Below are 56,126 nucleotides of genomic sequence, written 5' to 3' on the forward strand. Positions count from 1 at the left end.
AACATTGCGAAACGCACTCCTTCTCTTTGGATGCGTATCAACTCGCAATGGCTGATCCCGTCGGCAATGTGGGGCGGCGACAGCGTTTACGGAAAGTCCGCTCCTCGCCCGTCCGATGGTCGTGGGGTGAAGGTCCGTTTCACCGTGCGGGGTAACTCGAGAGGGATGTCGAGTTTGGGCTGGCCCCGGTCGAATGCCCTCGCAGCGAAGGCGCGGCCCCCCGAGGGCAAGTCTGGGCTCGAAGCAGTTAGTTGAGCTCTTCGCTACAGGATGCGGGACCAGTGTCCGACACCCTGCTTCCGTCGGGCATCTTCTGTCAGGTGGCGAACACTAGGGACTTTCCGGATTGCCAACGACCGAGACGCTGTCCTGGTAGACCTCGCCGTTGTCGCTGGTCACTTCCAGCTCCACCGTCAGGACGGCACCCTTCTCGACTGACATCCGCGATACGCTAAGAGGCTCGCTTTTCGCGCTAGCGGGGATGCGGCCCGCCTGTCGGCTGACGCTGCGCCCGCCGGTCCCCTGTTTCGTGGCGGTGACGTCATACCTGCCCGACGCGCCCGGAGCGAGCGTGGCAAAGCTCTCAAAGAGAACGAACCCGTCTTCCTGGGTGGCGGTGATCCACGCGTCCGCTGCGGTTTCGGCGCGCAGGCTCGGCGGGGTCATCGCCAGAACGCAAACAAGGGAAAGTATCGCTTTCATGGGTCTGCCTTTCTTAGTGGGGAACCCTTTTCTTCGGGGGGAATTCAAGCCGGATGCCCGGCTCTTCCTCGGAAGGGCCCGACGGTTGGTTTTTCGGAAGACCCTCGGGGGGCTCCTGGGCCTGGGGGGAAGCCCCAGGCCCGTCGTCATCTGTCACGATGAACACACCATCTTCGCGAACGACGACGGTGTCTCCGGGCGGCGGCGCGCTTGGGACTGGCTCAAACCCGCCCGGCTCGGCACTGGCGGCATCTTGGCTGTCTTGGCGCGCTCTTGGGTCCGTCGCGAGGGACGGGCACTCCTCCTGCCCGAAGCAATCGGGTTGAGGAATGGGCACACCAAAGGGACGGTCTGCGATGATGCCAAGGTCTTCGGGGCTGTCGGCGGCCCCGGGTGCGATCTGTTCGATCCGCGAGAGGTCGCCATCCGACTGCGCAAGCAGCGCCGATGCGGCGGCCAAGAGCCCGATCAACCCGATGCTGGCTTTGAAGAGCGTTCGGGGCACCTACTCTACTCCGCACGCTGGGTGATTTCGACCGTGGCGGCGCCGTTTTGGGTGATAGAGATCGGCGGCGCATTGACCCCGTACTGTCGCAGCGTCGCAGAGTTTAAATCGCCGTTTTGTTCGAGGTTCATGGCATTGTTGTCGCCGTCCTGAAGTAGGTCAGCAAAGTTCGACACGCCGCCCTGAAACAGCGTCAGCTGGTTGTTCTGGCCGATCTGGGTTTGCAGGGCGATATTGCCGACCCCCTCTTGCGTGAGGACGATCTCATTGCCTGCCAGATCCCCGGTCTCGCTGTTGGTCGACTGGCTGATCGCGAAACTGTTAATGTCGCCCGAGATGGTGAGTTCGGCGGCGTTGCCGATACCGAATTGCTCGACATTTCCGGCGTTGCCGGAGCCACCGAGACGAACGAAGATGCGCTGTTCCTCGCCGGCCTGATTGAGAACTAAGGCGCTCTGGCTGCTCAGATCCGTCACCATCGCCGAATTGCCACTGCCGATCTGATCCACCGAGACCGTGCCGCCATCCGCTGCGGACTGATCCACCACGCTTCGGTTGCCGGTTTCGATCTGCCGTATCTGAGCGACGTTTTCATTGGCCCCGGCAGGAAGCAGGCACAGAGTGTTGAGTGCTGCGGCAAGAAGGAGTGTTCTGGGCATAACGCTTACTCCGCTGGACGTTCGGGGCCGGACCGATGGTGCCGCCTTTGTTAGAGCGTCCCGTCGTACGGTTGCCGCGCTTAGTGGTGCGCTGGGTTGCGAAACTGGCACTGCCCGCACCTTGGCGGGCAATGCCGTGTCTTGAGCAGTTATTGGATCACGTTGGAGCTATGGCCGACACCGCGCTGCGAAATCGTCGAGGTGTTGCCATGGGTGACCGTCTGGCTGACCGTCGCGATATTCCCAATTGGGCCAGCAATCGTCGGGCCGGTTTGCAAGATCGTGCTGCTCTGGGACTCGCCCAGCTGGGTCAGATCTGCGGTGTTCAACAGACCGTCCTGCTCGATGTTGCTGCTGTGATAGAGCCCTGTCTGCGACACCGAGGCATAGTGCCCGCCAAGCGGCATCTGCGAAACGGTGCTGCTGATGCCTGTCCCGTCCTGCATCACTATGGCGGTCGAGCTGTCGGGCACGATCGGGAGATCACCATTGGACGAGGTTTGGGACACGAGGCTGGTGTTGCCGGTCCCGCTCTGATCGACCATGGCGGTGTTGCCGAAGCCAGGGGTGCCGCCGGATTGGCCGATGGTCGACTCATTCGAGGTGCCGTTCTGCAGCGAGCTGGCAAGACCGGACTCGCCGCCCTGCTCGATCGCCGAAAGGTTCGACGTGCCCGATTGCCCGATACTTGCCAGGTTGTCGTTGTCGTTGGAGGCGGCATTCGGGACCGAAGGTGTGAAGATCCCCCCTGCAGCGACCGCGCCGGTGCCCTGCAACACGCTGGCCTCGTTCCCCTCGCCGCCCTGCTCGACGGTGACCACGTTGTTGTCACCTCCGTTCGACCCGACGATTTGCATGGTCGAAGCAATGTTCGCACTGCCTGTCTGAAGAATGGAGGCCGAGCTGTTGGTGATGTCTTCTGGAGAAGTCTGCGAACAGCCGAAGATCGTACAGTTCTCGGCGGAGCCCGGCCCCTGCTGCGCCCGTGCGAGGTTTTCATCGCCGTTCTGGTCGATGCTCGCAGCATTGCCGCCTTGGGTCGAATCCTGAACAATTTCTGCGGTGTTGACGCTGCCACCGGCCGCATTGTTCTGGGTGACCGACGCAGTTTGGACGCCGGATCCCTCAAGCTGCTGGATGCTCGAGATGTTCGCATCCGCAAATCCGCCATCGGATTGCATTACGTCTGCAATATCGTTGTCGCCGCTCTGAAAAATGTTGGAGGACCCGCCTACCCCGCCGGTCTGATTGACCGAGGCGGCATTGGCAGCGCCGATCTGTTCGATTGTACTGTTGTTTGCCAAAGCTGTGCCGGCCAACGACATGACAAGCGCCGTCGCTGAAAGAAGCTCTTTCATTCGCTGAATTCCCGATCTGAAAATACTGTCCATCCGTGCCCGCGCGGTTCGCGGGCACGGGCGGAATGTCACGTCACTGCATCACGTTCGCGGTATTTCCGGCGCCCGACTGGGCGATGTTCGAGTAGTTCCCGGAAGTGAACGTCTGAGAGACGGTCGCCGAGTTGCCGGGGTTCGAGGCATCGACCACCGGGTCGCCACCATCTTGGGTGATGAACGACTCGTTGTTGTCGGTTGCCTGGGTCACCTCGGCGAACTGATCGGCGCTGCCCGCGCCGCTCACCAGCGAGGTCTGCAGGATATTGCTCAGGTTGTTGTTGCCAGACTGAGAGATCGTGGCGGCGATCGAGCTGTTGGCGCGACCGTCCTGGATGATATCGCTGGTGTTGGCATCGCCCGACTGGTTGACCGAAGCTTGGCCAAAGTTCGCACCTTGGGTGATGGTGCTCAGGTTGCCCATACCCGACTGGGTTGCATTGGCCACGTTGTCCAATCCGGACTGGGTGACGTCCGAGGTGTTGCCGCTGCCGGACTGGTCAACCGTCGCGTCGTTCAGGTTGCCGCGCTGGAGGACGGTCGAGGTGTGATCCACCCCGTCTTGGGTGACCATCGCGGTCTGGCCGCTGCGGTCCTCCGGCTCCACATCACGCCCCTGTTCCACGCTGGAGAAGTTGTTCGCGCCGTTCTGGCTGACGTCGGCAAGCGTCGGGTTCACGCCATCCGAGAACTGCGAGATCTCAGAGATATTGCCGGGTGTCTCGCCGGGATCCCCGGTCTGGTTGACGTTTGCAGTGGCGTCGCTGCCCTCTTGCTGGATGGTCGAGCTGTTGGCCGCAACGCTGAAGTCAGGGGTGCCGACATTCGGGTCATCAGCCTGCGTGACAGTTGCTGTCAGGCTACTGCCGATTTGGTTGATCGTCGAGGCCCCTTCATTGCCGCCGCTCTGATCCACGGTGATCATATTCGACCCACCGATCTGCGAGATCATGCTGTCGTTGGCGAGTGCTGGGGCCGCAACAATCAGCGACAACATGGACGTCATTGCGAGTAAATTCTTCCGCATGCGGTAATCCTCCGCTATACGCACCTGAGGCATCCCAAGGTGCTGGTTTGGTAGCTGCGAATGCAGCCGCTAAACGGAGCGCGGCGACTATGGTGTCCAGCCTGTGACCGCCGTGCTCCCCTTATTCGCTCTCCTTGAGCGAATTCTTTAAATATTTCTGACCTATTTTTCTGTCACCCTAGCCGCTAACCTCTGTGGCGGCGGCCTCTATCGCCGCATTTGGGGCGGCGCGGGAATTATCATTTAGCAATCTCGAAATAGTATCAATAGTTAGAGATTCTCCAGATTCGCGGTGCAAAGACAACAATGCTGCCTCGGCGTTCGGATCATCGAAATCCCAGTAATTGTCCTCGGCCATCTCCATGATCAGGCTGTAGACGGCTTTTTCTATAGCGCGCGTCAATGCAATCGTTTCGGGTTCATTTGTTGTGGTGCCAGCTTCCAACTCTAGGATCCGATCGGTGTCGATATAGCGGAACACCGATGCACTCACCCCGGTTGATAGGATCGACTTTTCGGCGCGGGCCGACGCAAGAATTTCGCCGGTCTTGACGCTCACGGTCCTCAGATTGACGGTGATCGAGTCCTTTCGGTACTCGGTCTGTGCGCCGATCCCCAACATCGCCGCCCCGGCTCCCCCGGTGGTTGTGTTACTGTCGAAGCCGACCACACCGCCTTCGATGATCACTCCGGCGAAAAGAAGCGGCGGAAGCGCTCCCGGGTTCACCTCGGTCTCCCCCAGATATGTCTGCCGCATCTCTTGAATGACCCGGCGCTCTTGCAGCAGGTTGCCCAGCTTGTTGCGTTCTACCACGCGAAACCACGACCCATCACCGGTGTCCTGCAGCACATCGATCAGAATCTGTCCGCCGCCTTGCGACACGGCCCTCGACAGGGTTTGGAACTCTTCGGGCTTGTACTGACCCGAAACGTCTTCGAAGCCGTAGATCGCTACATCGATCCGGTTCTGCGGTTCCGGAAGGAGGTACAAAGCAGCCCGGGTCGCCGTCGGAGACGGCGTGCGTGGCTCCTCGCCAACCGGGTAGGATGATGTGCATCCGGCGGCGCTCATCAGTCCCAGGGCCACGACAGCTCGCCGAAGCCTTTGTGTAGAACCAAACAACGAAAGCATACCTAAAGACCTTGTACCTTACTCACTTTGAACAACTGGCAGGACGATCTCGGTGCTGGAGCCGTCAAGAAGATTGGTGATTTCCACTTTGATCGAGTCCAGGGACCGGTCGTAAAAGATCTCTTGGTCTCCGATGGTGATCGTATCGCTATCGCCGGGTTCTGCGCCGGTGATGACTTCCGTCAGTCCGCTGGAAAGCGACGACAGGAGCCGGCTTTGCAATTGGCGAACGAACAGACTGGATTGAGAATTTGCCTGAGATGAGGATGAGCTTGCGTCTTCGGTGTGCTGGTTCTGAATATCCGCCAAAGACAGAAGATGGTTAGAATTGAGGGGGCTCCCCCCGAAGCTTGGGTTTGTATGATTGAAAACTAAGTCTTGAGCAAACAAAGCGCTGCTCGATGAGCACAAAAATATGCTCAAGCAAAACAGACCTCTCATTATCGGCCACTCCCCTCCGCAGCGCTTGGCTTTAACAAAGTAACAGTTACAAAATTTATATCTTATTCAGCTCGACTCACTGTCTAAGATATAGGCATAATTGTGTCAACGGCCTGTGAAGTATTACCGTATTGACTGGCCATGGCCGCGGTAGCCGCGATCAACCACCGCGAGCTCGGGGCAGCAATCGGTGAGCGACGACGGATGGATCGGCGGCTGGTGCTGGAGGAAGGTTTCATCGGTGAAATGCTGGAAGTATGGGTTCTCCACCCACCGCGCGATCATCGCTTCGTCGAGGCGATGGCTATCGGAAGATAGAAGAGAGCAACAAGGTCGCGGTACAGCTCGGGTGTGCCCGTGATTTGGCCGCCAACAGTTTCAGAGGGATCGCCGTACCATGTCTAAGGTGACCCTCATAAAGAACGCTCTGGCCCACTGGAACAACGGTTCGCATATTGTTCCCTTGGGTCAGGTTACCTGGGGTGGTATTCCGCGTGGGATTGGAGAATAGATCGGACAAGGTAGATAGCCTGCGCTGTGTGCTCGCCGCCACCGGCGACGGGCCTCGAACAGTATTCGCTCAGGAGCCCGGCAATCGAGACGGCCCTCTCATCCACGTTGACGATGCTCCTAACGGGAAGTCGGGTTTGGTGTGCCCGGACTGCCAGAAAGAGGTGGTCGCGCGGCATGGTTCAGTCCGTCGTCACAGCTTTGCGCACTGGAAGCGAGGAGAGTGCGCATTTGCCGGGGAAACGGCGGTTCACCGGCTGGCTAAGGACATCATCGCCAAGCAGGGCAACCTTCGGCTTCCGGCCATCGAGATCATCGACGTGGGCGGCAAACAGCTCCTAAAGCAGGCCACAACTGTGAGCTTCGACCAGGTTTTTGTCGAGCGGTACGCAGGGTCACAGCGTCCGGACCTAATCGGGATAACTTTTGACAAGTACGGCGGAGAGCACCGGCTCCTGATCGAGATCCACGTCACGAACCCTGTCTATGGCAAAAGGAAGCGAAAGCTCGCGCTTCAGAAGAACGCGGTCCTCGAGATCGATTTGTCTAAGCTCGACCGGGATATAGATGAGGAAGGCCTGGCCAGGGCTGTGCTTCAAGAGGCGCCGCGCAAGTGGGTGCTGCACCCGCGCAGGGATCGACTTCAGCAAGAGGCCGATGCACGGCTGAAGAAAGAAGAAGACGATCGCAAGCGCCGGCAGTCCCATGCGATCCTTCAGCGGCACGAGCGCGATATCGCGCGGAGGGAGGCGTTGCGGGTCCAGCCAACGCTGCTTGAAGGCAAAGAAGCTGATCAAGCCCTGCGCGACCTGGAGATGTGGCGCCTCCTTCAGTTTCAGGATGTTATCTTGGCCGTGAAATCTGAGGACCGGATATTCAAAGTGCCCGGCGACCTGTGGCGCACCCGTGTGATGTCTGTCTTTGCCCCTTGGCTCGGACGGGATGAGGTCACCGATCGAGACTTCCTGAAAATTGTTCCTGACGCGGCGCGAGACCTGCAAGAACTTGGGTGGGTCAAGGACGCATACAAGCGCCCCGAGAGAGACTTCACTGGGCACGGGTTTAGGGAGCGAGACTTCGTCGAGGATGCCTGCTTTGCCCTTTTGGAGGGTGTGGCAGCTGTCTGTGCGGAGAAGCCGGGCGGAGCTCCTGCCTGGGACTTAAAAACCGCGATCGAAAAGCGCTGGGAAGTCCACAAAGACGTTCGTAAGGCGGTGCTCTCTCTTTCCTGCGCTCTCAGGCCTCATGGCGCGAACCTCATTCATGATGCGACCATTCTGCAGGGAGAGGTTGAGGTCGATCGGTATCTGATGGATGCCGCCGCCAAGAGCGTCCGGCCGCCTGCAGGTTTCTTTGAAGAGCTCGTCTGGGAAGCGACCTATGGACACCCTCGATACGGGCGCCGTGCCGACGTTGATCTGCTGGGGAAGCTCGGGCTCGGCCTTGTCACCGAGCATGGGGAAGTCGTCGATGCGGCAGACCTTTTGCGGCGCCTGGCTGATGTTAAGAAGCGCCCTTTGCAGGCTGTCATAGACGCGAAAACTAAAGCCGCGGCGCACGGCTGTCGGGCCCATTTTGAAAAGCTGCAGAGCACTTGGCCAGGGCTCGAAGAAATCCTGAAAAATTCAGTAGTGGGATCGGTGTTACTTGCTGGGGAGAAGGCTCCGGAGCTTCAGATAGAAATCGACATGGACTTGTCACGACCTCAGGTCACGGCTGAGGAGAAGTTGGAGAGCGCTCTGCGCCCAGCGCGAGTGTTTGCGAAGGATTTGGCGCGCGCAGCTTCATTTTCAGAGTTTGCGAGTGATCAGGCGACCAAGGAATGGATCTTCTATACCGCCTCGAGGATCGCCGCGAAATCGAGTGACAGAAGTGCTGGCTTGCCGGGGTTGGCACGTGATGATGACTGGAGTGGGATCCGGACCCTGATGCAGACTCTCCACGAGAAGTCGCAGAAGCCTGGGTATGGCGAAGATTTTCAGCGGCGCGCGCTGGGCAGCGTCCCGACCGGGGAAGATCGCTCCCTGCTAGAGATGATCTTGGCCGGGCATCGGGTCTCTTACCTGAAGGCGTTGGCCGACGTCCGCCAGCGGCCAGTTTCTCCGACATGGGTTCAGATATAGTCCCCCGGTTTGGTTCGCGAGCGGATGTCACGGTAATCTGCCAGCTACCCTTGCTCTCCCTCGCCGGAAACGCTTTTCTGCACCTAAGGCATCAGGGGACTTTTATGGACGTTATCAACATCTTCATCGCCGGCGACGAGATCAGCGGCGCGCTGCCGCTCCCTAGAGACCTGGTTATGGAGATTGATCGCAGCGAAGCGATGGAAGGGCGAGAGAAGAATGAATTGGACCTCGCCATGCTTTCGTGCTCGCCCTACGCCAAAGACCTTCAGGACATCGAAATTGTAGAAGGCTGGACGGGGAACAAGCTGCTCAAGATGGCTCTGGCACGCCTCCTTGTGGCACATGACGACGCCTACATCGCTCTCCAGGCTGGGCACGACTTCTTTGTCGTTGTTGCCGAAGCCACGCGCGATGGAAATGGTGAGCCAGATGATCTGCAGTGGGACTTCCTCATGTCCTACGACCTTGGCGATGTCGATCGAGACGTCGGAATGAAGTACGTCTACGGTAGTTTCGTGGAGAAGCGCGATTACCTGGCAACGGCGATTGCTGCCGGTCTCTACCGAGACGACGGCCATGTTGCGGAGAGACTGGCATCCGTCATAAGCGTCATCGACGAGCGCGAAAGCGGACTTGATGAGGCGCCCGAGCTGGATGACGACCGCGTATCAATCGTTTTCGAGACCGAGCAGGGCCGGCGCATGATACAGCTGCCGCGGCACTTCATCCTCGAAATGAAGTCGGAGGACTTGAGCGAAGATCGCCAGCATGCGGAGAGGAACTTCGCCGCCTTGGCATGTACCCAAAACTGGGCTGACCTTGAGGATACCATTGTGTTGGATGGGCAGCCCGGAAGGGTGGTGCTTGCATGGTCTCTCATGAGCTTTCTGTCGATGCAGAAAAGCGCTCTTGAGGCGGTGCGCAATGGAGACGACTTCTTCGCGATCGTCGCTGAAGCAACCTTCAACGAAGAGGATGGAGAGCCCACACTTGAATGGGATGTCCTCGGCTCTCGCAAGGTTGGAGAGATCAGTGAGGAAGCGGATGTGACCCGCAACTTCAGTCGTCTGATTGGGTGGGCCTATGACGATCTGAAAGCTGCATTGGAAGTCGGACGCTACCGAAAGGATGGCGTGGTCGGCGCTTTGATTTCAGAGTGAGCCCGAGCGGCTGTCGGCAACGCTAAGTTCAAGCTCTGTGATACCTAAACGCGAGGGCGCCAAAGTCGATTTGGCGCCCTCTTACGAACGTCGTGGTTACACCAGCTCCCTCGGGTGCAGCACGACCCGCGCGTTCATCGGCACCTGATCGTACAGTTGAACGATCTGGTCGTTGATGAGGCCGGCACAACCGTTTGAAACGGCGCGCCCTATGCTGCCCGGGTCATCGGTCCCGTGCACTCTCAGATAGGTGTCGCCGCGCTCGGGCGTGAAGAGGTATAGCGCGCGTGCGCCGAGTGGATTGCCAGGGCCACCCGGCATGCCATCTGCGTATTTCTGATACTTTTCAGGTTCCCGCTCGATCATGCCGGGCGTTGGAGTCCACGATGGCCACTCTTTCTTGGCGCCAACGTAGTACTCACCGGGTTCGTACAAGCTATCGCGGCCCACACGGATCGGGTATACCCATGCTTGACCGCCTGGAAGCGTCCAGAAGAGCCGGAACGCGTCCGGATAGACGTGCACTTCACTTGGCGGAAGGGGGTTGGCCAAGCGAATGAGTTGTGGTGCTGTCACGCTGGGGGCCGGCTGGGGGGCGGTCTGCGCGCTAAGAATAGAGGGTACTGCGAGGCCTGTTGCGGAAGCGAGGCCGAGCTTCAATGCGCGTCGGCGCGTCGTGAAGGCATTCATGCGTGTTCCTTTCCTTCACCGACCCGATGTTGATCGGCCAGAGAAGACTACTTCGGTTATCTTAACTGGCGCTTAGGCAATGTGCGCCGCACTCATCTATTGGCAAGCAGCACGTATTTGAGCCGCCTTTCATGCAGATAGAATGTGTGCGGGGCACGCTGGGTTCCAAAATTCGAGTGCAACTCTTGGCGCGGCGCTGTGATCGCGACGGGTTTGTGGATGTGCCTGAGGCGTATGAGTGACGTGCTCTGGAGCGTCCGTCTGCTTGCTTGCTAGTGTCCGCCGTTCAGGTCCATGGCGTAGATCTCCGCCCAAAGAGCTTCGCGCTCGCGCTCTTCCTTTGACTTGGGGCCAAAGCGCTGGGCGGCCGTATCGAAGCCTGGATCACGTTCGCTCATGCCCATAGCTAATGCTGAGAGCGCATAGGCACGGCCTGCCTCCTGCCGGTCGCTTCCGGAGTAAATGCGTTCTGCAAAGGATCGGATGAGGTCCATCTGAGCAGTGGTTGGCGGCAAGATTACCCCTTGACCAATGGAGGCAGTATCTGTGCTGGCACCCACGACATCCCAGTAGTCGGCGACCACTGCACGGGCCCCGTGTGCGAAAAGCTCGGTCTTGGCCGCATCGCTCAGTTCGAGCTTGGTTTCAGTGTGACGATCTTCGATGAGCTCCAGGCCCCCGCCTTCGAGGATCTTGGCCAAGCAGGCATCACAGAGGGAGCATTTGGGAGGAACTGCAGGACCTCTTATGGTCCAGATGTAGGAACGCCCCTGCCCTTCATTGCCGGTCACCAGAACACCATCGTTGTCCCAGTAGCCGCTCTCCTTCCGGCAGACACCGCATCCGTAGTCTTCAACAGCGCCGCTTGAGTAAGCCTTTCCCGGGCGCGCCATGTTGTCTTCCGACATCTCACCGCGTTCGTTGTCCGCGCGCCGCGGCCCGTCATTTCGCATGGTCACCCCTTAGCCCTTGGCCTCGGCCCAAGACATCAATCGTTTGTGCTAACGATATCAACGCCTCAGGCCGTTGCAACATCATGTGCAAACAACAGTGTTCTATCATGAAAACTAGGGCGCGTTGACACTGGGCTGAGGGATGCAGTCGCAGTATTCGGCCAAGTCGGAGAGGTAGCTCCACTCATTGATGTTCGCATGCCGCAGCAGGGCCTGAACCCGGTGGGATATCTTGTCCAATTCCACCGCTTGTTCGGTGATTGCGTGCCTCTTCCGAAAGCCATCGTCACCTCTGGGGCCGGAGGAGATAGCGTAGTCGATCTTGAAAAGACGGTCTTCGTCTTCTGCCATATGGAACTCTGAAAATCCGCCCTGAAGCATTCTGAACAAGCTATCACAGGCTACGAGGTCCTTCTGATAAAGCCACCAATCAGTGCTGTCCTCCAGCAGCCCAACTGGCGAAAAGTTTTCGAGCACTGCCGCAGCCAACTCCCCCTCAACAGACCGGGGCACGACTTCAGTGGGCGCTCGAAGCGGTAGGCCGGTGACGACGTTTTCCGCGGCGTTCTCGGTGACGGTCACCTGGACGAACATATGTGTGTGCCCGCTTAGCTGCGGTTCCCTGAATTTCAGCAACTGTGCGTAGTGGTCTGTTTGGGGCATCGACGTCTCCTTGGTTCTGTGGACATACGAGACGTGGTGCAATCGAGACGCTCTACCGTCGTGAGGACTTCTCAAACCTCGCAAGGGCCCGGTCGAGAATGTCGTCGCGGACAACTCTTACCTTCTCTCCCGAGGGCATTGTCAGGGTTCTGACAGCGTCAACTTTCCCCACGACCGTCGAGCGCCCAGATTTTGGCTCTCTGTGAAAGACATGCAAGAGTTTCGCCAACATTCGAATTCCCCTCCTTGGAGACCAGCTTTACATGCGAGGTACGAGCGACACCACTCCAGTGAGGTTGACATTGTCGTTCGCGGTGCGCCTCCGGACAAGATTCCTGAGCTTTTCCGTTGCGGGGGAATTGTGCAAAATCGAACAGAGGTGCGCCCGTGACACTTTGTTCGCACATGACTATGTGAGCGATACGGTTGTGTAAGGGGTGCAAACAATGCGGAACCTTGTAATTCTTTGGATGGCGCTTTTCGCCGCCACACCTGTATCGGCGCAGAGCCACAAGGCGCTTAGCTGCGAAAATTCGGCCAAGATCGTCATGGAGGCAGTTCAGGCGCGTAAGGACGGAGTCTCTGAAAAACGTACCGAGCGAGAGCTGCGCCGGGCTTTGGATCGGGACACTGGCACCATGGTCGCCCAGTGGATCTATGGTCTCCCTGAGGACCAGCTCACCCTCGATGTTGGTCGGACCTGGGAGGGACAGTGTCTCTCGCAATGACGCTGGATCGCAACCTCGAGGGTAGGCTTTCTAAGTCGCCGAAGAGCCAGGGTTGCGTCCGACTGAAATTTCTATGCGCCTACCTCTGGCATCCTGACAGCCTCCAAGCACCGACGAATACCGAGAGCCAAAGACATTCGCCTCTCTGGGATTGCCCAAAATGTATACTTGAAATGATACGCGTAGGCGGGCATACATGTCTTATGTATCATCAAAGGTATACATAAATGGAGACGCTCACGGTTCAGGCGCATGTCGATGGACATTGGCACGATGCTGCGACAATCGACTTTGCTGACCCCGAAATTGGGATCCGTGGGCCGTCTAAAATAGTTTATGACGACGACTATATTTTCGACCTCGTCCTTGCGAACTCGGAGGACTGGGTAATCGATCGTCGCGCCCTGTCCGTTAACTGCCCGGCATCACTTGAAGATGTCTACCTGGATCGCTGGCCGCCCTGGCTCTTGGACCTTATGCCGCAAGGGGTCGCCCGGGAGAGGATCGCAAAGGACCTGAGCCTTCCCCGCAATGCGCCCGAACTGGATATGCAGCTTCTCTTGCGCGCTGGCGGGACACCGATCGGTAACCTCAGGATTAAAGAGGCATGGGAACTTGAGACCGAGCGGCTTAAGGGGATCTGGTGCCCTCCGATCTCGGATCAGGACATCGCAAACAAAAGTGACATCTTTCTCGACGTCGTTGATCGGTACGCGCATCTGGCATCTGGCTCAAGCGGTGTCCAAGGTGAATGGCCGAAAGCGCTCATGACGCGATCGAAGACGGACGGGCAATGGTACCCAGACCCTTTTGTCGCCACTGAAAACGTCCTATGTCGGGAAAATCTGGCTGCTTAGGTCAGCAGGTCGAGTGGCATCCGGTGGCCGGATACCCTGATAAGGTTGCCCAGACGGGCTCTGCCGTCAAGAAATGATCTCTTCCATAGCAAACACAGGGTACGCGCGATGGCGGCCCTCACCGTCCTTAATACGAGATCCCAAATCCCAAGCAGAAGGCCCGAACATTATCTACGAGGTCAGATTGACTGCCTCCACGGCTCAGTCAGAGAGAGGTCCTTCCGCCTGGGCTCACCCCCTCGAAGAAGGGGCGATAGGGTTCACCGTGTTTGACCACGGCGTGTACGGTGCGTGCCATCTTGGCCGCGATGGCGGTGTAAGCCTTGCGACGCAGATGGGCGTTGTGTCGATCCCTCGAGATGTAGCGCTCGAACTTGTCCCGGAAGCTGTTGGTCGGCTTGAGAGCCGCCGTCTGGCCCGCCATCCAAAGCGCAGAACGCAGGCGGGCATTACCGTACTTCGAGATTTTGCTCTGACCGCGGAACGTGCCGGACTGCACAGTCGCGAGGTCCATCCCGCAGAACTTCAGAAACTGGCGGTGGTGCCGGAACCGACGCAAGTCGCCTGCCTCGGCCAGGATCGTCATCGCGTTGATCGGACCGATGCCTGGGATGGTCGTCAGAAGCTGGTAGTCGGGGTGATCAGATAACAATTCGACAGCCCGAGCCTCGATCTCATTGCGTTGGCGGATCAGGCTGCGGCCCTCTGCAAGAACGAGACGGAACATGCGGACTGCGTCGGAATCCGGGTGGACTGGAAGGCCAACCGAACTAACGGCCGTCGCATAAACATCTGAAAGCAATTGCTCTTTGGACACCTTCCGACCAACGACCTCCCAAGCGTCAGCGATGAAGGCCTCCCGGCCCATGGCCGAGATCATGTGTGGCGATGGATACGTCTCAAGGAAGGCAAGGAACCAGTCGGTGCGCGAACTGCGGTGAAAGCGCTCGGCCTCGGGAAAGTACAGCGGAAGATAATGCGTCAGGATGCGGTGCCAGAGCTCGGTCTTTGAGCGTGAGACGATCTCGTGGGTCTTCGACAGCTCCTGAATGTCCGCCGTCCCGACCACCAAGGGATCGTGAAAGAACTGCACAGCGCCGATCTCCAGCATGTGCAAGATGACCTGTGCGTCCTTCGGATCGTTCTTGTCCCAACTATTGTGCAGCGCTTCACGCGTGCGAGCCAGGCCAACGGAGGAAACGAGCTTCAGTTCAAATCCGGCCTGTCCGAGATGATGCGCCAAGGGTCTGTGATAGTTGCCGGTCGCCTCGAACCCGATCCGAACAGGCATGTCGTAACCAACTAGCGCCGCGGACAAGCGATGGAAGTCTTCCAACGTATTCATGATCGTCATGCGCCGACGACGCTTCTTGCCGGGGACCCCGATCAGGACCTCGTGGCGGTGCTTGGAAATGTCGATGGCGACTAAAACGGTTGAAGCGATAGTATGGGTGGCGGTCATAGCCGGTCTCCTCAGCGGTGTGGTTCAGCAAAACCATTGTTGAGACCTGAGACCCGGTTATGGCCACCCGCTGCGCGATGTGGAGGCTGCGCGCGTGGCCATAACCTGTCGGCAGCGCTTCTTCCCGACGTGCTACGGTGTCGAGCACATCATAGTTAAGCTTCTAAAGTCCAATCGTGATGCCGATCGATTAATCCTCGAGAATGAAGCGCCCTACCTGGAGGTCGCACGCATGTTCGGCCTCAACGTCAAAGCCCCCCTTAGGTACCGGAATGGAGTCTTGAGTATTCCCAGGTTCGACCGCGAGCCAAGAGGAGAGAGCTTACATCTGCACGGGCAGGAAAGCTTGGTCTCGGCCAAGGGTGTCTCTGAATTTGCCCACGTGACGAGCCATGAAGAATACTTAGCAATCATCCAGAAGGTCAGCGATGACCCCGTCCGAGACACCTTGGAGTACGTTCTACGGGATATCTTGAACTTGGCCATGGGCAACCCTGACAACCACGGTCGGAATTCAGCACTCAGCAAACTCTCTGATGGAGGCATTCGCCTATCCCCCCTGTTCGACTTCCCCCCAATGCGGCTCTCGGAAGCTGGCGTCGCACGCTCAACCCGCTGGGCGTGCCTGGGTGGGAAAGACCTGGATGGAGACTGGTCGCTGGTGTGCGAAGCGGCCGCTTGTGATGGCCTTACCGCAGATGATTTGAAGGGTGCGCTGATCGAAAAGATCGACTTCTTTCGTAACTTACCACAGGTGCTGCGAGAGCTAGGCATCGATCGCGAGGTGATAGACCATGCCATTGATCCACAACGTGCGTTGACGCCATTGGCACAACTGGAGGCGGCAACATGCCCAAAAAGCGGCCCCTAAGCAAAGACGAGAAGCGATCCAAGCGAGCCGAAGTGTCGCGGAAAGCATTCCGTGGAGAGCTCCGTTTTCCTGAAGCGATCCGAGAAATCAGGGAGTCGCTCGGCCTTACCCAATCTGAGTTTGCCGAGAAATTTGGGCTTACTCGGGTTCAGGTAAACGCATTGGAAAATGGAAGGTCCAACCCGACACTGGAGACGCTTCAAAAGATCGGTAAGCTGTTCGGCTTCCAGGTTGGCTTCGTCCCGCGAGAAGGCGCGAACCGTCCTCGAGAAGACGTTCTCGCAGACCGCCTGCCGGGGCCCAATTCTCTCTAGGGTCAGGGCCATCCGTCTCGCCTAGATTGTCGCTAGTGCTGCGAGCTTTGCCTACGCGATCCGTTTGAAATGGAGAGCGTCACTCGCTCCGTGACCAGCGCTGGGTCACATTAGTATATGCTTATAGTGATACTTTATGTTCTGTGCCGTGATCATGTGTATCACTATGGGCATACATATAGGTCAGACGGCCTCGCAGCGCCGAGGAGAATCCAAAGGTCCTTAGTATGTTCTCGATATTGGAACTCACTCCCCTGGCGTGCCTACGCTTTCGAAGGCGTCCGCGCTCAGGTGAACTGGGTTTTCTGCGAACATGCGCTCCTTGGCCTTGGCACCGATCGATACAGAGTCGATGAAGACATCAGACGAGCCGGGGTTCCGGCCGACCGAGATCACGCTGTCGACGCATTCAATGAGCGAACTGCGCTTCTCCTCGGGCGCTGCCACGATCACCTGCAGACCGAGCGATCGGAAGAGGTCCATGAGCCGCTGAGTGTTTGGGATGTCGAGCTTGTTGAACGCCTCGTCGAAGACCATCAGGCCCATGCCTTCGTAGTCGCCGGGCGTTGCCTTCGGGTAGTATGCCGAGACGAGCGACGCAGCGATCGCCACGTAGTATGGCGCCTGTCGCTGGCCGCCCGAAAGCTTGCCAAGCACGGACGAAAACGGTGTGCTGACTGTCCGGCCGGCGTCTTCGGGATCCGGGTGTTCGATGAAGAGCTCGAAGTTGAAGTAGTTCCGGTAGTCCTCGTAGCGCTTCACGTCGTCGTTCTCACCCTCAAGAAGAGCGTCGAGCGCCTGAAGGCTTTCGTCGTCAGCGACATCGAGCACGGATTGATCCGCGGGGACCTCGGCGGTCACCAGCCGGTAGATTGGCAGAAACTGCGCCGAGACCGTGCTGCGGAATTGGTATGTCTGCCCAACGAACGAGTACTTCGAGAGCCGCCCGTTGAGGCTGTCGAGTTGCTCCTCCATAAGAGCGAACTGTTCCCCGATCCGGCCAATGAGCCCTTCCGTGAGGCTGGTCTCCATTTCCTCTCGCGCCCGCTCGAGGCGCTCGCGGTATTGCAGGAGTTCGTGGTTTCTCAAGCGGTCAAGGTGCGAATGGGCCCAGACGCAACGGTCCGCATCCGTGCTGTTCTCTCCAAGCGGCGCATCCTCTACCATCCACTCCTGGGCGTAGGACATCAGGCCGTTGTTGCCGCGGGTGATGAGCGCACTGGCAGAGCCGTCCTTAGTAATCTCTTGGCGGACGTCCGAGATGCGTTCCCGCAGAACCGCGATCCTGGACGTCGCCTCTGAAATCGGAAGGCCTGTGATCGCATCGACCTCTTCGTCGGTGACCGGCACTTCGTAGTCGCCTTGTCCGATCAGCCTAGCGACCGCCTTTGGAATGGTTGCCTCGGCCTGCTCCTTGACCTCAGACATGCTCTGTCGGAGTGAGAGCAGGTCATTCTGGCGGTCGTCGAGCTTGGCAGACATGATGCCACACTGGATGTCCAGCGTCCGGCGCCTCTTCTCAATTTTCAGAGTTTTCGCCTCAAGCTCTTCAAGCTGGCCCTCAATTTCAGAGAGTCTGGCATCGATGTTACCTGTGTCGGGGGCGGACATTGCCTGCCGGCGCTGGGCGAGCGACCGCAAGGCCGTGAGGACCTCTTTCAGATCAGCCATCGCCTTGGAGAGCGCTTCAGGATCAACGACCGAAAGCGCACGTATGCGCTGCTGGGCGCCCTCAAGGTCTCGGATGGATTTCCGCAGGTTCTCGTAGCGCTCGCGCATTTCTGTAAGTTCAAGCGCCAGCTCACCGCGGGCGGCGCTTTGCGCGGTCTTACCCAGGATCGGTCGACGGTCGCGGAAAACGCGGAGCGTGGCTCCTGACCCGGTCTTCCCGTTGCGCATGATCCCACTCGAGAGCGAGCGAAGTTCGGCCTCCGTCTCTGCTCGGCTGTAGCGACCGACATTGAATTCCAGGAACTGACGGATCACCGGATCGTCCGAGGTCACCACCTCAGCAATGGAGTTCTCCGCCAAGCGTGCCCGGACATTGCGCAAGCGCCGCTGGTCGATAAGACGAACCCCATCATAGGTGTTGCGATTTCGGTAGAGTAGCTCGAACGCGGCATCGACCTGAGCTTCATCGACGATGATCGCTTCTCGGTTAGCGCCGAGTATCGCCTCGAGAGCATAGGCCCAAGACGTGTCGCTCACTGTCACGAGATCAGGTAGGCATCGTGCGCCAATGCCGGCTCTCTCGAGATCAGATAGGAAACTCCTTACCCCTCGGCTTAGGACGGCTTCAGGTCGTGCTGATGCATCTTCGTCCCCAAATTCGCGAAGCTTCGCCCTCATATCGATAGCTGCTTCCCGGGTCTCCTCCAGGCGGGTCGTAATCACATGAAGATCGCGGGACTTCCCGCTGATACCACTGAGATTTTCAGAGATTTCGGCTGCAACAGAGACCCACTCTTCCGCACTCCGGCCAGAGGTCATTTTGGTCAATTTGGAGGCTTCTTCAGCGATCGCGGATACAGCCGGAACCATGCTGGTGATCGCCTTCAGGTGTCGAATATCGGCGTAAGGAATGAGGCCAGCCTCAATGCGATGCCGAAGGCTGCCTTTGCGTTCTTCGAGAAGCCGGCGTTCTGAATCCAGTCGCCCGAGTTCGGCAGAGCCATCAACTTCAGTGAGCTTTTGCCGCAGTCCACCGCGCTCGGCTTCGAGGTCGTTAACCTCTGCCGAAAGCTCCTCTGAGCGTGCTGTCGCTGTCTTCAGTTCTGCCTGGCTGGAGGTCAATTCATCTCGCAGCTTGCGCGTTTCAAGCTCGGCTTCAGCGACATCGAGGGCGAAGGAGGTTACGTTAAGATCGCCCTCCATCATGCTGATGCTGAACCCCTTTTGGAAACGAGATGTAACGGTCGACAGATCGCTTGTCATGCCTTCGATGCGGGCCACCTCAGCGGACATCTCCCGCCAGACCGAGATCGAGGAACGAACCCCTGCCACGTCGAGGGGCAGCGGCTCCAGAACAAAGCGACGGACGAAATCAGTCGGGTCCGACATCTCTTTGGCCTGCAGCGCGTTCGCGAAGCTGCGCAGGAACCTCTTGGCATCCGGAGGAGCGGAGGGGCGCATCATTTGCAGATAAGCGTTCACGAACTTGGTGCTGTTTTGGTGGAATGTGATCGCCTTGTCGCCATGCTCTTTGCGAAGACGATCAACCATCGCGTCATGGGAGACCACCGACCCGCCATCCACGAAGTTCTCGATGCGGAAGTCGCAGCCCTCGACAATGAAGCGCTTCGTTTGCTCAGAGAGGTCCTGTTCGGCACGCAGGAGAAGACCAAGTGCAATGTGCTTTCCGAGGCCTTTGTCGTGGAACGTGAGCACGAGGGTCGTCTCGCAGCGTTCTCTGCGGGGCTTACCCTCATTTACGTCGCTTACGCACCCTAGGGCGTAGTCTCGGACACTTCGGCCGCGCTGAACCCCTGCTGCAGCATTGAGCTCCAAGACATTGCGATTGTTACCTGAAATCACAGTCTGGATGGCATCGAGTACGGAGCTTTTTCCCGCGCCGGTTTGGCCGATGAGAGCTGCATGCTCCCGGATCGGGATGTCTAGGACGTCGACGAGATACCAGTTGTGCAGCGAAATCCGCTTCAGTTCGTACATCTCAGCTCGCCTCCAGGAATGGGGTCTGTTGATCGCTCTCAAGCCAGCTCTGAAGGCGCTCGATGTAGGCGTCGGAAACAAGTACCCGGATGCCTGGCAAGATCGTCAGTCGGGTCACGCGGGTCTCGCGATCCTTGTCTCCGACCCGTACGATGCCCTTGCGGTTCAGCTCACGCAGAAGGTTGTCGACCAGGTGGTTTTCGCCGGGTGGCGTCGCTTGGGCGATGCGTTGGTAGACTTCGGCGATCTCCACGGTGTCTGTTTCGACACGTCCGGTCCCGTCCATCTTTCCCTCGGTGAAGCCGTTTTCGAAGATGTAGCGGAGCGCGATCCGAATGAGGGTCTCATCCTTCTTCAAGCGCATGAGGCGCCATGCATATGGAGGCTTCTCGAGGTCTTGCGGCTTCAGCGCGATCATCTGTGTGCGGGCATCCATTTCCAGATCATAGCCCGCCACGGCAAAGTAGCGCTCAAAGAAGATCCTGTGGTCCTTGATGGCTTGGACCGCGGATGACGGAACCGAATGGGTGTCGTCGTAGATGACCTGGTGGAACATGAGCGCCTGAATGGCGATCCGGATCGCATCACTCAGCGCGTCCGGATCGTCGGCCTTGTCGAGGATTTGCGCGAACTCACGAAGTTCCATCAGTGCACCCTTTGTTGCTGTCCGCGCGGACGGATCAGGAAGTTTCTGCAGGTGATCCAGTCGTTTTCGACGGTGCCGGGACACTCTGAAATCTCCCAGTCCTTCGACAGGCGTCCGCCGAGGTAGTTTAGCGATCTCAGCCGTTCGAAAACGAAGAAGTCGTCCAGCGAAGAAATGGGCAGTTCTCGCCCTTCGACCGCACCCCGGCCTTCTACGTTGGCCCGAAGGTAGGCGTCGACTTGGTCAGGCTGCACCTGGCTTCGGGCCCGGTATGCGATGATCGCGGCTTCATGCGCTCGCTGCGCCTCGGACTTCTGCGGACGTTGGATCGTCGTCGGCTTGATCTCGGGGCGCTTGCTATTCGCTGTGAAGAGATGTGTTGACCCGGACGGAAGCCATGAGCCAGTCGCATCGTCGCTAGGGAAACATTCATCGAGTGCATGCGCTGCAGCGGACCTGAGCACTCGCTCCAAGACCTCGGTGTTGCTCTCGCGCATGGTGTCCAGGAAGCGGATCGTGTTCCGGATCTTCGTCTCCACTCGACGATTGGTGTCCTCAATCACATCAAGATAGTCATCAATGCCGCTGAAAACTCTCAAAATTGTTCTGAGATCGTCGATTACCATTCGGCGTGCGGCGGTCGCGTGATCTGACTTACCTTCCCGCTGATAGGCGGTCGCGATCTCATCGATCCTGAAATCGTCTTCGAGAATGCGGCGGGCGATGCCGAGGATACGGACTCTGAATCTGAATGGGTTCGCTCGCGTGTGGAGCTGCTTGTAGTCCGAGATGAGGTGGGCCTGGACGTAATCGGTGAAGAAGCTCTCGAAGAGGTCCGCGAAGGACGCTCTGGTGGCGATCAGCTCCTCTGCCTTGCGCATGTTGGCGCTCAGGCCCCGGAGGTGGTTCAGGAAACCTCGGGATGCCTTCGCGGCGCCTCGGAGGGCCTCGGACCGGTTCTGCGGATCCCTCTCGACGCTCTCGATGAGCGCGAGCACGTTGATGACTTCGCCGCCGTATGAGCGCAGGCGCCCGAACTTCACGTCTAGCAAGAAGTCGAGCAGCAGCCGGGCGGTGGGATCGATGTCTGTGAAACGCTGGAAGCCGTTGCGTTGCTCGAGAAGCCACCCGGTCTCGATGAGCCGGGCGTAGGCCATGTTGGCCCGCACGCCGATGTCGGTCTTGGCGTCAGGGTCGAGCCCTTCGTGCCGTCGGCAGAACTCCTTGATGGCGTCGACCACCTGCCCGCGGGCCGAAAGACCGGCGTCCTCGAACAGCTCGTCGGAGAGGTGCTCAAGGAGCTTCGCGTAGAATTGCCTCGCCGACCCGGAGAACAGCTTGAAAGCGTCCGGGTGGAGATCTCCAAATATCTGTTCGACTGCACTGCTCATTGAGTATGAGAGTATGCCTGACACCACATCTTGTAAACTAGCCGCAGACGGGACTCACAGGCTCTGCGCTCTACTTGAGGCACTCACTCACGCCTGATTCCATATTCCGGGGTTTCTTCTAGCGATTTCTGCTGTACGCTCTAGGAACGAGGAGACAGAGCGATGTCCGACAATCACAACACCAGCATGCCCCGTATTACACAAACCTTCCCGATGCCGAGCAACTGGAAGAAAGGCACCGGTGACGACGGAGGGGGCAACAAATAAGCCCCGTACCTCCCAACTCTCGCAGACGAGAGGAACTTGCTGGCCTCTTCCTCAGGTCGGCATCCAAGAGCTGGTGCCGCCCCCTTCTCCCAATACTCCGCAATGGAGTCGCCTCCATCATGATGCCCAGGCATGTTGCCTAGGGCATCATGATGAGTCCCATAGAGCATGAGCCTCCCGGGACCATAGTCCTCCTGTTACCGCGGTAACAAGTTGTGGCACGCGTCGGCGTGTGCAGGTTTCAGCCGATCAACGGAGTTCAGGAATGGCTGAAGCAGACGCGACAATCAAATATGAGCAAATCTTTGGAAACGAGTTCGGCTCGCGATATGCCTTCCAAGCCCATCATGCCGACATCGAGGAGCGTCTTAAGTACTTCCATGGCGGCTACATATCAAAGCATCTGCACTTCGTGGCTGTGACAGGCGCTGAAAAGGTTGTAGGGATCGCCGCCGTGCAGCAGAACCCCTACCAAGACCTGCAGCTCTGGCTTCCCTACGTGACCGTGGACGCAGAGTTCCGAAATCAGGGTATCGGCCGCAAGCTTTTCGAGCAGGCCGTCAAGTATGCGGCTGGCGAGGGTAAGGAGCTCGAGCTTAGCACTGTCATGGACGACGGACTGCTCTACCTCGCGAACTCCATTCGAGATGCTCAGCGCTCTCATCCAGGCGTCCTGGCGCGCATTCCGCACAAGCTTCGCATCGATCTCGAAGATGAACTTCCGGATGAGGGCCTAGCGCCCCGAGGCATGTGATCGGGCTAATGGGGTGACATTATGAACGCCGTTCTAGTGGTGTAAATCTAGTAGGCTATACCGCAATGGGCGTATGCCCGCTGGCTCCCCATATGAAGCTTAAATTGGCCCTGCTCAAAGTTCTAAGTGATATTCAACGAGCACAGACGAATTCATGAATTTGAATTTTTATGTGATGTACGGAAATCGAATCGCGTCACTTAGGTCGCGCAATATCGGCGATTGCGTGCTTCCGCGAAACGACGCCAATCAATCAGTAGTTGCGGCGCCTCATCTTCACACTTATGTGAGTTGATGAATGCAGGTTCTGTGGCGAAGAGCCTCAAGCATATATGCCACCTAAGGCTCTGATTTTCCCTATAGTTAAATAAATAAGTGCGTTACCTGTTGATAGCGGTTGACTTAGAAAACAATGCGATAATACGTTTGACTGAATTCATTATTCAAATCTAAGTTGGAGCGGTTCTTGGGGGCGTAGGCGTCGAGATCTTCTATATTTTGTACCTCACCTGGTAACGCAGGTGCGCTAATTTTATTATTTTATTATTTGATTTCAGATAATTGCGCTCCGAGTGCTGCACAAACAGCGCCGGGGTATTTAAAATGGCTGTCACGAACAATTTTTCGTCGAGCTCTCTTGATCTGAACGGCAAGGTTTCTCTTTCGCAACCTACCGCACTGGTGTGGGGGCCGGATGGTCGCCTGTATGTAACCGAGAACGGTGGTACAATTAACGTTTTGAGGGTCGCCTTTGGCGACGTTGACCCCACCGATGACGACAATACGATGACGTTCTTCGTAGAGTCTGCGGTGAGCATGAATCTCGATGTTCAAAATCACAATGATGACGGCTCCCTAAATAGTAGCACCCAGCGCCAAATCACTGGTGTCGAGGTCACAGCGCAATATGACCAGGACGGCAATCAGCTCTACGTCGACAGCGACGGGAACATAACCACCGAGGCCTTCGGGAATACAGAGGCCGTCACGATGTATGTGAGCTCCAGCGATAAGCGTATTGGAGCCGGAGGGTCAGGCAATGATGTCGGGCTCGATACGAACTCAGGCGTTATCACAATGCTGACCCAGGACGGCCAGAACTCCTGGGATCAGGTGGACATCGTGCGCGGCCTGCCTCGCTCGGAAGAAAACCATGCCAGCAACGGCATGGAGATGATTCAGGAGTTCGATGAAAGCGGTACTCTCATCTCCGAGCGTCTCCTGCTTGCGCAGGGCGGCAACGCCAACACCGGCGCTCCGTCGAACAACTTTGCCGGCCAGCAGGAGCAGCCGCTGTCGGCCGCGATCCTGGACATTGATGTCACGATCCTCAAGAGCATGGCTGTGCTCACCGATACGGATGATCGCCAGTACATCTACGATCTCCCGACCCTCGACGACCCGACCCGCGAAGGTACCGAAGACCTCAACGACCCCAATGGCGGTAATGACGGGCTGAACAGTGCGATCCTCGAGCAGGACGGGATCGTTTCGATCTACTCGCCGGGCTACCGCAATTCCTACGATGTCGAGGTGACCGAAGACGGTCGCGTCTGGACCTATGACAACGGCGCCAACAACTCTTGGGGTGGCCGGCCACATGGCGAAGCCGGAGATAACGGAGGCACAATCGACTATGATCAGGACCCCAATTATATCTCAACCAACCTAAACAACGGTGATGGTCTGGGGGCTGATGAGATCTCGGTTCCCTCCGGCTTCAACCCTTCCAACAACGATGGCTTCCACGAAGTCACTCGCTCCGATGATCTCGACGGTCGCGATCTTTCTATCGGCGGTAACGGCCCCGTCGCTACCTATGTTGGTCCTGATGGGCTGACCTACGTTTATGGCGGACATCCGAACCCGACACGTGCAGACGGTGCGAAGGCGGGCCTGCTTTTCTCTCCTGAGGGCGGAACCACGAACGCGTTTCTGCTGGTGTCGGACCAGTCGTCCTATGCCGAAGGCACCGACGACTACGATCAGGTCGTGGCTTGGCTTTCGCAGGTGGAAAGCGAGAGCGGCGAGGTGTCGGCAGGGGAGTTGACCAAGAAAGTTCTCGAGGTCACCCCTGGCGTTCTCTATGACATTTACACCTTTGCGGATGGTTCCGGTGCGGCAGTTGTAGCTGGCGACCCGGCGCCGCAGGATGGCACGCTCGTCGGCCAGTCTGGTCTGCCGGCGGACATCGCCGAGATCGTGTCTTGGACCAATCCCATCGAGGGTGACTATCTCGAAGCCGGCCGGACCGATGGTGCGCTCGACTCCGGAAAAGGATCGATCAACGGCCTTGCGGAATACACTTCGACCATCATGGACGAAGGCGACATCAAGATGTCCGGCGCAATCATCGCCAGCGTCTATGCGAATGGTGACCTGATCATCATGGGGCGCAATGAGGACGGTACCATGTCCTCGACCGGCGGGACCAACGCAACCGCTTCAGACCGCGCTGTCTATGATGCATCGGGTGTCCCACTTGGCCTGGCCACGGTGGGTGACGATTATGCAGAGCGCGGACTGTCCCAGGCTTTCCAGGGGTCGATATGGACGGCGGCCTACGGCGGTTCGGTCGAGATCAAGATCCTTCAGCCGAACAACGGTGCCGTGCCACTTGCAGGCAGCGAGGTGGTTGATCCCGATGACGCCGATCTTGACGGCATCGACAAATACAATGACCCCTTCGAATTCAGTGCAGACAACGGTTTCCTGCTGAATCCGGGACAGAAAATTGTCCTCGATTTCGATCCTCAGTCGACCGAACACGAAGGTAGCATCGGAGGGAATACCGGACTTCTGGGCGCGGCACTCGACGGCCCCAGCTCCGAAGCCGGCCCCCTTTCGCATGTAGCCGAGACGGACAACATGCAAGAGGCTGGAGCGACCGCCAACCAGGACGCCCGCACTGGAAAATACCTCCAAGACGCCGGAGACCTACTCGGTTCAGCAGATCAGGCAGATGGTCTCTATGATATGGCCGGCAACATCATTCCCGGCGGCAATGCGCCCATTCTGCAGATCAAGGAAGTGGTTCCTGGCACGATGGTTGGCACGGGCAATACCGCCCGTGACGCACTGCACACCGGCATTCGGCCCAATCCCGACGTAGGCCGGATCGTCGCGACGCTGACGGCAGCCAATTGGGTTTTGTCACAGCCCGTCGAGGACGGTCAGCTTGTCGGCATGGTCTTCGGTGATGGTACGCAATCGAATTTCCTCCGCCTTGTTTTCGGCGACGTGAATGGTGAGCCGGGCATCGAAGTCGGGTTTGAAATTGACGATACCAACTACCAGACACTTACGCAGCTTTCGCTAGAAAGCCTCGAGGCTCCAGCAAACTCCTTGGTGGATCTGCGCCTGGAAATCGACATCGACGATGGTTACGCAGTCAGTGCATTCTATCGCCTCGGCGATGATACGACCCTCGGGACAACCGCTTTTACTGAGCTTGATCTTGGCGGCTTCACCCTCCCAGAGGGCGTCCTGCAAGATGTCCTGAATGGCACACATACGATTTCCGACGGTGATAGCTCGGCGCTGTCCGGTGCAAGCATTGGTGTGGTCGCTGAAACCAGCGAAGGCGCAGCGTTGCAGGCTGTGGATATCCACAACATTGAGATCGAGGCCTTCGGAAACGAGATCGAAGCAAGCACTGCTTCTGAAGTCGCCCAGAGCGGCACCGCTGGCCACGACCAGATTTCCTATACCGGAACTGACACCGCCTTGGCTCTGGCGGCCGATGTCGAGGATTTCGACGGCTCAGGGTCCGATGCAGATTTTGCAATCACCGCAAATGATCTCGCCAACAAGGTCGTTGTCGGTTCCGGCGCGAATGTGATCGCAACCGGCGAGGGCGAGGACAGCATCGTTGGGACGCTTGACAATCTGGATGGCGACGAGGTCCTTGATTTTACCTCCGACGACAAGCTGATCATCTCGGATGCGTCGACAAACAACCTCGATGTCAGCTATGCCGAAGGCTCGGCCATCGTCACGATCAACGGCACGACACAGATCACCTTCTCCGGGCCTGATTTTGAAGAATTTCAGGTATCCGACGGTGCAGATCTTTTCAATTTTGAAGACTCTGCTGAGGGCCTCGTGGTGAGCACAGTCCCGCCGCTGGCTCCGGTGCTCGCGATCAATGCTGGTGGTGACGAAGGCTCAGTGACCACGGGGACTGTGCGCGAAATCGAGCTGGAGTTTGTGGGCGACGGAGGCGGTACGTCCGATGGTACCTTCTGGACCACACCAGGAGCCACGAAGGCATATACCAATGCATATGCGCAGAACCATGATTACCCAAACACTGACCTTGATGACATCCTTGCCACAGAGCGGTCCAACGCCGGTGCGTTCGGATATCAAGTAGATGTACCCAACGGAACCTACTTGATCGACTTCCTCTTTGCGGAAATCTACCAAGGAGGGTCTCCTTTCCCGGGAAGTGGGGGGATTGGAAGCCGGGTCTTCGATCTGGAGGTTGAAGGCGAAGAATTCTTCTCCAACATCGATATCCTCGCCGAAACCGGATCGAACGGCACCCTTCTCACCAAGTCCCTTCTCATCGAGATCACGGACGGGCAAATCAACATCAACTTCCCTTCGGCCGATGCTGATCAGGCAAAGCTGTCCGGCATGGTGATTTGGGAGGTCGGCGGTGACTATGAGGCACCCGCAGACACCACGATCCCCGAGATCGTCTCGATTGAGGTCGACAACCCGCAGAGCGTCCAGGATGGCGATCGCATCGCCACCGTGACGCTGGAGGACAACGCTGGCTTCGAGGCGTCCAGCTTCGAGGGGCTCGATGGCTCCGAACTGGTTTTCTCCGGCATCGTTCCGGAAACCGTTTCGGCGCCGGTCGTGACCTTGAGCAACGACGACACTGTCGCGACGCTCACCTACACGCTGACCGCGGCCGACAACGCCTGGCCGGCAGGCGAAGGCGCGATCTCCATTGCTGCAGGGACTTTCCAAGACGCAGCAGGCAATGTGACAAATGCCTCTTCGGGTGCCTTCATTCTCGAGCCGGGGCTCGACACTCTGGTCAAGGGCGCGCTTGCATTGGCGATCAATGTCGGACCGACCAGCAACGGCACCGCCAACCTTGAGGGCGACAACGACGTCACCTATGGCGGGGCCATCACCGGTGACACGATCCTCGGGATAGATCTCGAAGCGGATAATCCCGATTACTATTCCCCGTCCTCCAAGACTTCGAGCAACATTGATGGCCTTCTGGGTAGCACGGGGTCTAACACCGCTCTAGATGGCTCCGCACTTCACACCTATCGCGACTCGGCGAATGGTTCCTTCACCGCGAGCTACCCCATCGAGAACGGCGTCTACGTCGTCGAGCTGTGGTTTGCCGAACTCTACTATGAGCAGGCTGGCAACCGTCAGGGCGACTACTCCATCAACGGGCAGCCCTGGGTGGAGAACTTCGATGCCTTCACCGAGGCTGGCACTGCCGACACTCCGGTCATGATCTCCAAAACGGTGACCGTGACCGACGGGCAGATCACCATCGATATGGATGCCGATAGCGGCCAGCCCGGCTGGAATGCGATCGTCGCCTATGAGGCGGTCGCCGCGGACACCCCGCCCACCATCTCGGTTTCGGACACCACCGGGGCAGAAGGCGGTGAGGCAGTTGTCACCTTCACCCGCGCTGGCGACACTAGCGAGGAGGTCGTGGTGGAATTCACCGTGGCGCCAGGAAGCGCGGACGCCGAAGACATCGGTACCCCCGTCCCCGTCTCTCCGATCACGATCCCTGCCGGGCAAAGCTTTGTTCAGGTCTCCATTCCTATCGTCGACGATGATCTCGAGGAGGGGGCAGAAAGCTTCGCCGTGAACATCACCTCGGTCAGCAACGCAAGCGAAGATGCTGTCATTGCGGCAGGCACGGCCACTGTGAGCATCGAGGCAAGCGACACGAGCCTACAAATCCCGCAAGGGGGCACGCTCTATGCGCTCGATTTTGAAACCGCCGGAGATCCGCTCTCCGAAGGTGGCTTCGATACGCTCTTGGGCGGGAGCGGCGCACTCGATGCCTCGGTCGTCACTGAGGTTATCGACGGAAAGCTCATAGTGAACACCTCCGATGGAGACCTCTCACAAGGGCCTGACACGGCCAGCAAGAACGACTTTGCCAAGACGGTGGAACTGTCCTCGGCGGAGCTTGACGAGATCTACCTAACAACCCGGTTCGACAACCCCTTCCCTGCCGTGCTGGAGGCGCAGGGGATCACCAACGGGGTCATTCCCAACTACGCCCAACAAGGTATCATCATCGCGGTGGATGATCCCACCCTTAGCCAAGACGGAAACAACTTCGTCAAAATTATCTTCGGCGGCAACAAGGGCAATGCCGTGCAGATGTGGTCGCAAAGCACGGTCAGTCAGACCGTGATGCTTTCAGAGATTTCCGATGCGGCGATCGATCCATTTGATCTGGCCGACATCGCGTCAGTGGAAATGACACTTCTGATTGACAAGACCTCAGGCACTGCAGCGCAGATCGTCACTTTCTTTGACGCCACCGGCGCTATTCTTGGTGGTATCCGCCCTGAGCTGACCACCGGTTTTGCGACTGCTGTTCCGCAGGTTATGCCTGAGGCCGTGATCGCCTCGATTGACTCGGGTTCCACGCTCGCCGGTGTGACCTCGACCGATTATGGGACCTCTATCGGAAGCTTTGAGGCAAGCTGGGATTTTCTGCAGATTACCTCGCCGCAATTTGTCGAAGGCGCCGACACGGAGGGGCCAGCCGCGACGGTATCGCTTGAGCTTCCAGAGGTGGCTGATGGGGCCCTTGTGGTCACGGTGGACTACTCCGATCCCTCGGATATCGATGCGTCGACCATCGACGCGGCTGATGTGCTCCTTGCAGGTCCGAGCGCGGGGGATGCTCCGACTGTCGCCTTCGATGATGCGACCAATACGGCAACTTACACCTTCGCCGCGCCGGATGGCGGCTGGGCCGACGGTGAATACTCCGCGACCCTTGTCGCTGGCGAGGTCAGCGACTTGGCCGAAACGCCCAACGCCTCCGAAGGTGGCCAGAGCAGCTCGGCTGAGCTTGTTTTGCCCACAGAACCGGAGGAATACACTCCTGGAAGCGTCCTCCATGCAATCAACTTCGGCGGCGATGCCATCGCAGAGGATTCCATCCTGGGTATTGCCTTCGAAGGCGAGAACCTTGACCTGCTTACGCCGACTGGCTCCGCATATGAGGACGGTGCCTCGGGTTCTGACGCCTCGGGAGATGATGCCTCGCTCGATGGTAGCATCTATGAGACCGAGCGCTATGCCGCGAACCTGGCCATCGAGGTGCCAGTGGCAAACGGGGTCTACTTCATCGAGGTGCACCTGGTCGAACTTTTCCAGGGCGACGAAAATGCCCGGATTTTCGATGTCGATATCGAGGGAACCCAGGCGGAATCCGCCCTTGATCTGGTTGCAGAAGTAGGAGCTTCGACCCCCTATGTGGTGACGGAGCTTGTCGAAGTTCAGGATGGGAGCGCGTCCATCCAGCTTTCGGCGATCGAGGACAATGCCAAAATCGCAGGACTGGTCATTCGTGAAGCCGTGGCTGTTGATGACGACATCGAAGTCTCGATCGAAGGTCCGGGCGAGATCGCAGAAGCAGGCGACGACCTTGCTCAAGAGGTTCCCTTCACACTTATCGCGTCTGACTCCACTTTCTCTGGGAGTGTCGACCTCACAATTTCTGTCGATGGTCTGGCTCTGCCGCAGACAGTCACCTTCGTTGACGGTATCGCGGGACTCATCTTCCCCATGCCGACCGACAGCCGGTGGAATGGGACCGAAACCCTCGAGGTGGAAATTGTCTCGATCGAGACACCTGGGTACACCCTTGGCTCCAGCGCGACTGCCACCGCGACCATCGTTGAAGACGATGTTGCTGATAGCTACGCGCTCGAAGGACAAGCGCCCGTGGAAATCGGAGATTTCTCCGATGATCGCCTGAGCCCAACCTCAATTGGCGAAATGCACCTTGGCGAAAACATCCTTCAGGCCAGCCAGCAGGGCGATGATGCGCCCGGAGGTCGGGATCGCGACTACATCACCTTTGAGATTCCAGAAGGCATGGTGCTCAGTGCGCTCTATCTTGATGCCTATGTCTCATCCAGCACCGACAACGCCGGCTTTATGGGTCTCCAAAGTGGAGATCAGATCACAGTTGATCCAGGTACCGGCGAGCCTGATGGCACTGAAGCGCTCATGGCCGGAGCAATTTATGGAATTGGCCAACTGACAGGTGACCTGCTGCCCATGCTGGCAGCCAGTGATCCTTCCGACACGCAGGGTAACGAGTTTCCCGGATTTACAATGCCACTCACGGCCGGGACCTACACCCTTTGGCTCAACCAAGGAGGTGCAGCAACAAGCGTTACCCTGCGTGCCGTGATCGAAAACGCGCCCGAAAACCTGGCGCCGACGATCTCGCTCGAAAATATCCTCACTTCCCTACCGGAAGACGCAGACACCACGGCGTCAATCAAGGTCGCTGACATTTCAATCTCGGATGACGATCTGGGGGAAAACTTGCTTGCAATCACGGGCCCGCAAGCAGACCTCTTCGAAATCGTGGACACTGGCGCAGCCTTCGAACTCCACCTCAAGGCCGGCACCGCTCTTGACTTCGAAACGCTCACGGCCCTTTCAATCGACGTCAGTATCGATGATGAGAGTGTCGGCACAACGCCGGACGATACTGTTCCCTTCACCCTGACGATCGAAGACGTCGCTGATGGCAGCATTCCCGTGGACACGCCCGGAGACCTTCCGAGCGAAGGCACTGAGGGCGACGACACGATCTCCTACAGTGGAAGTGAAGCAGTCGGAACTTCTGAAAGCCCCTACCAACTGCCTGAAAGTGTCGAAAACTTCGATGCAACCGGGACCGGCTCTGTGAAGATCAAGGGAACCTCTGGCGATAACTCCATCGGCCTTGGCTCCGGAGAAGAAGACGAAGTTGACCTTAGCGACGGTGGCAGTGACACCGTCACAGGCACAGCTGCAGAACTCAACAATTCCACGATCTCTGGAGTTGGTGCCGACGACCAGATCGTCGTGGAAGACGCATCAAACGAAGCTTCTGTCCTCGACACAAGCCCCGGCTCCACCATCCTGCAAATCGATAGCGATGGTGATATGCAAGAGGATACGACGATCACTCTGCAGGAGACTTTTTCGAAAGATCAGGTGAGAAGCACCGTCGTCGATGGCAAGCTTGTCATCACCGTGGATGACCCCGAAGAAGAACCTCAGGATGCGGTCTCGATCACCTTTGATGCTGAGGACATCACCTCTTATTCCGTGCAGGACACGACCCCTGAGGGCGCAGAAGTCGTAGGGGATGGCGCTGGTCTCAGCCTGACCGGAAATACTTGGAAGAAAGTTGCCCTTGCCAGCCCAGTAACCATCGTGGAGGGGATGGTCCTCAGCTTCACTTTCTCAGCGCAAGATGCTGGTGAAATCATCGGGATCGGTCTGGACGACGACAACGATCACACCCAAGCAGGCCAACCGCTCTTCCAGCTTGCGGGCACCGATGCTTGGAGTAACGCAGTACAGGAATTCAATGACTACACTGTCGGCGACGGCGAGGTGCAGATCACGGTGCCGCTCGATGCTTGGGCGGGGACCAGCTATTCCCACCTGGTTTTCTTCGCCGATGACGATGCAAACGCAAGCGCTTCTGTGGCCTTCTCTGATGTCTCGATCCAGCTACCAGCTTCCGAAAATGTTGCACCCAATGCGGCTGACGACATTGTCACGGTGCCGAGTGCAGCGGCGTCGGTCATTGCCGCTTCGGACATTCTGCTCAACGACAGCGATCCGGAAGGAGGTGAGCTGACCATCAGCTCGGTCTCGGCGGACACCCCTTCCGACGCCAGTGTGGAACTCGTCGGCGGTGATATCGTCTTCACTCCGGCGTCCGGCTTTGTCGGAGTCACCAGCTTCACTTATGAGGTCCAGGATGCCGAAGGCGCAACTTCGAGCGCATCGGTTTCCGTTACGGTAGAAAATTCCCTTCCTGTCGCATCGGATGATGCGATCATCATGGTCGCAGGTGATACCCTCACGCTGGACCCGGCTCAGCTGCTTGCGAACGACAGCGACCCCGATGGCAAGCCGCTCGAGGTCGTCTCCGTGACCGGACCGGATGCTGCCGAGGGCAATGCGGAACTGGTGGGTGGAGAGATCATTTTCACCCCGGCAAGCGGCTTCAGCGGAGAGACAAGCTTCTCATATGAGGTGAGTGATCCAGATGGGGGCACCAGCTCGGCTACGGTTGCTGTCACGGTAAATACAGACACCCCCATCGAGGGTGTTTCGGTGACCTTCTCTGAGGGAGCGGTATCTTCCTATAGCACCCAGGATGAAGAGACGGACGCATGGTCGGTCTCCGAAGATGGCGACGCGATCCAGCTTTCTGGGAATACGTGGAAGAAGGTCGCGCTTGAAGAAAGCTTCACTGTAAGCACCGATGCTGTTCTGCGCTTCACCGTGAGCTCTGACGCGATTGGTGAAATCGTGGCTATCGGCTTTGAGAACGACAATAACCATCAAACCGGCACGCAGCCGATTTTCCAGCTTGCCGGTTCTCAGACCTGGACCGCCTTTGCCGATCAAACCTTCAATGACTACGTGTCGGGAGAAAGAACCTACGAAATCCCACTTCAAGGCTGGGAGGGAGAAACCTTCTCACACCTGCTCGTTATCAATGATGCCGACGATGTCGTGGGAACCAACGTTGCGTTTTCGAACGTGGAAGTTCTGTTCGCCGATGGGGCTGATAATCAGGCGCCTGTTGCGCTGGATGACGCCTACACCAGTGCTGCGGGCAATATATTCACCGTTACTGGCGCCGATCTAACTGAGAATGACAGCGATCCGGAAAATGATGCTCTGATCGTCACCTCGGTGCAGAATGAAACTGGTGGGACGGCCACTTTGGCTGACGATGTCATCACCTTCACGCCAGATTCCGGGTTCTCCGGAGTTGCGAGTTTCGAATACACTGTGTCCGATGGGAATGGCGGGACATCTGTCGCCACCGTGGCTGTCGATTTCTCGAATGAGGCGCCGGAGGCGATCACAGACAGCCTGACGGGGCAGCAGAACGAACCTCTGGCTATCTTGCCCGAGGCGCTCTTGGCGAACGATCTCGATGCTGAGGGGGACGTCTTGACGCTGACTTCTGTTTCGAATGCGGTGAATGGCACCGTGTCCTTCGAGGAAGGCCAGGTGACCTTCACTCCGGATGAGGGATATTTCGGACCAGCCTCGTTTGATTATACGATTGAGGACAGCTTTGGCGGGATCAGTACCGCCAGCGTGACCCTCGTGATCGTCCAGGAGGATACAGGATCGCAGGGCGTGACTGACATCTTCTTCGATGCGCAGAGCATCTCTTCGTTTGATAACGAAGATCACTCCGGTGGTGCGACGGTGGAGGATGCCGGCGAGAGCCTCTCGCTTGCGGGCAATACTTGGAAGAAACTTCTTCTCGATACTCCACTGTCAGTGACAGATGATATGGTCCTGCGCTTTACCTTGGAGTCTACGGATGTCGGAGAGATCATCGCGATCGGCCTCGGCAACGACAACAATTTCCGTACAAGGGATGATCAGGCATTCTTCCAGCTTGCGGGTTCGCAAGATTGGGGCTCCTTTGCGGAGCAGGACTTTGATACGTACCAGGAAGGTCAGGGTCCGGTCACCTATGAGATCGCCCTTGCGGATTGGGCGGGCCAAAGCTTCCAGTACCTCTACTTCGTAAATGACCATGACGGCGGCGCGACAGCCAACAGCCGCTACACCGACGTCCAGATCGTGCAGAAGGACATCACCAACCAAGCCCCCATCGGCGTCGATGACGGGCCGCTCCAGGTGGAAGGCGGAGAAACCATCACCCTCTTGCCCTCCGCGCTGCTCGCCAACGATACGGATGCCGAGGGCGATGCGCTCTCCATCACCGGCATCGAAAGCTCCGAAAATGGCACAGCATCCTTCGAAGATGGCCTAATTTACTTCACTCCGGATGACGGCTTTGCCGGCACCGCCAGCTTCACCTATGCGATCGCCGATGGCTTTGGCGGAGACGATACCGCGACCGTCTTCCTCACGGTGAACTCTACGCCGGAGGCAGTCGCCGATAGCTACCAGACAATGATAGGTGAGACGCTATATCTCACGCCAGCGGACCTAATGGCCAATGACACAGATGGCGATGGCGATGTGCTCGCGCTGGAGAGTGTCGGGAGTCCTGTTGGCGGTACGGTTCAGTATGAAGACGGCCAGGTCATCTTCACTCCGAACGCCGGTTTCACCGGATCTGCGAGCTTTGAGTATGTGATCTCGGATCCGCGGGGTGGGACAAGCTCAGGAACTGTTTCTGTGACTGTGGGTGAGCCTGATGTGCCATCCAACAATGCCATCGATATCGATTTCACAGCGATGCCGATCAGCGGTTATGCATCGCCTAACGACGCCACTCCTGAGGGTTACACCGCGACCCAAAACTCTCTGGCGCTTGAGGGTAACACCTGGAAGAAGGTGGCGCTGCCACAGCCTTACATTCCAGATGGAGAGAGCGTCCTGCGGTTCGAGTTCTCGTCGAGCGATATTGGCGAGATCTTGGGCATCGGCTTGGAGGCCAACAGCAGCTTTAACAGCTCCGAGCAGGTCCTTTTCCAACTTGCGGGGTCGCAGAGCTGGTCTGCATTCGCCAATCAGGATTACTTCGGGTACAGCCCGCAAGACGGGACGGTCACTGTCGAGATCCCGCTTGCAGACTATGCGGGCATGGAGTTCGACTACATTGTCTTCATCAACGATGATGATGCTGACTCCAGTGCGCAGAGCACGTTCTCGAATGTGCAGCTCACCGTGCAGAATGCTGATCTTAATCCGACATTCGAGAGCGATCCTGCGTTCGTTCTTTCGGAGAACCAAACCGAAGTGGGCAATATCCTCGCCACTGACCCCGAGGGTGGCGATATCTTCTACAGCCTCACCGGGGGCGATGATGCGGAACTCTTTACGCTCGACCCGCAAACGGGCGAAATCAGCTTCAATGAAGCGCCCGATTTCGAGTTCCCGGCCGATCTCGATGGCGACAATGTCTTTGAGTTCATGGTAGCCGCCAGCGACGGCGTGAACGAAACGACGGAGAACGTCAGCGTAACCTTGGAGGATGTCAACGAGGCTCCGGAAATCTCCGGCGCGATCGATGACGTCGAACTGGAAAGTGGCGAAGCTGGCTCTGTCGATCTTTCACACCTTTTGGTCGAAGATCAGGATCTGGGGGCAGTTCTCGCTCTCCGTGCGGAACTGTCTGACGGCAGCGAGCTTCCCACGGGCATCACGCTGGACGGAAGTACGCTATTGGTTGATGAGACTGTGGCTGAGGGCAGCTATACAATTGCGATTTTCGCCAATGACGGCGAACTCGATAGTGCTGAGCCCGTGACTCTCACCGTGGCCGTAGGCCAGTCCACTTCGACACCGACAGAAGACGTAGTGATCTATCGGATCAACGCCTTTGGGCCGGAGGTCGCCGCGACCGATGGTGGACCTGTTTGGAGTTCTGATGGCAACGGCTCTGCGGACAATCCCTACCTGTCGACGACGGATAGCCGGGGGGACACGCAGGGCTACGCCGGCAGTCAGTCCGCAATCCCCGATGGCGTGCCACAGGCTGTGCTCGATACCGCGCGGAGCAGCAACGATCCTTTCACCTACAGCATTCTTGTTGAGAACGGGACCTACCAAGTAAATCTCTATATTGCTGAGCTTTATGACGGGTTCCATGACACCGACAACCGGAACTTCGATGCGACCCTGGAAGGCTCGGTGCCTTCCGCGTTCGACAACATCAATCCGGGTGGCACATATGGTGCGGACCTTGCGGTTCTGACCGAGGACGTCGAGGTGACGGACGGTGTTCTCGACATTGGTTTTGTCAAGGATGTTGCACAAAACCCAATCGTAAACGCGTTCGAGGTCATCCGACCTGCGTCGGTCCCCACAGAGGATACCACGGCGCCGGCCGCGGTCATGTCGCTGACCAATCCGGTGGATGCGGTTTCTTCGATCGTGGTGGATCTTACACTGAGCGACGCCAGTGGGATCGATACCAGCACTCTCGGTGCGGAAGACTTGCAGGTCACTGTATCAGGCTTTCTGGTCAGCGCCGACGTCACCCTTCTGGGCTTCGACGGCACCGTTGCCAGCTACGAGATTGCCGCGCCCAACGGAGGCTGGAGCGAAGGTATGGAGGTCGGCGTGACGCTGGTTTCAGGAGAAATTCTCGATCTGGCAACGGTCCCGAACGGGAACGACAGCGTGGCGCAATCCCTCACTCTGGACTTCGGGGGTGGCTCCGAAGAGCCGCCGGTTGATGATGGTGATCTGGAACTGTCGGGCAATCTCGACGGGGACGGCATAATCAACAGCGCGGATGACGATATCGATGGCGATGGCATCACGAACCTCGATGACCGCGCCGCCTACGATGCGACCAACCAGGGAGTTAGCCTATCGGAGGCTGGGGAAATCAACCTCGACTTCACTCAGTTGGCGGATGGCACATCGCCCTTTGCCGCTGGCTTCACAGGAGTTGCCCAGACAGCCGATGGCACCGCGGAGATCGACTACGCCACCAACAATGGCGCGCAGATCTCCAACGGCCGGCTGGAGCTGCAGACCACCAACCCGGACACCAAGGATGCACAGCAGTCCTTCACCTTCCTTGCGGACGTGCAGAATGACTTTGCGCTCGAAGCTGTCTTCGACAACCCGGTCTACAATGGCGCCGCACTGACCCAATACTCGCAGTACGGCCTGATTATCTCTCTGACGGGTGCTGCAGGCGCTTCCACGGCAACCACCGGGGATTTCATCAAGCTCACTACCGGCAACCCGGGGGATGGCTTCGAGATTTCCGGTCGCGGAAGCTTCTCGGGCACAGATGTGAAGGTCCCCTACCCCAGCGGAGTTTCGGCGACGGGCTTTGCGCAGGTCAAGCTCACGCTCGCGGCGGATGTTTCCGCGGGGAACTTCACCGGCTACTACGAGCTCCTAGATGCCTCGGGTCAGACTATGGGCACCGGCACTGTCGGGACCATCACGCCAGACGCCGGAAGTGCAATGGCTGATGTCCTGGCAGGAACGTCGGGAATTGTACCTGCATTCGGGGTGACCTCGACAGATTGGGGGGCCGGAGACAGCTTTACTGTCGGCGTAGAAAGCATGAAGCTTGCCGATTTCACGCCGGCCCCGATCGATCCACCTGCAGACAGTGGCGACGCTGTGGAAATCCTGCAGGGGCTCAACGATGTGGACAACAATGGTAGCTATGATGGCAGTGCCATCGGCAGCGTCGAGCTTCGTGTCATGGAGGGCTCTGGCAACGTTCAGAAATCCAATTACACCAGCGATAGCTTCATACTCGAAAACACCGGTGATAAGCAGATTGCCGCAGTAGTACTGGACTTCCGCAATGCGCTCTACGGCGACAGCGTGGTCGACCCAGATGGTGCGGGTGGGGACAATGCCGCAAAGCACTTCGCTATCAACAGTGGCTCGGGTGAGACCGGCGCTGAGTTCGATACAAGCTCCGGATATATTTTCGCCGGGGACGACCCATTGCCTAATACCACGGGTACGGGAAAGGCCTCCAATGGTGGATATCGCGGTATTCTGATCAAAATGGATGGTACAGGGTTTGGTGAGGGGGAGGAAATTGGCTTCTCCGGGGACATGGACCCCAATTCCATCGCCGGCCTTGATAAGAGCGGCTCCAACGGTGTCGACCCGAACTCCGGATGGGACGTCGGCGGTGTGTCCGGGGCAGAGCTTATCGGCTCGAGCTTCACAGTGATGTTCGACGATGAAACCTTCGCCACCGGCTATCTCGGTGGGGACGGCTCGCAGGCCGGCAGCGTCGGTGTCGCAACACAGGGTGCGACTGAGAAGTCTGCTTCGGTCACCGTCAATGGCACCGACTCCGGTGCGGTTGGGACCTACGGCGGTACCATTCCGGAAATCATCGTCAGCGGTGATCCGGGCGACACTGTGCGCGTGACCCTAAGCCGCGGCATCAATCCGGTGGTGAACAACACCAACGGTGTTGCCGAACTCGTCGATGACCGTCTTGCCGAGGCACATCCGGAGTTCGAGGTTAACAACGCAGGTGATTTCCAGTTCTACGATGTGCTTATCGGGGCCGGTGGTAGCGCCACGCTGCCGGATAATGCCTTCGACTGGCTGAATGCCAGCGGCGGGCAGACGTTCAGCGGGACCTCCTACACCAACGGGTTCTCCACTGCACCGGCGGTTGTGGGAGCCTCGGTTATCGATCCGGGCAGTGATATGCCGCTTGGCTCGACCGACCGTGTCTATCTTACCAACCAAGGCGGACCAGTCACCCAAGAGGGCAGTGCAAACGAAGGTGCCGAGGGCTACTATGAGATGATCGGTTCGGGCGGATCGGCTAGGTTCAAGGTCCAGGTCGAGGATGCCAATGCCAATGGCGGCACCAATCCCGGCGGGCAGTGGACCTATGTCGAGGGCGACGATCCTGGATCCCAGGACGGCACCCAGGGCAGCGGGCACTATTTCTGGGGCGCCGAGGAAAGCAGCACCAACATTACGGGGCCTCAGACCAACTCCTTCCTCGAATACACCATCTTCATTCCCGAAGGTGAGGAAGGCGTCTGGAGTTTCCGGGCACGGTCGTCTCGGGACACCAACAGCCCGGGCGATCAGCGCAACGACATCTGGCTTAAGATCGATGGTGATGCCGAAGCCTTGCAGACCAACTCGACGAACAGTGTCTCGAACTCCGGTTTCGTGAAGCTCTACGGAGCGTCGACCGGCTGGGGATGGGCGCAGACCATAGATAGTGTCAGCGAGCACGAGGCGAACTTCGGAGCCACATTCAACCTGTCGGCCGGCTATCACACCATCACGCTGGCAGGGCGGAGCGATGGTTTTCATATAGACTTCTGGGACCTCTACAAAGGGAGCTCCCCGTCCACAGGGGCATCGAACTCTACCTTTGTGGCCACGGGGGACACCGCTCCCACGCTGGTGGACCCGATCGAAGACCTGAGCCTCGAAGTCGGCAGTAGCTCTTCGATCGATACTGGGGCCGCTTTCCAAGACCTCGATGGCGATGACCTAACCTTTGTGGTTTCGGCGCCCTCCGCGATCTCCGGTGCGATCAGCATCAACGAGAGCACAGGTTTGCTGACCATCGGCGACGACATTGCCGTGGGAAGCTACCAGATCACCGTGGGCGTCACGGACGATGACGGTAATTCCGCCAGCGACAGCTTCGCGCTCTCGGTGGAGGAAGAACTGGTGTTGCCGGACAGCCTCTTGGAGTTCTCGGTCCTGAGTGGAAGCACTGAGATTGATAATCTTCTGGAGGATGGTGACACCTTCACGATCAGCGAGCTCGGCGACGGGTTCACATTCTCGGGGATCGTTACAACCGGTGATGCGGTTGGCTCGGTCTTCCTCGAAGTCTTGTCGGGCGGAGCGGTCGTCGACTCCAAGATGGAGAATGTCACGCCCTACGACATCCCCTGGGATGCCGGTCTCGAGGCTGGCGAGTTCAGCCTGCGTGCTACCAGTTACTCAGAAACGAACGGAAGCGGTGACCTTCTGGCTGTGGAAGAACTCGACTTCACTATTACGGGCGGAGGAACGCCAGCCGGAGGCGGGGTCATTACGGCCAATATCGTCAGTGGCTCCGATGACACCGACCAGAATACCGGCGGGACCGTCAACCTCACCAAGGGAGACATGGAGCTCGGGGACAACGGGCGCGACATCGGCTTGCGCTACGAGGGGCTCGATCTGGCGAGCCTCGAAGGTATGGATATCACCGATGCCTATCTGCAGTTCACCACCCGCTCCGGTGGTGGCAACAGCGGCTCGCTGAGCGCGACCATCGGGATCGAGGACAGCGTATCGGCCCAGACCTTCAGCACCGGGGACGGCCCTATGAATCGCGATGTCTTCGACTTCGTCCAGTGGAACGACAGTGATGTACCCAGCGCAAACGAGAGCTTCCGCAGTGTCGATTTCTCCGACATGCTCGAGGATTTCGTGGATGCCTGGTCAGGTGATCTCAATGGGTCGAATGACATCTCCTTCGTCATCGAGGACGGGAATGGTGTGAGAAAGATCGACAGTTTCGAGTCCGGCGACGCCCCGATCCTGATTATCGAATACACCGACCTCGGGTAATCGGATCGCAGATCAAAAAGAAACGCAAAGGGGCGCTCTTCAGCCTAGCCCCTTGCAGTAAATGGTGCAGCCTGTGGCTCATGGCCTTGTTGGCCTGACACCATGCCGACCGACATCTCCCGAAAATTTCTGCGGGAGATGTCGGGATGGGCCACGGCTATGCGAGCTTCCTGCCGTTCGGGTTGAGCGCAGCGATCGGCCCCTACGAGCCCAAACTACCGCGCCCGAGCGAGAGCTTCGCTGCGGGTGCATTCGTCTGCTTCCATCCGATGTTGACCATTGCTTCCTTCGGCTGAGCACCATGGCGATATTCGACCCGTTTTCCGTCCGTTGGCAACTCGGCCCAGAGCCGACCTTCCTACAAGGCGAGGCAGATGACTGGTTTCCCACTCGTTCGACCGTTGATATTCAAGAGCTGCGGTCTCAAGGAATGCGTAGCGCAATTTTGCCCACATGCGATTTCTCAAGAAACGCGGTTTGAGCATTCCTAATGTTCGCCAGATCAAAAACACTGGCAATTGTTGGCAGGACTTCTCCTCGTTCGATGTAGCCCACAAGATCGCTGAACACCTGCGGCGCCTGTCGTGTGCTACCCAGCAGGGTTTGGTCCTTCAGATACAGGGTGCGCAGATCAAGCTCTACGATCGGGCCGGCGATTGCGCCGGAGGTCACGTAGCGCCCGCCGATGGCGAGCGCGTCCAGTAGCTCCGGCCAGCACGCGCCGCCCACAAGGTCGACCACCACGTCAAAGCCATCCGTTGGAAGCACATCTTCGCGCGCCAAACATTGGTCCGCGCCCAAGTCGCGCAACGACTTCATCTTGGCTGGGCTGGTGAGCGCGGAAACATGGGCGCCGCGCCGCTTGGCCAGCTGGATCGCAGCAGAGCCCACGCCGCCGGAAGCGCCGGTGATCAGGACACGCTCCGCCGCCAGTGACGCCCGCTGGATCATGGCCTCCGCGGTGGAAAAGGCACAGGGAAAGCTGGCCAGTTCCACATCGCTGAGCGGGCTGTCGATGGCAAGCGCCTGTGCCGATTTAATGGTGGTGAACTGGGCAAAGCCGCCATCGCGTTCGGATCCGAAGGTCTCAAGCGCATACACGTCAGGGCTGCCCTCGGGATGATACATTGGCTGCACGAGGACACGCTCGCCGATGCGCGCCGGGTCCACGCCGCCCCCTACGGCCACGATTTTCCCGCAGACGTCGGCCCCTTGAATGCGCGGAAACGACAGCGCCCCTGACCATGCACCATCGACGTCAGACGCGCCGTCATAGCCTGTGACTGCGGCGGTGTTCGTGTCGCTGCGCACGGATTTGGAATACCAGCCGGTACGGGTGTTCACATCCGTGTTGTTCACGGCAGAGGCTCCGACGCGGATCAGCACCTCGCCCGCCGCCGGACGCGGGACAGGCACGTCGTCGCGGTAGTTCAGCCGGTCGAGACCGCCGTGTCCGGTCAGCAGGACGGCGTGCATTGTGTCTGGCAGCGTCATATCGACTCCAACATGTAAAACGATCCCTCTACCTTGCGCAGGTAGAGGGATTACTTTACCTCGTCAACCATGACCCAGACTTTAGTTAAGATCGCCGCAGGGCTGGAGCGCGCCTTTGCCCAGCATGGCTTTGCCGAACCCAGCGTAGACACGCTGCGCGCGGCGGCAGATGTCAGCCTGCGCACGCTCTACAAGTACCTGCCATCGCGGGCTGAGATGGTGTTGGCCGCGCTGGAACATCGCCACCAACGCTACCTGTCCCATATCCTCGATGGATTGCCGCCGGACCCTTTGGCGGTGCGGTTTCTGTTGATGGACCGCATTGCCTTGTGGATGCAGACCGAGGCAACCCATGGCTGCCTGTTTCATGCCGCCGTGGCCGCCGACCCTACCAATCAGCCGCTGCGGCAGCTGTTGGAGGATCACAAACAAGAGGTCGCTCAGCGGACAGCGGATGCGACCGGACTGACAGGCCATGAGGTGACGCTGTTGCTGATCCTCGAGGGACTGACCCAGTCGTGGCCCCTGCATGGTCAGGCCGCCGTCACGGCAGCCAAGGCGCTGGTGTCAACCGTGCCAGCAGAAAGTCCATGAACACTCTCACCTTCGGTGTCAGGACGTTGGACCGGGGATAGATCAGCCACAGCACCGACGCATCGGCAAGCCGCCAGTCGGGCAACAGATGTTCCAACCGCCCCGCGCGGATATCGTGGGAAACGCTCCAGAGCGAGTTGATCGAGATCCCGCCGCCGGCCAACGTGGCGATGCGCTGTGCCGTTCCGTCATCGAGGATCGTGCGGCAGATCATGCGGGCCGGATCGAGCGTAAAGCGACGGGTCCCGGCAAGCAGGTCACGGGGGGCGGTGCTGCCCCAGGACAACAGGTCGTGGCCGTCCAGATCTTCCGGCGTCATTGGCGTGCCATGCCGCCCAAGATACTCCGGCGCGGCGCAAAGAACGCGGGTGTCGTCGCCAAGTTTGCGACCCCGCAAGCTACTGTCCTGCAAGGGTGCGCTGCGCAGGGCCAGATCAAAGCTGCCTTCGATCAGGTCCATGCGGGTGTCGGACAGCCGCAGATCCAGTGTGATGTCCGGATATTCCGCGTGAAATGCGGGCAAAAGCGGCATGATGTGCAGTTGGGCAAAGCTGCTTGGCGCGGCAAAGCGCAGCGTGCCTGTGGGGCGCTCCGCATTCAGGCCGAGGGCAGCGCGCGCGGCCTCTGACTGCGCGAGGATCTCGCGCGCGTAGGGCAGAAATGCGGCCCCTTCCTGCGACAGCGACACTTTGCGGGTAGTGCGGTGCAGCAGCTCTGCGCCCAGCTCATGTTCCAGCTTCGCCAGCCGCGCGCTAGCCATGCCGGGCGCAAGGCCAAGGCTGCGCCCGGCAGCGCTGATGTTCAGCCGCTCAGCTGCCGCAACGAACAGGCGCAGAGTTTCAATCTCCATGCAGATTATCCTGAAAACCGGAAAACTGAAATTTGATATGAGCCGTTTATTCTGAAATTCAAGGATGTATGTCTGTCCTCAAGCAAGTTGCAGAGGAAACGCCATGAAAACCATCGGATACACTCAGACCGGCGCCGCCACCGTATTGACCGCGCAAGAGGCCGACCGCCCCGAGCTGCACCCGCGTGACCTTCTGGTCGCGGTCAGGGGGATCTCGGTCAATCCGGTCGACGTGAAGCTTCGTGCGAACCGGGCACCAGAAGGGCTTGGCATCCTTGGCTTCGACGCCGCAGGTGTGGTGGTCGAAACCGGACCAGACGTGACGGGCTACAAGGTCGGCGACGAGGTTTTCTACGCCGGCGACGTCACCCGCCCCGGGACCAACGCCGAATTCCACGCGGTGGATGAACGCATCGTCGGGCGCAAACCGGCCTCGCTGGATTTCACCGAAGCCGCAGGCCTCCCGCTGACCGCTATCACGGCTTGGGAAATGCTGTTCGACAGCTTCCGCCTAACCGAGGGCGCAGGCGCGGGCCAGAGCCTGCTGGTCATCGGCGGCGCGGGTGGTGTCGGCTCGATCCTGATCCAGCTGGCCAAGCGCCTGACCGGGCTGACGGTGATCGCCACCGCCTCGCGCCCCGAGACGCTGGAGTGGGTGCGCCGGATGGGTGCGGATCACGTGATCGACCACCGCGGTGACATTGCCGCGCAGTTGCGCGACCTGGCATTGGTGCCGGACTACGTATCCGCCCTGACCGCCACCGACCAACACTGGCCCGCCATCATCGAGCTGATCGCCCCGCGCGGCCACGTCGCCTTGACCGACGACCCTGAGGGGCTCGACATCGCGCCCGCCAAGCCCAAGGCGCTGACTCTCAGCTGGGAGTTCATGTTCACCCGGTCGATGTTCGGCACCGATATGGAGGCGCAGCGCGATCTGCTGAACCGTGTGTCGGCGATGCTGGATGCGGGCGAGCTGATCTCTACCGTCACCGAACGCGCCCACGTGCTGACGCCCGGCACTCTCGCCGCCGCGCATGAACGGCAGGAAAGCGGGCGTGTGATCGGCAAGCAGGTGCTGCCGGGCCTGTCCGCCTAAACTTGGGGGAAGGAGCCAGACATGCGAGACCACTTGGACAGCTTTCCGCAAATCAACAGGGGCTACGACGGCACCTTTCAGGCCGGGCGGTTGAGCCTTGGTCTGGTGGTCCCGATCACCGCCTATCCGGATAGTCCGGTGCCAGACATGATTGGCCATCTGGCGCGGATCCAGCGGGCCGAGACGCTTGGTTTTCGTGCGGTCTGGCTACGGAATGTGCCGTTTGACGTGCCGAGCTTTGGCGATGCGGGGCAGCTGTATGATCCGTTTACATACCTTGGCTACCTCGCGGGGCAGACCAGCGACATCGCGCTTGGCGTCGCATCCATCGTGCTGCCGCTGCGCCATCCCGCGCATGTGGCCAAGGCCGCGGCCTCGGTCGATCAGCTGTCAGGCGGACGGCTGATCCTTGGCGTGGCCTCGGGAGATCGCCCCGAGGAATATCCGGCCATGGCCTGCTGCTCTGCTGACTTCGGCGCGACACAGCGCATCTCTGGCTGGCGCGCCGCGAACACGATCGCTTCGGCATCAGCCGCGTCATTTTTCTGACGCTTTACGAAGGGCCGGACGTACTGCGGCGCAATCAGTTTGGCTTCGTGGCCAAGTGCTTCCATCTGCCGCGCCCAGTAGCTCGCGCTGCCGAAAGCCTCGAACACGACCAGGCAGGCGGGCTGCTCGGACATGAACTGCCGGAATTGCTCGGTGAACCTGGAGAACTCGCTTTGCCAAGTCCACCCCAATCATCGTATCCTTCTTCTCGCCGTCCGCCTCGCTTAGTGGCTTTCAACGCCACCATCCTGGCACATTGCGATGCCGTCTGGCAGGGCGGCAACCATCCCTTCTCGGAACACTAGGGGCTGCCTAATTTCTCTTTCCGCAAGAGCTTATTGAGCTTAGGCTTGAGGCAGATGGAAGAGAGCAGATATGACAAAAACTGAAGGCATGGCGTTCTCAGAGCGCGTAGAATGCATCCGCAAGCGATTTCTCTCGGAACTTCCCCAGCGCGCCCGAACGATCTCAGATGTTCTAGCCGGCTCCGAGGATGAGGATACCAAGGAGAGCCGCTCTCGCAAGCTGCACAGGATGCTGCATGACATCGCTGGGAGTGCCGCGATGCTTGAGCTTTATGGCATCGAAGTTGCAGCCCGCCGGGGTTTGGCAATCGCAGAAGTATCTGATGCTCGTGGTACGCCTCTCGATGAGGAAAGCCGCTCAGTCATTCAAGACTCGGTTTGTGATATGCTTGCTGTTGCAACTTCGAAGCTCGCGGATTGCTGAGTGAAGTCAAAGGATGAACCTCTCGTGAAATTTGCCAGTATTGCCGCCGGCATCATTGCCGTCATGCCATTTGGGGCGTGGGCGCAGGAGCATGCGAACGATCTGCCCTCCACGACCGTCGAAATGTCTTCGAAATCGATTAAGAGAAGCATCACGCTACGCGAGGCAGGCTTTGGAACCGGGCTGACCTTTCGCCAGCTTTCGGGGCAAGCTACAGTCTTCATACCGGTTCCGGATGCCACGCCCTTGCTCAACGGGATTATTACGTTGAGGATCTCACACGGTGCCACGGTACCAGTGGACCGGTACCTTCAAGTTTCTGTGGCCGGAAGGCCGGCCTTGACCGAGGGTCTCGGAGACCGACACGAAACTTTCAGCCTAGAGGTGCCGTTCGACGCCGCTGCGGTCTCTTCCGGTTTTCTCGCGATCGGCCTGACTTATTCAGGTGCTTTCTCTGACCGGGTCTGCGTCGATGAACGGGCGTCTGGAGATTTCATCCAGATCGCGCCGGAATCGACAGTGACACTGGCACTTGACCCCGAGCGCATCAAAACGCCTGCTCAATTTTCTGTCTTCCGCCCTGAACGCATGCGCGTCGTTTTGCCCGACCAGCCTTCGCTTGGTCTATTGGCTGCAACAACACGGGCTTCTGCATTGTTCGGCGCCGAGGCGGGCAACCTCCGGTTCGACTCACCAGAGACGAACACGGGGCAGAATTGGACGGAAGGCACCGTGCAGATCGATGTTGGTACCTCTGGGGTACAAAGCGAGATGCAAGTCAAAAGCGGCGCGGATTTCCCTGAACTCATGGTGCGTGGCACCGATCCGCAGCTTGGACTATGGCAACTGGCGACAAGTTGGTCCCGTCTAGCCGGCGGCGAGAGCACCATCACTACAGCGATCGCGCGGGACAACTTGGACGAGGACATACTACCGCTCACGGCGTTGGCTGCCGACTTGACGCCCCGAGCGGTCGTGTCGACCCAGGATGTGCTTGTCCCCTTCCAGTCTTCCGATTTGCCGGCGGGTAAGACGGTGGGGGCGGTAAGCCTCGTAATGGCAGCGGCGCTTGATGCCGAGGGACGAGGCGCAACCGCCTCGGTCTTCCTCAACGAAGCGCTGCTGGGCAATCGGCCGTTGTCCTCCGGTACGCCTGAGCGTTTGACTTTCGATGTCCCGCCGGGCCTAATCGCAAGGGACAACCAGCTGCGGATTTCGATTCAGCGCCAAACCACTGGGGGGGACTGTCGGTTCAAGCCGCAGGGTTACCCGGCGCAGATCCTGCCAGGCAGTGCTCTACAGCTAACTGAATCCAACACTGGAAGTCACTTCTTCACGCTTCGCCGAGACTATGGTGATGGTGTGCAGATCGTGCTCGATTCTGCGCTTGACCTCCGCGAAACCCTGCCTTGGATCGCCACCGTTGCGGGCAGTATGATACCCGACCGGGCTAACATCGTGCCCCGCGCCACTATCAGCGCTATTGAGCCGGGGATGCCATTCCTTGTGGTTTCGGACAGCTCTCCAGCCGACGAAGAGCCCACCATCACCTTTGACGCTGGCCGCGTCGAGATTTCGAATAGCGAGGGTGAAATCGTATTCGCGGGCGATGAACTTGACCGCTTGGGTGTAGTGCAAATCGTGACTCGTAACGAAGAGGAGGGCATTTGGCTTCGCCCAGGACGCGGACCCGCGCCCGAACCGACGGAGCGGACGCCGCTGATCTTCAATCGTGGCGACTTGGCGTTGCTCGGGCAGGAGGGAATGATCGTCTCAACGTCAATGAGGACGAACCCTGTGCTTTCCGTAAGCTATCCAGATCGTGCCAGTCTTGCTCAGGTTCTTGCAAAATATCGCCCTTGGATTGTCGGTATGCTCTGGGCGCTGCTGACATTGGTCATACTTGTGGTATTCCAACGAATCTACCGAAGCCGCGGTGGCGATTTGAAAGGCTGAGATCAGATGCAGCTTGATGCGGAGAGTCAAGCGATCGGGACGCTGCTGCTGGAGCGAGGTGTCTTGAAGGCAGAGCAGCTTGACGAGGCCGAAGGCCTTGCCGAGCTCTGGAATGTATCGTTGATACAGGTCTTGCTTTCTCGGCGCTGGCTGACTTCGCGAGAGCTATACGAACAGATCGCCATCTATCACGACCTTCCGCTGGTCGATCTGGACCAGGATCGGGCTGACGATGAATTGGTGCGGCGTTTCGATTCCGGGCTAATGAACCGCTTTTCGACCATCCCCCTGAAGAAAGACGCGAAGGGCGTGACCGTGGCCACCTCCCGTCCCGGGCCGCGAACGCTGCTTCATATACGCGAACTCTATGGCACCAATGCACGCATCGTCGTGGCGTCACACTTGCAGATCTCGGCAGCGCTACAACAGTCTTTCCGAGACCAGCACTCCCACGAGGCTGTCTACGCCCTTGCTGAACTGGACCCTGACATGTCGGCGCAGCAGGTGATGACCCCGCCGCAGATATTGGTGATCTACCTTATTCTTTCGGCGCTGTTGCTGGGGTTGGCCTTTGCGCCGATTACGACCCTAATCGCGCTAAACGTTCTCCTGACCATTTTCTATACTGGAAATTTTCTGTTCAAGGGGATGCTGGTTTGGATCGGCGGAGCGGCACAGGAGACATCGTCGCGAGCGATTGCCGCCGAAGCCCAGATGCTTCGCGACGAAGAGTTGCCGACCTACACTGTCCTAGTTCCAATGTTTCGCGAACCCGAGGTATTGCCGATCCTCGCCCAAGCCTTGCGCAATCTCGATTATCCGTTGGCGAAGCTTGATATCAAGATTGTGCTCGAAGAGGGCGACCTCGAAACAATCGAAGCTGCAGAAAAACTCGATCTGGAGGGCGTGTTTGAGATCGTGCGCGTACCCCAGTCTCATCCTCAGACGAAGCCAAAAGCCTGCAACTTCGCGCTACGCTATGCGCAAGGCGATCTCCTGGTGATTTTTGATGCCGAAGACAAGCCGGAACCCGACCAGCTTCGAAAGGTCGTGGCTGCGTTCAACCAGTCCTCTTCCAACACGGCTTGTATCCAGTGCCGGCTGAATTATTACAATGCCCGTGAGAATTGGCTTACGCGGATGTTCACGCTTGATTATTCCTTGTGGTTCGACTTGATGTTGCCTGGCCTTGAGAGAATGGGCATCCCGATACCGCTGGGCGGAACGTCGAACCATTTCCGAATGGATGTCCTGCGAGAACTGAACGCATGGGATCCATTCAACGTCACCGAAGATGCCGATCTGGGCATTCGCCTTACCCAGAAAGGCTACCGGGTCGGCGTTATCGACAGCACGACCTATGAGGAGGCCAACGTCTCAATACCAAACTGGATCAGGCAGCGGTCACGCTGGATCAAAGGTTATATGCAAACCTTCTTGGTGCATTCCCGGCGTCCAGTTCACCTTTGGAGGTCAGTGGGGTCGGCCGGGGTCTTCGGCTTTGTATTCTTCATCGGCGGTACAGTCCTCTCTGGTCTGCTCAACCCTCTCTTCTGGCTGATTTTCGCGGTGTGGCTTGTTTTCGGATCGTTGGCGATCGAGGCCTACTTCCCGCTGCCGGTTCTATATCTGTCCCTGGTCAACCTGCTCGCCGGAAATGGTCTTTTAATATATCTGACCATGGTGGCTCCTTTTCGGAGAAACTGGACTGATCTCGCGCCCTGGGGTGTGACGGTGGTCGGCTACTGGGTATTGATGACCATCGCAGCTTACAAAGCACTCTGGCAGCTGGTCTCCAATCCCTATTATTGGGAGAAAACCAATCATGGCCTGTCGAAACATACCGCTATAGAGCTCGCTGAGGCCAATGCTAAAAGCACCACGAGCTTCGATAAAGCGGTCGGGGCCCGGGACCCGATGACATGACGCGCGCTGCTGGATGGACCGCTCTCGCCCTAGTACTCTTCTCGGCTCTGTTGCTTGCACTTGGCTGGATGGAAACCCATGGGTTCATGTCCTCCGATGTTACCCAGCTCTGGGCCAAGGCGATTGTGCACAACGGCAGTGCGGGGCGCTTCATACCATTCGACGCCTTCTATCCGCCGGCGCCTTATGCCCTTACTCTAATGATCCAGTCTTTTGCGGGAGGAACCGGCGTTCCCTCGCCTTTCCTTTTGTCTGCGGCCCTCGGAGCAGCAATACTAGCCCTTTGGCTGCGGAACCTTTGGCTCAATGGCGGGATCTCGTTGACTGGAAGCTGCATGATTGTCGCCCTCCTCGGCCTCAACCCTTTTTTTCTTAGGGCCCTAGCGGACGGTCCCGAAAGCATGTTCACAATGCTTGGGACATGGGTCTTTGCGCGGGGAATTGTAAATCTGCGGATTACCGGCAATGCTCCGGACATGATGAAAGTGGCTGTCGGGCTACTGATCGTCGCTCTATCGGACAACTATGGTCTGATGATCAGTCTTGGTGCGCTTCCGTTCTTGATAGTCGCGGCACGGCCAAGCATGATTTCAAATTCCTCGTTCGGCTACCTTCTTGCCATGTTCTATCCGGTAGCAGCTGCACTCGGGTCGCTCTTTTTCGTTTCCGCGATTTTCAACAGTACCTTGGTGCCACAGATTATCGAAGGGCCTTCGCAGATTACTGCGGCTGAGCATCTGCGCGTGCTATCGGGGATCGTGCCAGTGGCGCTTGCAGCGGTGTTCCGCACGATCATGACGCCAAGTCTTTTCATGCCACTCTTTGCGGCTTTGGGGTCTGTGCTTGGTGCCTATGCTCTCAATATTTATCTCCATGTTGAAAGTGATCCGATCGTTGCCATCGCTCCGACTATGGCAGTTGTTGCCGTTGGGATACGTTTCTGGCCTCCGACTGCGGTGCGCACCCCAATTTCCGTAGCGCTTCTCACTGCCACAGTTGTATACGCGACGCATGTTTTTCGCGAGACATCGATCCCGGAAAGTCGCGAATGGTGGAAAGCAAGTATGGCGGTTGGTCCTGAAATTCCAAATCCAACTGCGCAGGCAGCCGCATTCCTCGACGGCAAGCTTGGCGTTATGGTCGATGCAGAGCGTAATCCGGAAATTGTTGTCGCCATGGGCGATTTAACCCAGCTCGTCATTTCAGGTGATCCCGTTTACGATTGGGCGCTCGAAGGGGGGCTGCTGCAAGCGCCATTTGTCGTTGTTGCGAAGCTGTCAGGCCAATCGCAAATTGATGATCGCATTTTGCTTCGCTTTCCTCAGTTCGAGCAAGATCGCGTTCCGGGATACAACCAAATCTACGAAAATAGCCGCTGGCGAGTATTCGAGCACACAGGGCCTGAAGGGAGTTTTTGACATGGCATACCACATCATGTCCGTCGACGATTCTGATGTCGCGCAAGAATACATAAGAGCTTCGTTGGCGGACATCGGTTATGAAAGCGTTATTTGTTACCAAAGCCCGCTCAAGGCGCTCGAGGACCTGAGTTCAGGAGCTGTCACGCCAGACCTTTTGCTTCTTGATGTCATGATGCCCGAAATTGATGGTGTTGATTTGTGTGCGCGTGTCCGCGAACTTGGCCGTCTGGCTGATACACCAATCATCATGCTGACAAGCCGGGCGGATATGGAAACACTTAACCATGCGTTTCTGGCGGGCGCCAATGACTACGTCACCAAGCCATTCGACCGAATAGAATTGCGGTCTCGTATGCGCAACTGCCTTCGCTTGAAGGCCGAGCTTGAGCGCCGACGACCCACGGGTGGCGGGCGCCGACAGACCGGGGAAGTCTCTGCTGAGATGACGGAAATCCTTAACAATAAGGCAGGATTCCAAGCAGCTCTACAAGCGATTCCTGAAAATGAATTCAGTCGAGTGGGATTAATTGTTTTTCGAGTGATGAGTCAGAAATATGGTGCTGTTCTGCCGCCTGAGGAGGCAGCGGTGCTTTACCGCACCATGGCTGCTCCACTCGGTGCGGTGCATGTGTCCGCCGCGCATATGTTCTGCCACTGGGGTGGCGATTTATTCTGTCTCGCTACTCTCGATCTCAGCGAAGATAAGATGATATCCCTCGCTGAACGCTTCGTCGGTGCCGTCGCGGAAAGCACTGTCTGCGTGCGCGAGGGTTGGGCGAGTCATCCTGTTTCGATCGCCGCTACGGTGATGCCGCCTAGCAATGATCCTGCGGCGGCGGCGCTTGGCAAAGCTATCGCTGCGGCGGATCGGACCTCTGGGCCCGCGAGTTCGCTCATCCAGATCGTCGGTTCAGAGGTGGAGCCGAGATAAGGCATGTCACGTCCCGAGTTCTTCCCCGGAGAAGATGCCGAGCCGCAGCGCAAGTCTAAGGTTGGGTTTCACATATTGATGGTCAGCATCACTGCGTTCTTTATGAGCGGCATGGTTATGTTGTGCTGGGCCGACTACCATCGCACCGAAGACCGAGAACAGGAGCAGTTGACGCATTTCGCGGAGCTATTCGAACAGTCGCTGGAGGCATCTTTGGAAATGGCCAATCTAATGATGTGGTCAACGATAGAAGACATTGCCTACACGCCGTTTGAGTTGTCGGCCAATATCGACGCAATCTATGGAAACAGGCTACAGCGCTCGGTGGCCGAGATTCCACAGATCGACGCCTTGCTTGTTCTGGACGCCGATGGCTTCGTGTTGTGGTCTTCAGTCGAAAGCTTGGTCGGCTTGAACCTGTCGGACCGCAACTATTTTCAGAAAGCCATCGGCCTGTCACCAAGCGAGTTTGTGATCGGCGAGCCCATCACTTCGCGCGCAACTGGACGCCGCTTGACCCCCATCGCATGGCCGGTCATCAGCTGGTCCGGAGCTGTTCGCGGTGTCATCGCTTCTTCGCTGGGCGAAGAGTACTTTGCAGAACTTCTGTCTTTGCAAAACCTAGACGAAGATATGCTCGTGCGGATCTTGTCAACCAATGGCGAAATAGCATTCGAAACGGAAACCATGCTCGGCGATCTGGCTCCTGACCGGCTGATGACCGCCAGCAACCCAATAGAAAACCTCGGGCTGCTGGTTGAGGTGAGCCGATCCCGCACAGCGGTGATGCGTAGCTATTGGGAACGCACTCTAGCCTTCGGCGCGACCGCGAGCCTGCTGTTTCTGACAGTTCTTTTTTCGGCAGTACGCGCAAGAACTCAGTCGATCATGCTAGCTAATGGCCTAAGGCGATCAGAACAGGACCGGCTCAAGATAGAGACGACACAACGAGAGTTCGATGCGATTTTCGAGAATGTCGGGGACGGCATCGTCGTTTTCGATGATATCGGCACCCTGCAACGCTCGAACCTAGCTGCCCGAAATTTCCTAAATGTCTTTAATGACCAAACTGCAGTCAGGCGGTTGCGTGACCGACTTCCTTCTGTGGAACAAATGCCCGAGGGCCCTACATCCTATATACTTAATCTTCCCGCGACCTCGGAGCCTATTGACCAAATTGTGCAGTGTCGGGTCATGAAACTTCATCTCTACGGCTCCGATATCGCCTACTGCGTTCTTACGGACGTCTCCGCAAATGAGCGCCTTTCCGAGGCGCGTATGTCCTTCATCACTTCAGTTAATCACGAGCTTCGAACGCCATTGACATCGCTTTCTGGGGCGCTCGACCTATTGCGTGACCGGTACAAAGAACAGCTACCATCGAACGCTATAAAACTCGTTAACATGGCCGCCCGCAACGCCGACAGGCTTTTGGTATTGGTCAACGACATTCTCACTTTGCAGGCGATTGATCAGCAGCAGCTTTCCATCCAGCTTGAGCCAGTGATGGTAAGCCAGGCCTTGGATGAGGCCGTAGCCAGCAACTCAGGCTACGGCATAGGTCGTGATGTGAGCATAATTGCGACGCCACTAGGTTCAGACGACGACGCCACGCTACTTTTGGATCGTGTCCGGTTGCAGCAGATTTTCTCGAATCTGATCTCCAATGCGATCAAGTATTCCCCTCCCGGCGGAAAGGTCTATGTCGGGGTCCGGACTACCCCTGAAAGAGTCACGTTCTATATCAGAGACTCGGGCCCTGGCATTCCAAGTGACTCGACGGACAGGCTCTTTGACCGCTTCACCAAGCCAATTCACAACGAAGAGACGCAGGTCAGCGGCACCGGCCTTGGCCTCGCAATCACTCGGGAACTGGTTCATCGGCAGAAAGGCGAAATCTCTGTCACGTCCAAGGCTAAGGCAGATGGCTTCCAGTGCAGTGGTACGACGTTCGAGGTGACGTTCCCGCGCTCTAGAAACACGAAAGATGCTACCGCATGAAAGTTCTCTTCGTAGATGATGAGTCTGATATCCGCGAGTTAATCGAACTGGCGATTTTAATGGAGGACGACATCGAGGCGACTTTTGCCGGATCGGGCGTGGAAGCGCTCGCTCTTCTGGAAACGCAGTCTTTCGATGTCATGCTGTTGGATGTTATGATGCCACCTCCAGATGGTCTAGATGTCCTGCGCGCTGCACGCACCAACACTGATAACGGAAAAGCTACCGTCGTTATGTGTACAGCGCGTACCTCGGCGGAGGCGGAGGCTGAGTTTCTTAGCCTAGGTGCTGACCACGTTCTGCACAAACCCTTCAAACCGCTGAAGCTTGCGGATTACATCCGATCCGTCACTAGAAGCACATGAGAGTGGGGACATGAGATAGTGATCCACAGAAAACGTTATCGCGCTTTGGCGTTCTGCCTTGTGGTATCTGACCCTTCAGTTGTATTGGCCAGTGCGTGGCCGCGTGAACAAGGTAGTTCGTTCCTATCGGTTTCAATCCAATCCACTGTAGGTGGATTGGATTACGGGGACTACGGCTCCTTTTACTACGAATATGGTATGACCGAAAGTATCACTCTAGGGATTGATGCGGGTAGAAATCTCTTAGCCGATGACAGCTCCGCCATTTTCTTCATACAGGCCCCGCTGAATCTCTTGGGTGAGCAGAACCTCCTAGCCTTGGAATTTGGTCTCGGCGGGGCGGATGTATCCGGGCGGTGGCGCTCTGCTTTTAGGCCAGGGTTGTCATGGGGGCGCCCGTACGAGACGTCATGGGCGAAGGGCTGGATGGGCGTTGATGCGAACTATGCGCGATACAGCGGAGGAGAGAGTCTCGTCAAAGTGGATGCTACCTTTGGAGTCAACCACGACAACGGATCGTTGACTATCGCGCAACTGCAGGGTTCCTCACCGAGCAGCGGCGAGGCCACCCTTGCCTTAGCTCCCTCTCGGATTCTTCCAATTGGTGCTGACAGCTTCATCGAGTTGGGTGGAGTATATCAGTTCAATAATCACATAACCTCTCTCAAGGTTGGATTCTGGTCGAATTATTGAGTTCGTTTCCGATATTCTCCATATATTGCACGCTGCGCCGCCCCATACGACAGATTGATCCCACAAATTCTCTATATAGGGGCATCCCAATTGGCGACTGCCGAGGGAGCGAGCTCTCTTCAACGGCAGGGGCAGTCAGGTTCGATCGGAACAATTGTAAGCGCTGTCACCGCGGCACGCCTGTTCAGCTTGACGGGTTGAAGTTCCATGGCAGGAGCTCGTCGATCCTGCTGGCGGGGTGACCGGCGGCGATGGCTTCGAGGGTCGCCTTGATGTAGGCGAAGGGCTCGA

38 protein-coding genes and 1 pseudogene are annotated in these 56,126 nt (G+C 58.1%); 21 read left to right on the plus strand and 18 right to left on the minus strand.

The window, feature by feature from the left end; genetic code table 11:
* Positions 1-330 precede the first annotated feature (330 nt).
* The 7 genes from csgH to ACXAJT_RS24920 all read right to left on the minus strand — a co-directional run bounded on the left by csgH (position 331) and on the right by ACXAJT_RS24920 (position 5,842).
* The gene (gene csgH, locus ACXAJT_RS24890; protein ID WP_475240811.1) at positions 331-702 is read right to left on the minus strand and encodes a curli-like amyloid fiber formation chaperone CsgH; all 372 of its coding nucleotides are present in this window, start codon (positions 700-702) and stop codon (positions 331-333) included.
* Between the two features lie 13 nt (positions 703-715).
* The gene (locus tag ACXAJT_RS24895) at positions 716-1,207 is read right to left on the minus strand and encodes a hypothetical protein (RefSeq protein WP_475240815.1); all 492 of its coding nucleotides are present in this window, start codon (positions 1,205-1,207) and stop codon (positions 716-718) included.
* A gap of 5 nt (positions 1,208-1,212) precedes the next feature.
* Positions 1,213-1,866, minus strand: a complete 654-nt coding sequence (locus ACXAJT_RS24900) for a hypothetical protein (RefSeq protein ID WP_475240822.1) — start codon at positions 1,864-1,866, stop codon at positions 1,213-1,215.
* Between the two features lie 149 nt (positions 1,867-2,015).
* Complete coding sequence (locus ACXAJT_RS24905; RefSeq protein WP_475240825.1) at positions 2,016-3,224, minus strand: hypothetical protein; 1,209 nt, start codon at positions 3,222-3,224, stop codon at positions 2,016-2,018.
* Positions 3,225-3,297: 73 nt separating this feature from the next.
* Positions 3,298-4,266, minus strand: a complete 969-nt coding sequence (locus ACXAJT_RS24910) for a hypothetical protein (protein WP_475240828.1) — start codon at positions 4,264-4,266, stop codon at positions 3,298-3,300.
* A gap of 199 nt (positions 4,267-4,465) precedes the next feature.
* Positions 4,466-5,374, minus strand: coding sequence for a CsgG/HfaB family protein (locus tag ACXAJT_RS24915; RefSeq protein ID WP_475240833.1), 909 nt, complete (start codon positions 5,372-5,374; stop codon positions 4,466-4,468).
* Between the two features lie 63 nt (positions 5,375-5,437).
* Complete coding sequence (locus ACXAJT_RS24920) at positions 5,438-5,842, minus strand: curli assembly protein CsgF (protein ID WP_475240837.1); 405 nt, start codon at positions 5,840-5,842, stop codon at positions 5,438-5,440.
* Positions 5,843-6,001: 159 nt separating this feature from the next.
* Between ACXAJT_RS24920 and ACXAJT_RS24925 the strand changes: the two genes are divergently transcribed.
* The 3 genes from ACXAJT_RS24925 (at position 6,002) to ACXAJT_RS24935 (ending at position 9,656) form a co-directional block, all read left to right on the plus strand.
* On the plus strand, positions 6,002-6,178 hold the full coding sequence (locus tag ACXAJT_RS24925) for a hypothetical protein (RefSeq protein ID WP_475240842.1): 177 nt from the start codon (positions 6,002-6,004) through the stop codon (positions 6,176-6,178).
* A 221-nt stretch (positions 6,179-6,399) separates the two neighbouring features.
* Positions 6,400-8,493 carry a competence protein CoiA family protein gene (locus tag ACXAJT_RS24930; protein WP_475240845.1) on the plus strand — a complete coding sequence of 698 codons (2,094 nt, stop codon included), beginning with the start codon at positions 6,400-6,402 and terminating at the stop codon, positions 8,491-8,493.
* Between the two features lie 104 nt (positions 8,494-8,597).
* Positions 8,598-9,656, plus strand: a complete 1,059-nt coding sequence (locus tag ACXAJT_RS24935; protein ID WP_475240847.1) for a hypothetical protein — start codon at positions 8,598-8,600, stop codon at positions 9,654-9,656.
* Positions 9,657-9,752: 96 nt separating this feature from the next.
* On the opposite strand, the gene ACXAJT_RS24940 is transcribed toward ACXAJT_RS24935, so the two are convergent.
* The 3 genes from ACXAJT_RS24940 to ACXAJT_RS24950 form a co-directional block, all read right to left on the minus strand.
* Positions 9,753-10,346, minus strand: coding sequence for a L,D-transpeptidase (locus ACXAJT_RS24940; protein WP_475240851.1), 594 nt, complete (start codon positions 10,344-10,346; stop codon positions 9,753-9,755).
* A gap of 272 nt (positions 10,347-10,618) precedes the next feature.
* Positions 10,619-11,254 carry a hypothetical protein gene (locus ACXAJT_RS24945; RefSeq protein WP_475240854.1) on the minus strand — a complete coding sequence of 212 codons (636 nt, stop codon included), beginning with the start codon at positions 11,252-11,254 and terminating at the stop codon, positions 10,619-10,621.
* Between the two features lie 159 nt (positions 11,255-11,413).
* Positions 11,414-11,962 carry a hypothetical protein gene (locus ACXAJT_RS24950; protein ID WP_475240857.1) on the minus strand — a complete coding sequence of 183 codons (549 nt, stop codon included), beginning with the start codon at positions 11,960-11,962 and terminating at the stop codon, positions 11,414-11,416.
* A 446-nt stretch (positions 11,963-12,408) separates the two neighbouring features.
* Between ACXAJT_RS24950 and ACXAJT_RS24955 the strand changes: the two genes are divergently transcribed.
* Positions 12,409-12,690, plus strand: coding sequence for a hypothetical protein (locus ACXAJT_RS24955; RefSeq protein ID WP_475240859.1), 282 nt, complete (start codon positions 12,409-12,411; stop codon positions 12,688-12,690).
* A gap of 227 nt (positions 12,691-12,917) precedes the next feature.
* The gene (locus ACXAJT_RS24960; RefSeq protein ID WP_475240864.1) at positions 12,918-13,547 is read left to right on the plus strand and encodes a HipA N-terminal domain-containing protein; all 630 of its coding nucleotides are present in this window, start codon (positions 12,918-12,920) and stop codon (positions 13,545-13,547) included.
* 205 nt (positions 13,548-13,752) lie between these two features.
* On the opposite strand, the gene ACXAJT_RS24965 is transcribed toward ACXAJT_RS24960, so the two are convergent.
* Positions 13,753-15,009 (minus strand): IS110 family RNA-guided transposase, encoded by a 1,257-nt coding sequence (locus ACXAJT_RS24965; RefSeq protein WP_475240868.1) that lies wholly within the window; start codon positions 15,007-15,009, stop codon positions 13,753-13,755.
* A 94-nt stretch (positions 15,010-15,103) separates the two neighbouring features.
* Between ACXAJT_RS24965 and ACXAJT_RS24970 the strand changes: the two genes are divergently transcribed.
* Together ACXAJT_RS24970 and ACXAJT_RS24975 are read left to right on the plus strand one after the other, a co-directional pair.
* Positions 15,104-15,880: a HipA domain-containing protein gene (locus tag ACXAJT_RS24970; protein WP_475240874.1), complete on the plus strand. Its 777-nt coding sequence runs from the start codon at positions 15,104-15,106 to the stop codon at positions 15,878-15,880.
* Positions 15,859-16,194 carry a helix-turn-helix transcriptional regulator gene (locus ACXAJT_RS24975; RefSeq protein ID WP_475240878.1) on the plus strand — a complete coding sequence of 112 codons (336 nt, stop codon included), beginning with the start codon at positions 15,859-15,861 and terminating at the stop codon, positions 16,192-16,194. The genes ACXAJT_RS24970 and ACXAJT_RS24975 overlap by 22 nt, the downstream gene beginning before the upstream one ends.
* A 246-nt stretch (positions 16,195-16,440) precedes the next feature.
* Here ACXAJT_RS24975 and ACXAJT_RS24980 read toward each other — a convergent pair whose 3' ends face one another.
* Genes ACXAJT_RS24980 through ACXAJT_RS24990 form a run of 3 tightly spaced genes read right to left on the minus strand, consistent with a single transcriptional unit; the run spans position 16,441 to position 21,900 of the window.
* The gene (locus ACXAJT_RS24980; protein ID WP_475240885.1) at positions 16,441-19,863 is read right to left on the minus strand and encodes an SbcC/MukB-like Walker B domain-containing protein; all 3,423 of its coding nucleotides are present in this window, start codon (positions 19,861-19,863) and stop codon (positions 16,441-16,443) included.
* A gap of 1 nt (position 19,864) precedes the next feature.
* Positions 19,865-20,509, minus strand: a complete 645-nt coding sequence (locus ACXAJT_RS24985) for a DUF4194 domain-containing protein (protein WP_475240889.1) — start codon at positions 20,507-20,509, stop codon at positions 19,865-19,867.
* Positions 20,509-21,900, minus strand: a complete 1,392-nt coding sequence (locus tag ACXAJT_RS24990) for a Wadjet anti-phage system protein JetA family protein (protein ID WP_475240893.1) — start codon at positions 21,898-21,900, stop codon at positions 20,509-20,511. Before ACXAJT_RS24990 ends, ACXAJT_RS24985 begins: the two co-directional genes overlap by 1 nt.
* A gap of 532 nt (positions 21,901-22,432) precedes the next feature.
* Between ACXAJT_RS24990 and ACXAJT_RS24995 the strand changes: the two genes are divergently transcribed.
* The 3 genes from ACXAJT_RS24995 (at position 22,433) to ACXAJT_RS25005 (ending at position 41,523) form a co-directional block, all read left to right on the plus strand.
* Entirely contained in the window at positions 22,433-22,921 is a 489-nt protein-coding gene (locus ACXAJT_RS24995; protein WP_475240897.1) for a GNAT family N-acetyltransferase, read from the plus strand.
* Positions 22,922-23,524: 603 nt separating this feature from the next.
* Entirely contained in the window at positions 23,525-41,227 is a 17,703-nt protein-coding gene (locus tag ACXAJT_RS25000) for an Ig-like domain-containing protein (protein ID WP_475240900.1), read from the plus strand.
* A gap of 146 nt (positions 41,228-41,373) precedes the next feature.
* Positions 41,374-41,523: a hypothetical protein gene (locus tag ACXAJT_RS25005; RefSeq protein ID WP_475240905.1), complete on the plus strand. Its 150-nt coding sequence runs from the start codon at positions 41,374-41,376 to the stop codon at positions 41,521-41,523.
* A gap of 127 nt (positions 41,524-41,650) precedes the next feature.
* Here the strand turns inward: ACXAJT_RS25005 and ACXAJT_RS25010 are convergent, their stop codons facing one another.
* Entirely contained in the window at positions 41,651-42,721 is a 1,071-nt protein-coding gene (locus ACXAJT_RS25010; RefSeq protein ID WP_475240911.1) for an alcohol dehydrogenase family protein, read from the minus strand.
* Positions 42,722-42,790: 69 nt separating this feature from the next.
* Here ACXAJT_RS25010 and ACXAJT_RS25015 point away from each other — a divergent pair, with 69 nt between their 5' ends.
* On the plus strand, positions 42,791-43,315 hold the full coding sequence (locus tag ACXAJT_RS25015) for a TetR/AcrR family transcriptional regulator (RefSeq protein ID WP_475240914.1): 525 nt from the start codon (positions 42,791-42,793) through the stop codon (positions 43,313-43,315).
* Here the strand turns inward: ACXAJT_RS25015 and ACXAJT_RS25020 are convergent.
* Positions 43,266-44,165, minus strand: coding sequence for a LysR family transcriptional regulator (locus ACXAJT_RS25020; protein ID WP_475240917.1), 900 nt, complete (start codon positions 44,163-44,165; stop codon positions 43,266-43,268). The two genes, ACXAJT_RS25015 and ACXAJT_RS25020, sit on opposite strands and share 50 nt — an antisense overlap.
* Before the next feature lie 103 nt (positions 44,166-44,268).
* On the opposite strand from ACXAJT_RS25020, the gene ACXAJT_RS25025 reads away from it, so the two are divergent.
* Entirely contained in the window at positions 44,269-45,264 is a 996-nt protein-coding gene (locus ACXAJT_RS25025) for a zinc-binding alcohol dehydrogenase family protein (protein WP_475240920.1), read from the plus strand.
* Between the two features lie 147 nt (positions 45,265-45,411).
* Positions 45,412-45,813 carry an LLM class flavin-dependent oxidoreductase gene (locus ACXAJT_RS25030; protein WP_475240959.1) on the plus strand — a complete coding sequence of 134 codons (402 nt, stop codon included), beginning with the start codon at positions 45,412-45,414 and terminating at the stop codon, positions 45,811-45,813.
* Here ACXAJT_RS25030 and ACXAJT_RS25035 read toward each other — a convergent pair.
* Positions 45,711-46,008: pseudogene (locus ACXAJT_RS25035) on the minus strand (IS110 family RNA-guided transposase); the annotation flags it as partial. The gene ACXAJT_RS25030 and the pseudogene ACXAJT_RS25035 sit on opposite strands and share 103 nt — an antisense overlap.
* Positions 46,009-46,188: 180 nt before the next feature.
* Here ACXAJT_RS25035 and ACXAJT_RS25040 point away from each other — a divergent pair.
* Genes ACXAJT_RS25040 through ACXAJT_RS25075 form a run of 8 tightly spaced genes read left to right on the plus strand, consistent with a single transcriptional unit; the run spans position 46,189 to position 55,835 of the window.
* Complete coding sequence (locus ACXAJT_RS25040) at positions 46,189-46,542, plus strand: Hpt domain-containing protein (protein ID WP_475240924.1); 354 nt, start codon at positions 46,189-46,191, stop codon at positions 46,540-46,542.
* Between the two features lie 24 nt (positions 46,543-46,566).
* The gene (locus ACXAJT_RS25045; protein ID WP_475240927.1) at positions 46,567-48,498 is read left to right on the plus strand and encodes a hypothetical protein; all 1,932 of its coding nucleotides are present in this window, start codon (positions 46,567-46,569) and stop codon (positions 48,496-48,498) included.
* Positions 48,499-48,504: 6 nt separating this feature from the next.
* Positions 48,505-50,424: a glycosyltransferase family 2 protein gene (locus ACXAJT_RS25050; protein ID WP_475240933.1), complete on the plus strand. Its 1,920-nt coding sequence runs from the start codon at positions 48,505-48,507 to the stop codon at positions 50,422-50,424.
* Entirely contained in the window at positions 50,421-51,842 is a 1,422-nt protein-coding gene (locus tag ACXAJT_RS25055; protein WP_475240938.1) for a hypothetical protein, read from the plus strand. The genes ACXAJT_RS25050 and ACXAJT_RS25055 overlap by 4 nt, the downstream gene beginning before the upstream one ends.
* A gap of 1 nt (position 51,843) precedes the next feature.
* The gene (locus ACXAJT_RS25060; protein WP_475240940.1) at positions 51,844-52,776 is read left to right on the plus strand and encodes a response regulator; all 933 of its coding nucleotides are present in this window, start codon (positions 51,844-51,846) and stop codon (positions 52,774-52,776) included.
* A gap of 3 nt (positions 52,777-52,779) precedes the next feature.
* A complete protein-coding gene (locus ACXAJT_RS25065; protein WP_475240943.1) occupies positions 52,780-54,777 on the plus strand; it encodes an ATP-binding protein in 1,998 nt (665 codons plus the stop codon).
* On the plus strand, positions 54,774-55,142 hold the full coding sequence (locus ACXAJT_RS25070; protein ID WP_475240946.1) for a response regulator transcription factor: 369 nt from the start codon (positions 54,774-54,776) through the stop codon (positions 55,140-55,142). Before ACXAJT_RS25065 ends, ACXAJT_RS25070 begins: the two co-directional genes overlap by 4 nt.
* Positions 55,143-55,160: 18 nt before the next feature.
* A complete protein-coding gene (locus tag ACXAJT_RS25075) occupies positions 55,161-55,835 on the plus strand; it encodes a hypothetical protein (protein WP_475240952.1) in 675 nt (224 codons plus the stop codon).
* A 184-nt stretch (positions 55,836-56,019) separates the two neighbouring features.
* Here the strand turns inward: ACXAJT_RS25075 and ACXAJT_RS25080 are convergent.
* Positions 56,020-56,126, minus strand: a 107-nt coding sequence (locus tag ACXAJT_RS25080) for a transposase domain-containing protein (protein ID WP_475240961.1), incomplete at its 5' end; no start/stop codon positions are given.

This window comes from Salipiger sp. ABF4_146 (genome assembly GCF_056161345.1).

Coding starts and splice junctions, on each gene's coding strand:
- csgH (WP_475240811.1), bottom strand. CDS start 702: ATGAAAGCGATACTTTCCCTTGTTTGCGTTCTGGCGATGACCCCGCCG.
- ACXAJT_RS24900 (WP_475240822.1), bottom strand. CDS start 1,866: ATGCCCAGAACACTCCTTCTTGCCGCAGCACTCAACACTCTGTGCCTG.
- ACXAJT_RS24905 (WP_475240825.1), bottom strand. CDS start 3,224: ATGAAAGAGCTTCTTTCAGCGACGGCGCTTGTCATGTCGTTGGCCGGC.
- ACXAJT_RS24910 (WP_475240828.1), bottom strand. CDS start 4,266: ATGACGTCCATGTTGTCGCTGATTGTTGCGGCCCCAGCACTCGCCAAC.
- ACXAJT_RS24925 (WP_475240842.1), top strand. CDS start 6,002: ATGGCCGCGGTAGCCGCGATCAACCACCGCGAGCTCGGGGCAGCAATC.
- ACXAJT_RS24935 (WP_475240847.1), top strand. CDS start 8,598: ATGGACGTTATCAACATCTTCATCGCCGGCGACGAGATCAGCGGCGCG.
- ACXAJT_RS24940 (WP_475240851.1), bottom strand. CDS start 10,346: ATGAATGCCTTCACGACGCGCCGACGCGCATTGAAGCTCGGCCTCGCT.
- ACXAJT_RS24945 (WP_475240854.1), bottom strand. CDS start 11,254: ATGTCGGAAGACAACATGGCGCGCCCGGGAAAGGCTTACTCAAGCGGC.
- ACXAJT_RS24950 (WP_475240857.1), bottom strand. CDS start 11,962: ATGCCCCAAACAGACCACTACGCACAGTTGCTGAAATTCAGGGAACCG.
- ACXAJT_RS24955 (WP_475240859.1), top strand. CDS start 12,409: ATGCGGAACCTTGTAATTCTTTGGATGGCGCTTTTCGCCGCCACACCT.
- ACXAJT_RS24960 (WP_475240864.1), top strand. CDS start 12,918: ATGGAGACGCTCACGGTTCAGGCGCATGTCGATGGACATTGGCACGAT.
- ACXAJT_RS24965 (WP_475240868.1), bottom strand. CDS start 15,009: ATGACCGCCACCCATACTATCGCTTCAACCGTTTTAGTCGCCATCGAC.
- ACXAJT_RS24975 (WP_475240878.1), top strand. CDS start 15,859: ATGCCCAAAAAGCGGCCCCTAAGCAAAGACGAGAAGCGATCCAAGCGA.
- ACXAJT_RS24980 (WP_475240885.1), bottom strand. CDS start 19,863: ATGTACGAACTGAAGCGGATTTCGCTGCACAACTGGTATCTCGTCGAC.
- ACXAJT_RS24985 (WP_475240889.1), bottom strand. CDS start 20,509: ATGGAACTTCGTGAGTTCGCGCAAATCCTCGACAAGGCCGACGATCCG.
- ACXAJT_RS24990 (WP_475240893.1), bottom strand. CDS start 21,900: ATGAGCAGTGCAGTCGAACAGATATTTGGAGATCTCCACCCGGACGCT.
- ACXAJT_RS24995 (WP_475240897.1), top strand. CDS start 22,433: ATGGCTGAAGCAGACGCGACAATCAAATATGAGCAAATCTTTGGAAAC.
- ACXAJT_RS25000 (WP_475240900.1), top strand. CDS start 23,525: ATGGCTGTCACGAACAATTTTTCGTCGAGCTCTCTTGATCTGAACGGC.
- ACXAJT_RS25005 (WP_475240905.1), top strand. CDS start 41,374: ATGGGCCACGGCTATGCGAGCTTCCTGCCGTTCGGGTTGAGCGCAGCG.
- ACXAJT_RS25010 (WP_475240911.1), bottom strand. CDS start 42,721: ATGACGCTGCCAGACACAATGCACGCCGTCCTGCTGACCGGACACGGC.
- ACXAJT_RS25015 (WP_475240914.1), top strand. CDS start 42,791: ATGACCCAGACTTTAGTTAAGATCGCCGCAGGGCTGGAGCGCGCCTTT.
- ACXAJT_RS25020 (WP_475240917.1), bottom strand. CDS start 44,165: ATGGAGATTGAAACTCTGCGCCTGTTCGTTGCGGCAGCTGAGCGGCTG.
- ACXAJT_RS25025 (WP_475240920.1), top strand. CDS start 44,269: ATGAAAACCATCGGATACACTCAGACCGGCGCCGCCACCGTATTGACC.
- ACXAJT_RS25030 (WP_475240959.1), top strand. CDS start 45,412: ATGATTGGCCATCTGGCGCGGATCCAGCGGGCCGAGACGCTTGGTTTT.
- ACXAJT_RS25040 (WP_475240924.1), top strand. CDS start 46,189: ATGACAAAAACTGAAGGCATGGCGTTCTCAGAGCGCGTAGAATGCATC.
- ACXAJT_RS25050 (WP_475240933.1), top strand. CDS start 48,505: ATGCAGCTTGATGCGGAGAGTCAAGCGATCGGGACGCTGCTGCTGGAG.
- ACXAJT_RS25055 (WP_475240938.1), top strand. CDS start 50,421: ATGACGCGCGCTGCTGGATGGACCGCTCTCGCCCTAGTACTCTTCTCG.
- ACXAJT_RS25060 (WP_475240940.1), top strand. CDS start 51,844: ATGGCATACCACATCATGTCCGTCGACGATTCTGATGTCGCGCAAGAA.
- ACXAJT_RS25065 (WP_475240943.1), top strand. CDS start 52,780: ATGTCACGTCCCGAGTTCTTCCCCGGAGAAGATGCCGAGCCGCAGCGC.
- ACXAJT_RS25070 (WP_475240946.1), top strand. CDS start 54,774: ATGAAAGTTCTCTTCGTAGATGATGAGTCTGATATCCGCGAGTTAATC.